Origin of the sequence: Bradyrhizobium sp. LTSP885 (assembly GCF_000938305.1) — a bacterium.
In the GTDB taxonomy this organism is placed as follows: domain Bacteria; phylum Pseudomonadota; class Alphaproteobacteria; order Rhizobiales; family Xanthobacteraceae; genus Bradyrhizobium.
The window spans coordinates 107531-163077 of the sequence record NZ_JYMT01000040.1; the positions used below are offsets into that span (position 1 = coordinate 107531).

Sequence of the window (55547 nt, forward strand, 5' to 3'; positions counted from 1 at the left end):
CCCGGCCATGACGCCTGTGTTGAATGCTCGGCCCCCGACGCAATCGTCAGTTCCGGCAGCCCCGGCCGCACGGTGGGAACGTGGCGCGGATCGTGATCGGTCACATCGGCTGCAAAACTCTTGCTGCGGCTGACGAGGAAATCGACGATATGATTTCGCAGCGCGTAGTAATAGGGGTGGCGATGCAGGTCGATGCGGCCGCGCTCCTTGGGTAGCGGGTTCTCGACGATCTCCGCCAGCACCGCGCCCGGACCGTTGGTCATCAGGAAGATCTTGTCAGCGAGGAAGATCGCCTCATCAACGTCGTGGGTGATCATGAAGGTGGTCTGGCCGGTTTCCAGACAAATCCGCCGCACCTCGTCCTGCAGCGTCCCTCGCGTGAGCGCATCCAGCGCCGAGAACGGCTCGTCCATCAGCATGATCTTCGGCGTGATCGACAGCGCGCGCGCGATGCCGACACGCTGCTTCATGCCGCCGGACAGCTCGGACGGATGCTTGTGTTCGGAGCCGGTGAGGCCGACGAGATCGATGAACTTCTGCGCGTGTGCCTTGACCCGCGCGCGATCCCATTTGCGCCATTTCGAGCTCACGGCATAGCCGACATTGCCGAGCACCGTGCGCCACGGCAACAGCGCGTGGCTCTGGAAGATCACGGCACGATCGAGGCTGGTGCCCTCGATGCCCTGCCCGTCGACGATGACAGTGCCCTCGCTTGGCTCGTCGAGCCCAGCGAGGATGTTGAGCACCGTGGTCTTGCCGCAGCCGGAATGCCCGATCACGCAGCCGAACTCGCCGCGCGCCATCGACAGCCAGAGGTTCTCGAACACCGTCGTGGTGCCGCCATCGGGCCCCGGATAGCGCCGCGCGATGGCTTCGATTGAAATGAACTTGTCGGTCATCGCTACTCCGGAAACGTCACCATGCGCGTGAACCGCGCAAGGACCTGGTCGAGCAGCATGCCGACGATGCCGATCAGCAGGATCGCGATGATCACATTGGTGATCGACAGGTTATTCCACTCGTTCCAGACGAAGTAGCCGATGCCGGTGCCGCCGACCAGCATCTCGGCCGCAACGATCACCAGCCAGGCAATCCCGATCGAGATCCGCATGCCGGTGAGGATCGTCGGCGCCGCTGCCGGCAGGATCACGGTGAAGGCGCGCCTGACGGTGCCGACCTCGAGCGTGCGCGCGACATTGATCCATTCCTTGCGCACGCTGGCGACGCCGAACGCGGTGTTGAGCAGCATCGGCCACACCGAGCAGATGAAGATGACGAAGATCGCCGAGATCGAGGAATCCTTGATGGTGTAGAGCGCAAGCGGCATCCAGGCCAGCGGCGAGATCGGCTTCAGCACCTGAATGAAGGGATCGAGTGCCTTACTGATCAAGGGCGACATGCCGATCAGGAAGCCGAGCGGGATGGCGACGACCACGGCAATGAAATAGCCGAGCGCGACGCGTCCCATCGAGTAAGCAAGCTGGATGCCGAGCCCCTTGTCGTTCGGCCCGTTGTCGTAGAACGGCCGCTTCAAATGCTCCCACAGCTTTGCGCCGACATCCACCGGTCCCGGCATCGCCGACTTGCCCTGCGTTGCCGTCAGCCCCATCAGTTTTGCATATTCCGGGCTCATGTTGGCAGCGGTGCCGGTGCCGCGGGTCGCAAGATGCCAGGCGCCGAGGAAGACGGCGAGCAGCGCGATGGAGACGATGGCGGCACGAAGGCGGAGAGAGAGAGTCATTGCGCAAGCACCCTCCGCACGTCGTCCCGGCGAAGGCCGGGACCCATACGCCGTGCTCTCGCGAGAGGGCACACGGGGAGACGTCTCGCGCAATAACTCACGGTCGTGGTTATGGGTCCCGGCCCCTCCGTGCGCAATTGCGCACTAGGCCGGGAGGACGGAGAGATTCCGCTCACGACGACTTCCTGATCTTGAAGCCCGCGAGATAGTCGTCGGGCTTCTCCGGATCAAAAGTCTTGCCCATCACCGAGAACGACTTGTAGGACGTCGCCGGCGGCGACAGCCCCATCTCGGCCATCACCTTCTTGGTGTCGGTGGCGAGATAGACCTGCTCGGCCACTGCGTGATAGTCGACGTCGCCCTTGATCTGGCCCCAGCGCTTCATCTGCGTCAGCATCCACACCGCAAAGGACTGCCACGGGAACGGATCGAAATCGACGCGCTTCGCGTCGGTCTTCACGCCACCGAGCCCGTCGGCATAGGTGCCGGTCAAGACCTGTTCCAGCACCGTGACCGGCGCGTTGATGTAGTTGGCCGGCGCGATTGCCTCCGCGATCTGCTTGCGGTTCTCGGCCTTCGATGCGTAGCCGGTCGCATCGACGATCGCGCGGGTCAGCGCGGCGAACGAATTCGGCGCCGTCGTGATGAACTCACGGCTGGCAGCGAAGCTGCAGCAGGGATGGCCATCCCAGATCTCCTTGGACAGGATGTGCAGGAAGCCGACACCGTCATAGATCGCGCGCTGGCAGATGTTGTCGGGCGCAAGGAAGCCGTCGATATTGTCGGCGCGCAGATTGGCGACCATCTCCGGCGGCGGCACCGAGCGGAGCTGCACGTCGACGTCAGGATCGATCCCGTGCTCGGCCAGATAATAGCGCAGCAGGTAATTGTGCATGGAGTAATCGAACGGAATGGCGAACTTCATGCCCTTCCAATCCTTCGGGTCGCGCCGGTCCTTGTGCTTCATGGCGAGCGTGATGCCCTGCCCGTTGATGTTCTCGATCGCAGGCACCGTGAACGGTATAGCTGTGGCCCCTAACCCGAGCGAGATCGCGATCGGCATCGGCGCCAGCATGTGGGCCGCGTCGTATTCCTTGTTGATGGTCTTGTCGCGGATCACCGCCCAGCCGGCGGTCTTCACCACCTCGACGTTCAAGCCCTGCCTGGCATAGAAGCCGAGCGGTGCTGCCATGATGATCGGCGTCGCGCAGGTGATCGGGATGAAGCCGACCTTGAGGTCCTTTTTCTCCGGCGCACCGGCCTCGGCAAATGCCTCGGTCGCAGTTTTCAACGGAAAGAACTGCGACAGCGCGGCGAGCGCAGTCGACGCGCCAACCGATTTCAGGAACGCACGGCGCGCGGCGTCCTGCGGAAAGACCGCCCGCATCACGGCCGAGGCGACCACGCCTTCGTAACGCTTCTCTTCACTTTCGACCGGCTCACAACGCAGCGCGCGGTCGGCATGATCGTGCTCGGCAGCAGAGCGATGCTGTCCGCAGACGCAAGCAGACCGCGTGAGCGCGCGGTCGGCGTCGAAGGGATCGTCGAAGGTGGACATGCTGCGCCTCATTGTCGCACCTGATCGCAGAGAGCACTGCGATCCGGCCAGTTGATCACCGCCCGGCGGCGTTTTGCGCCGCCAGACGGTGAAAAACATGCACTTTCTATGCCGCCTTGCTCGTTGCGACGTCAGCGGTCGGCAGACCTTCGTCGATCGGCAGTGACGGATCGCGTGACCATTCGTTCCAGGAGCCGAAGTACATCCGCACGTCCTTCACGCCGGCGTTCTTCAGTGCGAGGAATGTGTTCGAGGCACGCGCGCCCTTGAAGCAATAGAGATAGACCGGCGTCGACTGCGAGATACCGACGGTGGCGCATTCCGCCAGGATCTCGTCCTTGGACTTGAAGCGCGGGCCTTCGCCGGTCGGCTTCATCATGCGGTACCATTCGAGCCAGACCGCACCGGGAATGCGGCCCTTGCGCGGGCAGTAATCCTTGCCGTAGGGCGAGGAGCTGTCGCCGATCCACTCGTCGACATCGCGCACGTCGAGGATCGCGATGCCGGGCTTGTCGAGCGCCGCCAGCATCGCCTTGGCGTCGATCAGGATGTCGCCGGCCTCGGGCACGATCGAGAACGAGGCCTTCACCGGCACCGGAACGTCGGTGGTCACAGGCAGGTCCGCCGCCTTCCAGGCGTCGTAGCCGCCATGCAGCACCTTCACCTTGGGATAGCCAAGCATGGTGAGCAGGTAATAGCCGCGACAGGACTGGCCGAAGCCGGAATTCATCGACTGCTCGTAGATCACGGCGGTTTCCTTGCCGGACAGGCCGGCAGCGCCGAACGCATTGGCGAACTTGGTCTTCAGCTCGTGCATGCCTTCCGGCGTCGAGGTCGCCAGATAGGTGAAGATGTCATGCACATTGACGGCGTTGGGCAGGTGCCCCGCCGCGTAGGCATCCGGATTCCGTGTGTCGATGACGACACAGGGTTCTTTCGCGATGAGCCCGGCAAGTTCGCCGGCGGTGATCAGAACGTCCGTCATGGCAGCCTCTCCTGTTTGCAGTTGCAGTCTTGGTGGTCCCGAACTTCTTCACGCGTCCGCCAGCATCTTGCGCAGCTGCTTGGTGGCGGGGGTCACGATGGCGACGAAATAGGCCTCGCGAAGCCTTCGCTGCGCGCGGTGGCTCTTCAGATAGCCGCGCGCGCCGCAATGGAGCATCGCCGCATGCGCGACCGCGACGCTGGCGTCGCCGATCCGCAAGCGCAGCGCGACGACGCGGCGCCAGTAGCTGTCGTCTTCATTGTAGGGATCGCGCGCCAGCGTCATCGCCTCCTTCTCGAACTCGGCATAGAGCTCGCGGAACTGCAGCGGCTGCTGCGGCAAATAGCGATTGACGTGGCCGAGCGGCGCATGGACTTCGTCCATGATGTTGATGCAGTCCTTCATCAGGCCGAGGCCCATGCCTGCCTGCAGCAGGATGAAGCCGGCGCGGATCTTCTTGACGAACGGTGCGGCGGTCTCGGCCAGGATCAATTCGTCAGGCACGAACACGTCGCGGAACTGGACGCCATAGGTGCCGGTGCCATCCATCGCCAGAAACGGTTTGCAGGGCGTCAGCGTGATGGCAGGATCGGAGCAGTCGGCGAGGAACATCACGGTGCCGCCGGACTCGGGTTTACCGTCCTCGTCCTCACGCTCGAAGATAGTGCCGAAGTAATGGTCGGGCCCAAGGTTCGACACCCAGGGCAGCGCGCCGCGGACGACATAGCCGCCCTCGACCTTGCGGCCCTTCAGCTTCAGCCGCTCGATGCCGAAGAAGCTCTTCATCGGGTTCGACAGCCCGGTGCCGCCGAGCACGCGCCCGCTCGAAAAGGCGTCGCCGAAGCGCGTGGCGAGCTTCATGTTGGTGGAGTTCGCCGCGTACCAGACCAGCGTGTTCTGGCACCAGGCCATGAAGGCGGTGGCGCCGCAGATCTCGCCGAGGGCGGCCATCGACTGGATGGCGCAGCGCAGATCGGCCGGCCCTTCCTGCGGGACGTGGCTGGCCCAGGCGCCGACCTCGCCGAGCCGACGCAGGAATTCGCCGGGATAGACGGAGCCGGCATCGATTGCGGATGCAAGCGGTGCCAGCTCCTGACGGGCCAACCGGGCGACCTCGTCGGCAATGGTCGGTGCGGGATCTGCAATGTCGACCCGCGATAAAGCCAGTGAACCCATCGTTCGTCTCCGCACCTTTGATTGCTGCAAGTTTTGGCGTTACGCGCTGACCTCGAGATTGACCGGACGGGTGAAGGTGTTGGCGACCGGCGACCACTTCTTCACATGCGTCACCAGCGCATCGATCTCGTCCTGCGGGATGCCTTCGCACTCCATGTCGACCTTGACGCGGACGTCGGTGAAGCCGACCGGCTTCTCGCTGACGTCGCCGGTGCCCCACACTGCTGTGATGTTGAGGTCGCCCTCGAGCTGCAGTTCGAGCTTGTTGACGACCCAGCCACGGTGCACGGCGTTGGCGTGCAGGCCGACCGCAAGGCAGGAGCCGAGCGCGGCGAGCGAGGCTTCCGACGGATTGGGCGCGGTGTCGTCGCCAAGCAGGCCCGGCGGCTCGTCGACGATGTAGGGCGCGAGATTGCGGATGTAGTTGGAATGGCGGAACCGGCCCTCGGCCACCGTCTTGCACTTCAAGGTCTTGATGACCTTCGGGTTGGCCTTGCCGTTGGCAATGAGCTGTTCCAGCCCGTCCTTGTCGATCGGCGCAAGGCAGCCGGTCAGTACCGTTTTTTGAGCGACAGCAGTCATCAGTTTTCTCCCTGGAGCGGTGGAATAGGTAAGGATACCGAACGGTCTGTATCCTGCATAAGGCGTGCCAGACCTGGCCGGACTTGGGCCAAATCAAAAGCCGAACCGGCGCAGACGCTTAGCCTGCCATGCCCATGGATTGATCAGGACGCCGCTGCCCAAACGAAATGCATCTGCCGCCAGGGAGCGATTATTTTGCGCGCATGACCGGGCGAACGAAGATGCGACTTGATGATTGCGCCGCGGTCCGATTTACTGCCGCGCATGGCCAAATCAGTTGCGAAGAAAAAACCTGCTGCGGCGTTCGCCGCCGGCGACGATGAATCCGCGCGCGGGCGTTTGCTGAACGCGGCGACGCATCTGTTCTGCAAGAACGGCATCAACGCGACCGGGATCGACGCGATCATCGACGAAGCGGGAACCGCGAAGACCACGCTCTACAAACTGTTCGGATCGAAGACCAACCTGGTCCACGCGGTGCTTGAGAACGAAGGCAAGCAGTGGCGCGAATGGTTCATCGGCGCCATCGAAGCCGGCGGCGGCGATCCGCAGACCAAGCTGACGCGGATCTTCCCCGCGCTGAAGATCTGGTTTGCCGAGGACCGCTTCTACGGCTGCCCCTTCATCAATGCGGTCGCCGAGCACGACAAGGACCAGAAGCAGTTCCGCAACATCGCCCTGAAGCACAAGAAGGTGGTGCTGGCGCACATCGAAAAGCTCGCCGCTGAAATGGGCGCGGTCGAGCCGGCAAGTCTCGCCCATCAGCTCGCATTGCTGATCGACGGCGCCATCGTCGCCGCCATGGTGTCGTGCGATCCGGGCGTCGCCGACACCGCAGGCCTCGCCGCCGGCAATCTGTTCGCGCCGTCGAAAGTGAAGAAGCCGAAGCGCGCGGGCAGCGCGGCGGAGCAGTTGGTCGCGGTCTAGGGAGCGTACTCATCATTCGAGCTTGATGGTGAGGCTTGCTCGATGTCCGCTATGCCCGGACAGCGACTCAATTCTGCAGCGCAATGAAATGACGCGATGAGCCATCAACGGTCATTGACGCCGTCACCGTAGGCACGCACCTTACCATATCCCATGCTGCCTCGTTCCCGTTGCGGAGCACAAACATGAATGCAGACTGCCAGATAACAGCCCTGCCACTCGGTGAGTTCCGCATGGGCGTGGAGGGATTTGGGGCAGGTGTTACCGTGAAAAGCAAGCCGATCAAATGCCTAGAGAAGGAGATCGTGTTTGTGAAGCCACAGAGCGCCGCATCGTCGAACTGGCACGAAGAGTTCGTAGAATTCTCTGCGGATGGGCGGTTTCTGTTACTTCACGGCGAATTTTCAACATTCGTCATAGATATTGAAGGTGGCACGTTGTCATTATTCAAAGATACAATTCGATCTCCTAATGGAATATGGTGCGAAGAAACCTCAATTCTCGGCAGGGACATCTCCATGTGAGTGGAACGCGACGCCATTATTATTTGCAGTTCCAATTTTTGAATGACTCTGACTTCATCAAACAGCGCGGCATCTATCACGAACTGCGGTTGCGGCAAATCGTGGAAGCAAAGGACAAGAAATTCACATAATGCCTCGTGAAGCGACGCTTACCCAACATCGCCTTGTGTTCGGCGATGCCCGGGCCCTTCACAATAGGCCAACAGGCGCAACTGCGATAAAGTTTGGTCATCATGTGCGAACCCGTTTTGCGAGACTGGATATGGGCTGAAGGACGAGGGCCGGAGCTACGGCGCGCGCACTTTGGCGGGATTGGATTGAGCCTTGTTGCGCTGGACTACCTGAACCCGGATTGGTCTTCAGACGCGGACATCAAGCATTTGATCATTCATCGAGCGCAAGTACATCAATACACGCCGCACGAAGTCTATAACTACTCCCGCGACGAAGGCGGTGGGGGCCTTCGATCGGTCAAGCGGCCATTGTGCATCTTCGGAAGTCAGATTGGTTGCTGACGTTTTCGCAGCAGCATTTAGCCCGCTGCAAACACTATCGCCTGATGTTCTATGACGAGTATCTCGACATCATCTGCGAGAATATTTCCGCGGAAAATGGTCCTTATCGTTCGAGTGCACGATAAGCAGAGGCGCGACCATCTTGAGCGCCTTCGTGATGGTTGCACGAAGGCTCTTCCACGCCAATCATCCGCCGCAGCCCTTAATCGTCCTTTTCCGTTGTGGGCCCGAAACGAAAGCCGGTCCGCTTGAAAAACGTGTCCGCTTCGCTTCCCACTTAATGGTTGCTACGGCTTTTCCCGCCGCTCCAGCCACGCCGCGGATCGCTTCTCCACCGTCGCGATGCCGCGCAGCAGCCGGCCGAGCAGATCGGAGCCGGTGATGATGCGCCTCTCGCCGCTCCAGACCAGGATCAGATCGTGCTCGATCACGTCGTCGCCCGGCGTTTCCGGCACCACCTTCATCAGCCCGATCACGTCGCCCAGCCGCGCCTTCGGGTCGCGGACGATGATCGGGCGATGCCAATAGGCGGTCGGGTCGCTCTCGAGCTGGTTGAACAACGCATCGCGCAGGAAATGATGCGCATCGAGCACGAACACCGGCTCGCCGGCGAGATCGGTCACGATCACCCATTTCATCCCTGAGGCATCGACGCGGCGCAGGAACGGATCGTCGGGAACGCGGTCGAACTTCGGCAGCACGCAGCGCTGGTTGGCCAGCGGCAGGCTCAAAATGCTGTCGGCATGAATGACCTCGCCCTCTTCGCACACCGAGATGTCGTCGAGGTCGAGAAAATTCTGGGCGCCGGTCGCCTCCACTCTGCTGATGTCACCGCCGTCGACAACGTGCCGGGCGATCATCTGCCTGAGACCTTGTTCGCGCAGATAAATGATGCCTTCGGCCCCCAGCCACCAATCGAGCGCCATGGCGGTGGGCTTGGCCAACGGAAACAGCACGACGCGGTAGAAGTTCAGGAACGGCAGAAACCGCGCGGTCATCGCCAGCGCATTGCGCGAGAAATAGGCTTGGGGGAAAATCTCGCCAAGCAAGGTGATGGCAACGGCCGAGAACACGAACGCGCCGACCCCGGCGAGCACCGAGTCCGACAGCAACGTCAGCATCACATTGGTGGTGACATTGCCCCAGATGATGGTCGCCAGGATCTGATTGGCGCTCCTGCGCAGTTCGAGCACGCTGGCCGCGTTCTTGTTGCCGCCATCGGCTTCGATCTGAAGCCGCAACAGGCTGAGGCTGAAGACCGCGAGATTGAGTCCGGAGAACACCGCCGATTGCAGGATGCAGGCGGCAATGCCGACCCAGGTCGAGATGATCGCAAAGTAGGCCATGGGCTATCCCGCCTCGATGTTGCGGCCTTGCGGGTTTATCACAGACCAGCGAGGTGACAGCCGAATGACTTGACTGAACGCCTTGGCCGATCTCCCGGAGTAGCAGCTCCGTAGGGCGGATTAGCCGCGAGGCGTAATCCGCCCTCTTGCGGACAAGCGGCGGACTACGCTGTCGCTAATCCGCCCTACATCTGAGTTGCCCGACGGCGCAAGCCCATCGCACAAAAATATTTCGCTTTATCAGAAGCGCAACTCAGTGCTATAGATTTCCCGTCTCACCCGATTGAGGGGCGCGTCGCGATCGTCACGGGTGTTGCGGTGAGATGCGGTGGCCGCTGCGGCACACGAGACGAACGTGCCATGGCGGACGGTGAAATCGTGTGGACCTGACGCCCCAGTGGTCGGTGTCTCCTCGCGAAGTGCGCGAAAGCGTTTTTGCGGGGGCGGTGACAACAAAGCCCGGTCTCGCCGGGGAGAGCACGTATAAGCCGTAAAGCCATCGCGCAGGGAATGCCGGAGTGCCTCCGCTGAACCTGTATGCTCGTGTGCGTTATCTTTTCTACTCTTGCACACGAGACCGCGGGTGCAGCGTGCACCCGGCATTCCCTGCGCCCTCTGTTTCAACAGGGCGAAACGAAACGCAAAGCTCGGGCAGATCATGTCGCGAGAAGGCGAAGATGCGTCCCCATCCACAGATGTCATCGCCCGGCCTGTGCGCAATTGCGCACATGGACCGGGCGACCCAGTACGCCGCGGCCCATCGGCTCAAGCACGGCCGTCTCTGGAATACTGGTCACCCGCATGCGCGCGTGATGACACCGCGATGTTTGATCGTGAATTGAGAACCATCTCCAGCGTCGTCCTGGCAAAAGCGGAGAGCGACCGTGAAAGCTCACCGCCCTTGCTGAAGCCCCGCCTCCAGCCGCGCCAGTTCACCCGCAAGATCGTGCTCCAACTCAGCCGACTGCATGTCGACCACCCTGTAGTCGCGCGCCTCCAGCCACGCCTTGCGTCCGGCGCGGTCGGCGGCGATCGCATCGCTCTCATCGGGATTGACCAGCTCGATCGCGAGCCGGTGCACGAAGGAGACAAAATCGGGGATGTGGCGGCCGACCGGGGTCTGGCGCTTGAACAGGCCGGCGAAGCGGCGGTCCTTGGTCAGCGCCTGCCACAGGATCCGCTCGGCGTCGGTCGGGTTGCGTCGGAGCAGCCGCGCCAGGCCGCGGACGGTGCTGCTGTTGTCGGCGACAGCGCCGCCCTGCCCCTGCTCGGCGAGCAGCGCCCGCAGCCGGGTCGCCTGGGCGCCATCGAGCACGCCGCCCTTGGCCGGGCCCTTCCGGCCCTCGGCGATCGCCATCACCACGCCATGGAGGGTGTGCATGTCCTGCTTGGTCGGGTCCATCCGGGTGAAGATGTTGCGCAGGTTCACCAGCATGGTGTCGCGCTTCTCCGCCGGGCGCAGGAACTCGACCTTGTCGAGCTCGGCGACGAGGTTGTCGAAGAACGCCTGCATCTGGTGCTGGGAGGCCGGCTCGGACCTTTCGGGCATCGCGAAGGGCAGCGCGCCTGTTGTCGAGAGCTTGAACCATTCATAGCCCATCAAGAGCACCGCCTGTGCCAGGTTCAGCGAGGCGAAGCCCGGGTTGACCGGGAAGGTGATGATGCGGTTGGCGAGCGCGACCTCGTCGTTGGTCAGCCCCGAGCGCTCCCGCCCGAACAGGATGCCAGCCCCGCCGCCGGTGGCGACATGGCCGACGATCTCGCGGGCCGCACCCTCCGGCCCGACCACCGGCTTGGCCTGGTCATGGGCACGGGCGGTGGTCGCGAACACCAATGTGAGATCGGCGATCGCTTGCTCGACCGTGTCGAACAGCTCGACGGTATCCAGGATGTGGTCGGCGCCGGCGGCGGCGCGTTGGGCGGCGACATTCGGCCAGCCGTCGCGCGGCTTGACGATACGCAGCCGGCTCAGCGCGAAGTTGCCCATGGCGCGCGCGGCCATGCCGATGTTCTCGCCGAGCTGCGGCTCGACCAGGATGACGACGGGACCGGCAAGGTCGTGCCCTGCCTTGGTCTTGTCGGTGCCGGACATCTCACTTCACTCTCTGATTCAACGTCTGAAGATTCTAAATCAACTTCCGAAGACGCTGATTCAACATCTCATGCAGGGGCCAGGGACCGGCTGTGCACCGGCTGTGCACCGGTTTTGTCCAAGACCATTTTCTCCAAGGAGATAACAGGGTTAGCGGCGTTTGCGAATCCTCAATCGGAATCTCCGGCACGCAATGTCAGAGTGGCGCCCTGTACGCACCTTGCGCGCGCTTCGCCTTCGGATAGGGTATCAACCACAATCAAAGCGAAGCTGTAAAGCCAAGCTTCAGACGCCGGTTTAACGGCGAAAAGTGCAGGGGGAAGCGAAAATGCGGGGCAGATGGACGTTGGCGATTCTTGGAATCGTCCTGATCGTGGCGGGCGGACTGCTCGCCTTCGTCACCCAGACCGCGGGTGGCATCAAAATCCAGGACATCAGGTTCAAGGGCGCCAAGGGCAACACCATGAGCGCCCTGCTCTACATCCCGCCGAATGCGACGCCGCAGATCCCCGCGCCGGGCATCCTCGCCGTCCACGGCTACATCAATTCGCGCGAGACCCAGGACGGCTTCGCGATCGAGTTCGCCCGCCGCGGCTATGTCGTGCTGGCGCTCGACCAGACCGGCCACGGCTACAGCGACCCGCCATCCTTCGCCAACGGGTTCGGTGGTCCCGACGGCCTCGCCTATCTCCGCAGCCTCGACATCGTCGACAAGGACAATATCGGGCTCGAGGGTCACTCGATGGGCGGCTGGACCGTGCTGGCGGCAGCCGCCGCCATGCCCAACGACTACAAGTCGATGGTGCTGGAGGGCTCCTCGACCGGCAAGCCGTTCGCCGCCGAGGGCACACCGAGCTGGCCGCGCAACGTCGCCCTGGTGTTCGCCCAATACGAAGAATTCTCCACCCTGATGTGGGGCGTGGAGCTTGCCCGCGACGTGACCCAGAGCCCGAAGCTGTGGGAGCTGTACGGCACAAAGGGCGCGGTCGAGCCGGGCAAGGTTTACGGCGATCCGGCCGCCGGCACGGCGCGGGTGCTTTACACGCCTGCGATGACCCATCCGGCCGAGCACATTTCGCATGAGGCGATCGGCTATAGCCTCGACTGGTTCGCCCGGACGCTGAAGGGCGGCACCCCGCGCACGGTCGACGACCAGATCTGGTTCCGCAAGGAGATTGGGACCTTGATTGCGCTGATCGGCTTCGTGGCGCTGGTGATCGGCATGTTCGACGGGCTGCTGGAAGCGCCGATGTTCTCGCGGCTGCGGCTGCCTGCTATTGCCGACGGCACCATGCCGCCGCATGAGGCGGCTTCCGGCCGGCGCTGGACCGCGGCGTTGATCCTGTCCGCCTTCATCCCGGCGCTGACTTACTACCCGGCGTTTGCGCTCGGCGGCACCTTCGTGACGCCGTCGGCGTTCCTGCCGCAGGGCATCACCAACCAGATCCTGGTCTGGGCCATCATCAACGGCCTGATCACGCTCGCCCTGATGCGGCTCGCGCCGAAGCGCGCCAGCCGGGCGGGCCTGATCGGGCAGTCCGTCATCATCGCGGTCGCCTCGGTTGCGGTCGGCTATGCGGCACTGTGGCTTGCCGACCTCGCCTTCGAGATCGACTTCCGGTTTTGGATCATCGCGCTGAAGTTGATGAGCGCGAAGCAATTCCTCATCTTCCTGATCTATCTGATTCCGTTCACGGCGTTTTTCGTCGTGGCGCTGCACGTGCTGCACCGGAATTTCTCGACCTTGGGTGCCCCGCGCGGTGTGCTTTATCTCACCAATATCCTGGCGCTGACGCTCGGCTTCATCGTGTTGCTGGTGCTGCAATACGGCACCTTGTGGCTGACCGGAAAACTGTTCAACCCGATCCCGGACCCCGGCTTCGTGCCGCTCTCGACCATCGTCGCCATCCAGTTCGTGCCGCTGCTGGCGATCGTGGCCGTGATCGCGACCTTCACCTGGCGGCGGACCGGCTCAAGCCTGCCCGGCGCCCTGATCGCGGGGCTGTTCGTGACCTGGTACGTCGTGGCGGGAACGGCGACGCAGGTCCCATTTTAGGTGAAAAGATGGGCTGAAACTGCATAACCGCTCCGCTTCCGCCCGCCCCCGGGCGGTGCTATAGCGCGGGGATATTCCACCCCGCCGTCAAAAGCGTGCCGTTCCCAAGAGGGCCTCTCCGTCATGGCAAAAATCAAGGTATCCAATCCCGTCGTCGAACTCGATGGCGACGAGATGACCCGGATCATCTGGCAGTACATCAAGGACAAGCTGATCAACCCGTTCCTCGATGTCGAACTGCTCTATTTCGACCTCGGGATGGAATACCGCGATGAAACCAACGACCAGGTGACCATCGACGCCGCCGAAGCCATCAAGAAGGTCGGCGTCGGCGTCAAATGCGCCACCATCACCCCGGACGAAGCCCGGGTGAAGGAGTTCGGCCTGAAGCAGATGTGGAAGTCGCCGAACGGCACCATCCGCAACATCCTCGGCGGCTGCATCTTCCGCGAGCCGATCATCTGCAAGAACGTGCCGCGGCTGGTTCCCGGCTGGTCCAAGCCGATCATCATCGGCCGTCACGCCTATGGCGACCAGTATCGCGCCACCGACATCAAATTCCCCGGCAAGGGCGTCCTGACGATGAAGTTCGTCGGCGAGGACGGCACCGTGATCGAGCGGGAAGTGTTCAAGACGCCCGGCGCCGGCGTCGCGATGCAGATGTACAACCTCGATGACTCCATCATCGACTTCGCCCGCGCGTCCTTGAACTACGGCCTGATGCGCAACTATCCGGTGTACCTGTCGACCAAAAACACCATCCTCAAGGTCTATGACGGCCGCTTCAAGGACATCTTCCAGGATGTCTACGAGCGCGAGTTCAAGAAGGATTTCGACGCCAAGGGCCTGACCTACGAGCACCGCCTGATCGACGACATGGTGGCCTCCGCCTTGAAGTGGTCCGGCGGCTATGTCTGGGCCTGCAAGAATTATGACGGCGACGTGCAGTCCGACACCGTGGCGCAGGGCTACGGCTCACTCGGCCTGATGACCTCGGTGCTGCTGACCCCCGACGGCAAGACGGTGGAAGCCGAAGCCGCCCACGGCACGGTGACCCGCCATTACCGCGAGCACCAGAAGGGCAAGGAGACCTCGACCAACTCGATCGCGTCGATCTTCGCCTGGACCCGTGGCCTCGCCCACCGCGCCAAGCTCGACAACAACGCCGAGCTGGCCAAGTTCGCGAACACGCTCGAGAAGGTCTGCGTCGATACCGTCGAGGAAGGCTACATGACCAAGGACCTCGCGCTCCTGGTCGGCGCCGACCAGCGCTGGCTCTCCACCACCGGCTTCCTTGACAAGGTCGCCGAGAACCTGACGAAGGCGGCGTAAGCTGCCGACACCGACCACAACAGCGAGCGTGACCATGAACTTTCTCAGAAGCGTGACGCTCGCAGCATCGTTGCTGACCGGGTCGGCGGCGCTTGCCGCCGATTCCCTCCCCGACGCCATCGCGGCGCCGGGCGAGACCGTCGTTCTCTCCGTCCACGCCGAGGGCGCCCAGGTCTATGAGTGCAAGGCGGTCGCCGACGGCAAGCTCGCCTGGTCGTTCCGCGAGCCGATCGCGACCCTGATCGCCGAGGGCAAGACGGTCGGCCGGCATTACGCGGGCCCGAACTGGGAGAATGTCGACGGCAGTGCCGTGACCGGCCGCGCCATTGGCAACGCGCCGGGCGCGACCGCATCAGATATCGCCTGGCTGAAGCTCGAGGTGATCTCCCATCGCGGCAACGGCGTGCTGTCAGGCGCCACCACCGTGCAGCGGATCAACACGTCAGGCGGCCAGCTCGCCGGCGCCTGCGACAAGGCAGGCCTGCTGAAGAGCGCGCCCTACTCGGCGGATTACGTGTTCCTGCGCAAGGGTTGAGCCATCCTAATCCCGGATGCCGCCGTCGCTCTCGGACGGCGCAGCCTGGGCGATTTCCCCGGCGGCGACGTCGCCTGAGCCCGCCGTCTCCGCCAGGCGCGCCTCGGCCGTCTGCTTGACATGCACGGCGAGCGCCGGGACGCGTTCGATCAGGGCATGGAAATCCTGCGCATCGAGCGCCAAAAGCTTGGTTTTGCGCGTCGCCGTCACCGTGCCGGAGCGCTTGGTCCGCCGCAGCAGCGCGATCTCGCCGAAGAAGGTGCCGTCCGACAGGCGCACCCGCTGGCTCGGCAGATCGATCTCAACCTCGCCGGCGGTAATGAAATACATCGACGCCGCTGCGTCGCCCCGCCGCACCAGCACCTCGCCGGACTCGATGGTCTGCGCCCGCAGCAGGCGCATGATGTCGGCGATCTCGGCGGCCCCCAGATGGGAAAACAGCGGCACCCGTGCCAGCATCCCCCAGGTCACGACGAAATCGCGGCGCCGAACCTCGTCGGCGAATGCCGTCGAGATGATCGCAACCGGAAGCGCGATCATGGCAAAGCCGACGACGATCGCGACCGCCGAGACCATCTTGCCGAGCGGCGTCACCGGCACCACGTCGCCATAGCCGACCGTGCCCAGCGTCACGATCGCCCACCACATCGCCTGCGGGATGGTGCCGAACTTGTCCGGCTGCACCTTGTGCTCGATCGCATAGAGCAGCGATGCAAACAGCAGCACCGCGCCGGTCAGGATCACGAGGCAGCCGAACAGCGTGCGCCGCTCGGCATGCAGCGCCGCCAGCAGCGAGCGCATCGCCGGCGAATAGCGCACCAGCTTCAGGAACGGCAGCATGCCGAACAGCACGAGCGCAGTCTTGTCGCCCGTGATCAGAGCAATCGCCGACGGCAGGAAGGCCAGCAGATCAATCAAGCCGAGGGTCGAGAGAACGTATTCGAGCCGCGCCCGCAACGGTGTCACGTCACGCAGCGAGTGACCGACGACGCTCCAGATCCGCGCGGCATATTCCAGCGCGAAGGCTATGACCGCCGCGATTTCGATCGTGATGAACAGCGGGCCAAGCTGCGCGTCGAAGTCGGGCACCGAGGCCAGGATCGCCGCCAGCACGTCGACGACGATGATGGCGATGATCAGCCGGACGAACCGCGAGCCGACCGAATATGGCAGATGATCGTGCTCAAGCAGTTCGTAGAGACGGTCCCGCAAGTCCGGGTCGCTGATCGCAGGCTTGCCCGGAACCGTCGCCACGCTGTGATTGCTCCGTCAGGCGCCCGCCGATGCTTGCTGAGCCATCGCCTGCTCGATCGCCGATAGCGCCGCGTTCGCCTTGGCCCCGTCGGGCCCTCCGGCCTGGGCCATGTCGGGACGGCCGCCGCCGCCCTTGCCACCGAGCGCTTCGGAGCCCTTGCGCACCAGCTCGACCGCGTTGAAGCGCGAGATGAGATCGGCGGTGACACCGACCACGATGCCGGCCTTGCCGTCCTCGGTGACGCCGACGATCGCAACCACGCCGGAGCCGATCTGCTTCTTGCCGTCGTCGACCAGGCTCTTCAGGTCCTTGGTCTCGACCCCCTCGACCGCGCGCGCCAGCAGCTTGACATTGCCGACCTCGCGGATATCAGGCGCCGCGCCATTCGACCCACCGCCGCCCATCGCGAGCTTCTTGCGCGCATCCGACAGGTCGCGCTCGAGCTTCTTGCGCTCCTCCATCAGCGCGGCGATGCGCGCCGGCACATCCTCGACGGTGGTGCGCAGCTCCTGTGCTGCGGTCTTGGCGAGCGCGATGGTGTCGTTGGCGTGCTTGCGCGCATGGCGGCCGGTCAGCGCCTCGATGCGGCGCACGCCCGAGGCCACCGCGCTCTCGCCGGTCACTGAGATCAGGCCGATGTCGCCGGTGCGGCGCACATGGGTGCCGCCGCAGAGCTCGACCGACCAGCCGAGCGCGTTCTGGCCGTGCTCGCGCGCACTCTTGCCCATCGAAACGACGCGAACCTCGTCGCCATATTTCTCGCCGAACAGCGCACGGGCGCCGGCCTCGCGGGCGTCATCGACGCCCATGATGCGGGTGGTGACCTCGTCATTTTCAAGCACGACATCGTTGGCGATGTCCTCGACGCGAGCGAGCTCTTCCGGCGTGATCGGCTTCGGATGTACGAAGTCGAAGCGCAGCCGATCGGGCGCGACCAGCGAGCCGCGCTGCGCGATGTGATCGCCAAGCACCTGGCGCAGCGCCTCATGCAGCAAATGCGTCGCCGAGTGGTGCGCGCGGATCGACGAACGCCTGTCGTGATCGACCACGAGCTGCAGTGCGGTGCCGACCTTCAGCGCCCCCTGCTCGACGGTGCCGAGATGCACGAAGAGATCGCCGACCTTCTTCTGCGTTTCGGTGACGCGGAACCTGACGCCCTCGCCGGTCAGCACGCCGGTGTCACCGACCTGGCCGCCGGACTCAGCGTAGAATGGCGTCTGGTTGAGCACGATCATGCCGGTCTCGCCGGACTTGAGGCCCTCGACCTCGGCGCCGTCTTTGAGCAGCGCGGTCACCGCGCCTTCCGCGGTCTCGGTCTCGTAACCCAGGAATTCGGTCGCGCCGAGCTTCTCGCGCAGCGGAAACCAGATTGCTTCGGTCGCAGCGTCTCCAGAGCCCGCCCAGGAGGCACGCGCCTTCACACGTTGCCGCTCCATCGCGTCGGTGAACGACGCCTGATCGACGCTGATGCCGCGCGACTTCAGCGCGTCCTGCGTCAGATCCAGCGGGAAGCCATAGGTGTCGTACAGCGTGAACGCGGTATCGCCGTCGAACATGTCGCCCTTTTTCAGGGAGGCGCTCTTCTCGTCGAGGATCGACAGGCCACGCACCAGCGTCTTGCGGAAGCGGGTCTCTTCCAGCCGCAGCGTCTCCTCGATCATCTTCTCCGCACGCACCAGGTCCGGATAGGCCTGGCCCATCTCGCGGACCAGCGCCCAGACCAGGCGATGCATTAGCGGCTCCTGCGCGCCAAGCAACTGCGCGTGGCGCATCGCGCGGCGCATGATCCGGCGCAGCACATAGCCGCGGCCCTCGTTCGACGGCAGCACGCCATCGGCGACCAGGAAGGCCGACGAGCGCAGATGGTCGGCAATCACCCGGTACGACGCGACGTTCTGCGCGTTCGGTCCGTGCCCGAGCGCGGATGAAGCGGCATCGATCAAATGGCGGAACAAATCGGTCTCGAACACGCTGTCGACGCCCTGCAGGATGCAGGCCATGCGTTCCAGGCCCATGCCGGTGTCGATCGAGGGACGCGGCAGCGGCACGCGCTCTTCCTTCGTCACCTGATCGAACTGCATGAAGACCAGATTCCAGAATTCCAGGAAGCGGTCGCCGTCCTCCTCCGGGCTGCCCGGAGGCCCGCCCCAGATGTGCTCGCCGCGGTCGATGAATATCTCCGAACACGGACCGCAGGGACCGGTATCGCCCGCGGCCCAGAAATTGTCCGAGGTCGCGATGCGGATGATGCGGTCGTCGGAGAAGCCGGCGATCTTCTTCCAGTAGAGCGCCGCCTCGTCGTCGTCGTGGTAGATGGTGACGAGCAGTTTGTCCTTGTTCAGCCCGAAATCCTTGGTGACAAGGTTCCAGGCGAGCTCGATCGCCCGCTCCTTGAAGTAATCGCCGAACGAGAAGTTGCCGAGCATCTCGAAGAAGGTGAGATGGCGCGCGGTGTAGCCGACATTGTCGAGGTCGTTGTGCTTGCCGCCGGCGCGGACGCATTTTTGCGACGTCGTGGCGCGCTGATAGGGGCGCTTCTCGATGCCGGTGAAGACGTTCTTGAACTGCACCATGCCGGCTGCCGTGAACATCAAGGTCGGGTCGTTGCGCGGCACCAGCGGCGACGACGCCACGATCTCGTGGCCATTGGCCGCGAAGTAGTTCAGAAAAGTCGACCTGATGTCGCTGACGCTGCTCATGTTCATCCAATCGGGAAAATGGACCGGATCAGGCGCAAAATAACGCCAATTCCGGCCGAACGCTTTTAGACAAGGTGGACGACGGTGTCCAGAAACTGTGCAGGCGGATCATGGACTTGCCGCAGCAGCACAAAGCCCGTTGATAGCAAAGCCCGTTGATAGCAAAGCCCGTTGATAGCAGCGACAGCCGCGTTGACAGCCTTGGCGCCGCCGTGTTTCTTTCCTACCTGTTGTTAAGTCACGTCGGGAGAGACCGGCCTTGCGCCGGCGCCGAAGGAGCAACCGCCCCGGAAACTCTCAGGCAAACGGACCGCGTGACGTCTGACATCTGGAAAGAGGCGCCTAAGGGCTTTGCCCTGACGCGTCCGCCGACGGGATAATACTCTCAGGCACAGCGACAGATGGGGCTTTCTGCAGGTTTCTCAAGGGGAAATAGGTCCCCGGTGGAACCGCGAGGGCCCTGTGATGCTTGCGAGCGACAATTCCCCGCTGAAAAAGACCCCGTTGCACGCACTGCATGTGGCGCGCGGCGCCAGGATGGTGCCGTTCGCCGGCTACGACATGCCGGTGCAGTACCCGGCCGGTGTCCTCAAGGAGCATCTGCACACACGCTCCCATGCCGGCCTGTTCGACGTCTCCCATATGGGCCAGCTCGCGCTGCGACCGAAATCCGGAAAGTTGGTCGACGCGGCTCTGGCGCTGGAAAGACTGGTGCCGCAGGACATCCTCGGTATCGCGCCGGGGCGGCAGCGCTACGCGCAATTCACCAACAACGACGGCGGCCTGCTCGACGACCTCATGGTCGCGAATTTCGGCGATCATTTGTTCCTGGTGGTCAATGCAGCCTGCAAAACGGAGGACGAGGCCCATCTCCGCGCGCACCTCTCGGACAGCTGCGAGATCGTGTCGATGCCCGACCGTGCGTTGATCGCGCTGCAGGGACCCAAGGCCGAATCGGCGCTGGCGAAACTTTGTGCAGATGTCGGCGCGATGAAATTCATGGATACCGGCCCGCGCCGCCTCGGTGACATCGATTGCTTCGTGTCGCGCTCAGGCTACACCGGCGAAGACGGCTTTGAGATCTCCGTTCCATCAGACAAGGCCGAGGCGCTGGCCACCGCGCTGCTCGACAATCCCGACGTGCTGCCGATCGGGCTCGGTGCGCGCGACAGCCTGCGGCTGGAAGCCGGGCTCTGCCTCTATGGCCACGACATCGACACCACGACGACGCCGGTGGAAGGCGCGCTGGAATGGTCGGTGCAAAAAGTCCGCCGCAGCGGCAGCGCCCGTGCCGGTGGATTCCCGGGCGCCGACAAGATCCTCGCGCAGTTCGCGCAAGGCGCAGCCCGCCGCCGCGTCGGCTTGAGGCCGGATGGCCGCGCACCGGTGCGGGAAGGCGCATCGCTGTTCGCCGATGCCAACTCCGCCGAGCCAATCGGCAAGGTGACCTCAGGCGGCTTCGGCCCAAGCCTTAATGCACCGGTTGCGATGGGCTATCTGCCCACTTCCCTCTCCTCCGTCGGCACCACCGTATTCGCCGAAGTCCGCGGCCAGCGGCTGCCGCTCAAGGTCGCCGCCATGCCCTTCGTCCCCAACACCTATAAACGCTAGAGGACAACAATGACGACGCTGTACACGTCCGACCACGAATGGCTCCACATTGAGGGCGATGTCGCCACCATCGGCATCACCGACTACGCGCAATCGCAACTCGGCGACGTCGTGTTCGTCGAACTGCCCAAGGTCGGCCGCAGCCTGAAGAAGGCTGAGGCCGCCGCCGTCGTCGAATCCGTCAAGGCGGCTTCCGACGTCTATGCGCCGATCACCGGCGACGTGCTCGAGGTCAACGAGGCGCTCGCGGCCGAGCCTGCATTGGTCAATTCGGACGCCGGCGGCAAGGCGTGGTTCTTCAAGCTGAAGATCGCTGACAAGAGCGAGCTCGGCGGCCTGATGGACGAGGCCGCCTACGCCGCGCACATTGCGTAAGGATCATCCCATGAACGCGCCCTTCAAGCCGACCAACGACGCCGCCACCGATTTCGTCCGCCGCCACATCGGCCCCTCGCCGCGCGACGTCAACGCGATGCTGGAGACGGTCGGCGCTGCGAGCCTGCAAGTGCTGATGAGCGAGACGCTGCCGTCCTCGATCCGGCAGCAGGCGCCGCTCGATCTCGGGCGTGCGCTGAGCGAAACCGAGGCGCTCGCACATATGGATGCGCTCGCCGCGCAGAACCAGGTGTTCACCTCGCTGATCGGCCAGGGCTATTCGGGCACCATCCTGCCCGCGGTGATCCAGCGCAACATCCTGGAGAATCCGGCGTGGTACACCGCCTACACGCCGTATCAGCCGGAGATCAGCCAGGGCCGGCTGGAAGCGCTGTTCAACTTCCAGACCATGATCTGCGATCTCACCGGGCTCGACGTCGCCAACGCCTCGCTGCTCGATGAAGCGACCGCGGCGGCCGAAGCGATGGCGCTTGCCGAGCGTCATTCGCAGGTGAAGGCGACGGCCTTCTTCGTCGACAAGGAGGTGCATCCGCAGACGCTCGCGGTGATGCGCACCCGCGCCGAGCCGCTGGGCTGGACGCTGGTCGTCGGCGATCCCCTGACCGATCTCGACAACACCGATGTGCTCGGTGCCCTGCTGCAATATCCTGCTACCTCGGGTGCGGTGCGCGACCTCCGGCCCGCCATCGCATCGCTGCGCGCCAAGGGTGCGCTTGCGATCGTCGCAGCCGACCTGCTGGCGCTGACGCTGATCACCTCGCCCGGCGAGCTCGGCGCCGACATCGCGGTCGGCTCGGCACAGCGGTTTGGCGTGCCTATGGGTTATGGCGGTCCGCATGCCGCCTACATGGCGGTGCGCGACACGCTGAAGCGCTCGCTGCCCGGCCGCATCGTCGGCCTGTCGGTGGATTCACGGGGCGCACCTGCCTATCGCCTCGCGCTGCAAACCCGCGAGCAGCACATCCGCCGCGAAAAGGCGACCTCCAACATCTGTACCGCGCAGGTGCTGCTCGCCGTGATCGCCTCGATGTATGCGGTCTATCATGGCCCGGAGGGCCTGACGCACATCGCACGCGGCGTGCATCGCCGCGCCGCGGTGCTCGCGGCCGGCCTGCGCAAGCTCGGCTTTGCCCCCACGAGCGAGGCGTTCTTCGACACCGTGACCGTCGACGCCGGTGCGCGGCAGAACGAGCTGATCGCCCGCGCGCTTGCCGAACGGATCAATTTGCGGATCGGCGAGACGACGCTCGGTATCGCGGTCGACGAGACCACGACATCGGAGACAGTCGAGGCCGTGTGGCGCGTATTCGGCGGCAAGCTTAGCTATGCCGATATCGAGGCCGGTGCACACGAGGCATTGCCGAAGGACCTGAAGCGCACCAGCGCTTTCCTGACCCATCCCGTGTTCAACACGCACCGCTCCGAGACCGAGCTGTTGCGCTACATGCGCAAGCTCAGCGATCGCGACCTCGCGCTCGACCGCGCGATGATCCCACTCGGCTCCTGCACCATGAAGCTGAACGCCACCACCGAAATGATCCCCCTGACCTGGCCGGCATTCGGCAATCTGCATCCGTTCGCACCGGCGGATCAGGCCAAGGGCTACCACGCGCTGTTCAAGCGGCTGGAGCAGTGGCTGTGCGACATCACCGGCTACGACGCGATCTCACTGCAGCCGAATTCCGGCGCGCAAGGCGAATATGCCGGCCTGCTTGCGATCCGCGGCTATCACGTTGCGCGCGGCGAGCCGCACCGCAAGGTCTGCCTGATCCCCTCTTCCGCGCACGGCACCAATCCGGCCTCCGCTGCGATGGTCGGCATGGATGTCGTGGTGGTTGCGTGCGACGCGCGTGGCGACGTCGACGTCAACGATCTTCGCACCAAGGCCGAGAAGCATTCGGCCAATCTCGCTGCCGTGATGATCACCTATCCCTCAACGCATGGCGTGTTCGAGGAGCACATCCGCGAGATCTGCGACCTCGTCCACGCCAACGGCGGACAGGTCTATCTCGACGGCGCCAACATGAATGCGCAGGTCGGTCTGTCCCGGCCCGGCGATTACGGCGCCGATGTCAGCCATCTCAATCTGCACAAGACCTTCTGTATCCCGCATGGCGGCGGCGGCCCCGGCATGGGCCCGATCGGCGTAAGAGCGCATCTTGCGCTCTATCTGCCCGGCCATCCCGCAACCGACAGCGAAATTCCGCATCCGGTCGGCCCGGTGTCGGCCGCGCCGTTCGGCTCGGCATCGATCCTGACCATCTCCTACATCTACATCCTGATGATGGGCGGCGAAGGTCTCACGCGCGCCACCGAGGTCGCCATCCTGAATGCCAACTACATCGCGGACAGGCTGCAGCCGCACTTCCCGGTGCTGTATCGCAACGCCAAGGGCCGCGTCGCGCATGAGTGCATCGTCGACCCGCGGGCGCTGAAGACGACCAGCGGCGTCACCGTCGACGACATCGCCAAGCGGCTGATCGATTACGGCTTTCACGCTCCGACCATGAGCTTCCCGGTCGCCGGCACGCTGATGATCGAACCGACCGAGTCGGAATCGAAGGCCGAGATCGACCGCTTCTGCGACGCCATGATCGCGATCCGCAACGAAATTACCGAGGTCGAGAACGGCCGCTGGAAGATCGAGGCCTCGCCGCTGCGGCACGCGCCGCATACCGTGCACGACATCGCCGACGACGGCTGGAACAGGGCCTATACCCGCGCCGAAGGTTGCTTCCCGGCCGGCTCCTCGCGTAACGACAAATACTGGAGCCCGGTCGGCCGCGTCGACAATGTCTATGGCGATCGCAACCTGGTATGCTCGTGCCCGCCGATCGAGGATTACGCGCAGGCGGCGGAGTAGCGCAGGCGCGATCGGGACATAGAAACATGCGCCAGGAGTTCTGGTTTCATTTCCCGTTTCGCGTCCGCTATTCCGAGGTCGACGCGCAGGCCGTGGTGTTCAACGCCCACTATCTGACCTACTTCGACACGGCGATAACAGAGTATTTTCGCGCCCTCGGCTATGACTACCTCGGCGAGGTCACGCGGACCGGGATCGACTTCCACACGGTGAAGTCGGTCGTCGAATACAAGGCGCCGATCCGGTTCGACGAGGAGATCGACGTCTGCGTGCGGGTGGCACGGATCGGCCGATCGTCGATCACGCTTGCGCTTGCGATCTTCGCCAAGGGCTCGGAGGATATTCGTGCGACCGGAGAGATCGTCTGGGTCGCGACCGACCAGAAGACACATCAATCGGTCGCTGTGACGGAGGCGTTGCGGAAGCTGATTGCGAGCCGGGAAAAGGCCCATGCTTAGGGTGAGACACGCGAGCGCAATCCCAGTTTTGGGATAGTTCGCGCACCGATCCCATCCCATACCGATCTCACGCGCTAAGGCTTCATTAGCCCTGGATTCCAGCGCCAGAGGTTGTCGTTGGTGAGATGCGTGCCGCCCCACCAGCGATCGATCGGGTTGTGGTGCGAGAAATCTTCCTCGCGGGCCAGCACTGCTTTGCCAAACTCTGTCACCGACAAGCGGCTGCGCCGAAAGGCTTCCAAGCGGGCTCTTGCATTCTCCGGGTCAATGACGCGCAGCTCGTCGTCGAGACCGGCAATCGCCGGTCGCGGCCCGTGCGCCAGCCCTTGGAGCAGTGTTCCGATCTCCTTGTCTGTGAACACGCCGCGCTGACGGAAGCCGCGAAGATAGAACAGCATGTTGGTGCCCATGAATCCTGTCGCGATCAGCTCAAGCAGCCGCATTTCGGTCGCGCCGAGTCCCGATCCGCTCCATGGAAGCTCCTGGAGCAGATCCAGCAGCGCCGGCCTCAACAAGGGAAACGCGCTCAGATCATGCTGGAGCGCGTCAAAGCAGGCTTCGGGTGTCGAGGCTCGATACGCCTGCCAGACCTTGCTTGCGGCCTCGACGTGCGCTGGCCGGACGTTGACGAGCGGCACCTCGCCCCATCCAGACCACTTCTCGAGCATGGTCATCAGATTAAAGCCGACCAGGCGCAATTCCAACTTGGCCACCGTCTCCGGGTGAGATCGGACGTGATCAAGCAACCAACTCAGCTGCAATTGATCGTTCGGGTCGGGATCAAACCAGAGCTCGATCTTGTCGAAAGCCGCACAATGCTCGATGAACCTAAGATGCTTGACGGCATCGCGGTCCCGCTTTCGAGAATAGTCGGACCACTGATCCCCGGGGCTCTGGTCGGCCCGCGCGCCGAAATAGGCGTCGAGCGTCTGCGGTGACGGCAACGGCCCCCAGATGAACCGAGACCAAATCGAAATAACGCTTTGAGCCAGGCCCACGCGCGCCAGCTCCGTACCGGACGAACTGGTCAAAATCAGACGCTTCATGGGCTTCACTCAACATCCTTTGGTGGTGCCGACCTCTCTGGGAGAACGTCACAATGCATCGTGAGAATCGTCAGGATCGATACGATCATCGCGAGAGCAAAAATCATCAGGATCGAGTATTTGCGGGTGCGCTTTGCCCGCGCAGTCTGAACAAGAAACATCGCTTGCTCCCGCCTTGTTTCCCTGCCCGCGTTACGGTGCCGTGAGCGTGAGATCGGAACGCCATAGATTATCGTTGGTGAGATGCGTGCCGCCCCACCAGCGATCGATCGGATTGTGGTGGCTGAAGTCCTCCCTGTGCGCGAGGACCTCCTTGCCGAAATTGGTCAGGCACGGATCGCTTGCGACGTAACGCGCGTACCAGGCCCCCTCGGTGCTCGCCCGCTTGAGACTAGCCACGGCGGGTGTCGGTCCATGCGCGAGGCCGTCGAGCAAGATGAAGAGTTCGGGTTCCCCGAACACACGTCCGGGGTACCAGTGGCGATGAATAATACCAAGCGCCGACGAGCCATCGTAACGTGCGATCAGCTCAAGAAGACGCATTTCAGTCGCACCAAGCCCCGTCACGCGAGAGGGTAATTCTGCAATCAGGGCAAGCAAGGCCGACCTCAGGAAGGGCAGCGAACTCAAGTCGCTCTGTAAACGGTCCAGGAAAGGTTTTGGCGTGGTCCCGTGATAAGCCCGCCAGACCGCGCTCGCCGTCTCGAGTTCGACTGCGGTAACATCGACCGTCGGCACATCCTCCGGCTCCGGCACCTGTAAGCCCGGCATCACCAGATCGAAATCAATGAGACGCAATTCCAACCTGCCCGCGATCGCGGGATGAGACTTGAAAAAATCCAGCAGGAAAATCAGCTCCAGCTGATCGTTCGGATACTGCTCGAACCAGAGATCGATGGTGTCATAAGGCTCGCAATATTCGACAAATGAGAGGCGCCTGCGGGCTCTGGCTTCTTCGGGGTGCCATCTCCATGCGCACCAGTCTGACCAGTGACGACCAGGGCCTTGGCATGAGCGCGCAGCAAAATAATCATCGATCTCCCGCGCGGGAGCCAACGGTCCCCAGCCGAAGCGAAAGCGAAAATCGATAGCGGCGTCGGCCACGCCTGAGCGCAAGAAACGATAGCCGGACCCGGAACTGGACAAAATCAGACGCTTCATCGGCCTGACCTACGCAACGAGACGCCAAATACAAAAACGAAACGGGCGCCGCCGACGTCGGCAACTCAACGTCCTCAGCGCCCGCTTCCAGCGAAATCATGCAAGCCTTGAGGCTTATTCCTCCACGGCTTCCGGCTCCTCGCCTTCAGCGTCGCGCTCGGGGGAGCCGGCCAGAATCTGCTCGGCGATCAGGCCGGAGTTCTGGCGGATCGCGGCTTCGATCTTCGCGGTCATGTCGGGGTTGGCCTTGAGGAACGCTTTCGAATTCTCACGCCCCTGCCCCAGCCGCTGGCTGTCATAGGAGAACCAGGCGCCGGACTTCTCGACGATGCCGGCCTTGACGCCGAGGTCGAGGATCTCGCCCATCTTGGAGACGCCCTCGCCATACATGATGTCGAACTCGACCTGCTTGAACGGCGGCGCCAGCTTGTTCTTCACCACCTTGACGCGGGTCTGGTTGCCCACGACTTCGTCGCGCTCCTTGATCGCGCCGATGCGGCGGATGTCGAGGCGGACCGAGGCGTAAAACTTCAGCGCGTTGCCGCCGGTGGTGGTTTCGGGCGAGCCGTACATCACACCGATCTTCATGCGGATCTGGTTGATGAAGATCACCATGGTGTTGGACTTGTTGATCGAGGCGGTGAGCTTGCGCAGCGCCTGGCTCATCAACCGCGCCTGCAGACCCGGCAGCGCATCGCCCATCTCTCCCTCGAGCTCGGCCTTCGGCACCAGCGCCGCAACCGAGTCGATCACCAGCACGTCGACTGCGCCGGAGCGCACCAGCGTGTCGCAGATTTCCAGCGCCTGCTCACCGGTGTCGGGCTGCGAGATCAGGAGTTCGTCGATATTGACGCCGAGCTTACGCGCATAGACCGGGTCGAGCGCGTGTTCGGCGTCGATGAAGGCGCAGATGCCGCCCTTCTTCTGGCCTTCGGCCACCGTGTGCAGCGCCAGCGTGGTCTTGCCCGACGATTCCGGTCCGTAGATCTCGACGACGCGGCCCCTCGGCAGGCCGCCGACGCCGAGCGCGATATCGAGCCCGAGCGATCCCGACGATATCGTCTCGATATCCATCGAGCGGTCGTTCTTGCCGAGCTTCATCACCGAGCCCTTGCCGAACTGGCGCTCGATCTGGGAGAGCGCGGCTGAGAGCGCCTTGGACTTGTCCATAGAGGATCCTTCGACGATACGCAGGGCAGAGGCGGACATGGGATGTGCTCCTTATGGCGGGGATTCGCTAGCGGGACAAACGGGCGATCGGATCAGGCGGGATACTTTGTTGACTGGGAACCGATGTACCACGTTTGTTCTATGTTCGCAATATGTTCTTTTCGGCCGGCGGGTACTGGCCTGATTTATCCCCTAGTGGCCTAATTTGATTTTCGCAGTGGCCCAGTTTGCCCTAGCGATGCTCAAGCTGGTCGCCATTAAAGATGTGCAACATGCCGGAGAAGGCAGAGTGGTCCGCCTCCACGACATACCGAACGGCGCCCGCTCGGTTTGTAAAAACCGACACGATGAAACCCGGATATTCGTAACCTGAGCGCTTCTTTACTCGGTCGCCTACCTTGAACGGTGCGTCTGTCATTTTATCCCCTGTAAGGCCGCCTCATTTGGCGGCCTCTTTCATGCTGTCGGCCGGCGACAATTGTTCATGGTCGCGGCCCACGTAAGCTGCAGCGTGCGAAGTCGAATCCCGGCGATGATCTTATTGAATTTAAGCTAGCCGTAACCGTGCCTTGGTGCGTTCTCAGTAGGACTACCGAGTTCGCCTGGCGCGATGATCTCTTCGGCTCATTGGCGTCGAGAATTTTAAGCTGCGTCGGCCCTTATGGGGCAATCAGGACTGCGAACAGAACCACAAACAGCATCGCGGTCATCACGACGGCCGCCACTGCACCCGCTGTGACCTTGGCCTTCTCCCGCGAATCGTACGGTTCCATCCTGCAGTCCTGGCTCCGACGCCCAGGCCATATCATACAGCGCACAACGCAACGACGGGGGGGCGCCGGCGTCCGTAGTTCTCCGGGCCAGAACAAAGTTCCGAGCGCTCCGACCGCCTCCGTAATTCCAGATTTTATCTTTTAAGATCATACGCTTAAGCCAACATTCGAATACCCGCCCGCTTCGCCTTTGAACGACACGCGATCGGGGCCGGCGCCTACTACCTTGGTACACCTCCTGAGGCCTGAAAAAACTGCGTAGCCTTCAATGGAACACGCGAGTTCCACCGGTGTTCGTCATGATAAGTGCCCGGTCACGTACCTCGGCCACGACCGCACGCGAATTGCGAGCCTCCGGGCTGGGCCGAAGACACCGATTGTTGAGCCAGACCGGGTCTGGTGCGTCACAATATCGTTTGACGAGCTTTTTATATTGAAACAACTTATAGTTTAAATAGCCAAGCGCCCGCCCCTGATTCCCGCGGAGCTTTCAAACATGATCCACAAGGGTATCGAATTCAGCGTCACGCAGGGCGCGGTCGGCGTCTGGAAATGGCGCTTTCAGATCGGCGAACGGGTCTTCACGGGCAAGACCGAAGCCAAGCTCAATCTGCTGGCCATCCGCCGCGTGCAGCTGCGGATCGACCGCGAGCTGAAGAAGGTCCAGCAGGATCAGGCCCGCTGACGCCGAACGGAAATGGCTCTAATCCGCACTCGCCAGCCGCCGCATCGTGAACTCGATAGCGCCGCCGGGAAGCTCGCGCCAGCTCTCGACGGCGCTCATATAGGCGGCCTTCGGGTAGCGGTCGAGGAAGTCGCGCGCCCGCGATCGGGCCTCGTCGCGTGGCAGGGTGAAGGTCACGCGCAGATAGCCGTCATCCGGCTTGCGCCGGTCGGCCATTCGGCTGGCGAGATCGCGCGGACGAAAGACCATTGTCGCAACTCCAGACCACCTGACGACCACCGCAATATAGGGCTGGCGCTGGCGGAATCCGAGTCTGCGGGAGAACGATGCGGCGCAGGCCGACGCTACTGGCTGCCTTGCGCGGTGCTTCCGGTCTTGGTCTTCGGCTTGGCGGGACGGGCGGCCGCCTTGGGCGCATCGCTGCGCACCGCACCCCACGGATCGGACGATGTCTTGGCATCGGGAATCTTGCTGAGCGAGTCCTTGTAGGCCTTCTGGGCGACCGCGTCCTGGTCCTTCTCTTCCTGGGTCTTGCTCTTGACCTCAGGCATCAGGTTGATGTTCGGCATCTGCGCATAGGCCGGCGCCGCCACAAACGCCGCGACGGCGACTGCCATCAAAATTCTCATGAAGACGCTCCCTTGCATTTTCGTGAGGGGATATACCACCGCAAAAACGGCATCGCCAAGCGCGCCTGCCCAAGAACTTTCAGGTCCTAGAGCAGATCCTAGAGCAGATCCTAGAGATTGTCCGACTTGCAGGATTTCGGCGATTGCATCCAGTCATCCCAAATCGGGCCGCACTTGGTGCAGCCACCGAGCGCAAGCCCGATCGCAATCACGCCGCCCAGCAATACCAGTCTGCGGAACATAAACGACCCCATCCCCAACGAGGGTGAATAGGGCCCCAAAACTGGGGCATTTTCAAGCCGGGAACGCCGCCACACGCGAGGGGTGGTTTGACCCGGCGCCTGCTCAAATTACAGTGCGAAACAAAGCAGGATGGAGAATCGACGGCATGACTTTGGCGATGAGCTGGGACGAATGGGCGCAGCACGATGGAACGGCACTCGCCGCGCGCGTCAGGACAGGCGAGCTGACGCCCCGGGAATTGGCCGCCCAGGCGACCGCCGCTGTCGCCAAGGTCGATCCCGCGCTCTGCGGCGTGGTCGAATTGTTTCAGGATGTAATCGCCGACCCGGCCAAAGACGGCGCCGACCTCGACGGTCCGTTCGCCGGCCTGCCCTTCCTGATGAAGGATCTCGGCCCGACGCTGAAGGGGCGGCTGCAGGAAATGGGCTCGCTGATGATGCGCGGCAACCGCGCCACGGCGGACACCTTCCTGACCACGAAACTGCGCAAGGCCGGCCTCAATCTGATCGGCCGCACCACGACGCCGGAGTTCGGGGTCTGCAGTTCGGCCGAAAATCCGGCAGTCTATGTCACGCGCAATCCCTGGAACACCGACTACACCACCTGCGGCTCGTCGGCCGGCAGCGCGGCGATGGTCGCCGCCGGCGTCGTCCCGATCGCGCATGCGACCGACGGCGGCGGCTCGATCCGCATTCCCGCAGGCGTCAACGGCAATATCGGGCTGAAAGTGTCGCGCGGCGTGTTCTCGCTGGCGCCGCATCTGTCCGACCTCTCCGGGCTGGTCTCGATCCAGGGTTGCCAGTCGCGCTCGGTGCGCGACACCGCAGCCTTTGTCGATGCCTGCCGCGGCCCAGCGCCCGGCGAGTTCATGCCGTTCTGGACCCCGCCCGAGCCCACCACCACGACAATCACGCGCGATCCCGCCCGGCTCAGGATCGCGCTGTCGCATCAATGGGGCGACTATCGCGCGACGCCGCATATCGCGGCCGAACTCGAGAAGGTCGGGCACTTCCTCGAGGGCCTCGGCCATCAGGTCGACTACGCCCTGCCGTCGCTCGACTACAATGAAGCCTTCGCGGCACAGACCACCTGCTACATCAGCAATTTCGCCGTCGTGATCGGCAACATGCTCGCCGCGCGCGGGCTCGAGCGGCCGCCCGCGGAGCTGATCGAGCCGATCAACATCCGCATCTGGGAACATGGCCGGCACACCTCATTTGCCGACCGCGCGCGCATGCAGGCGGTGTTCAACACGACCTCGCGCGGCTTCGGCGCGTTCTTCGAGGATTGGGACATCATCCTGACGCCGATCACGGCGCTGCCGACGCCGAAGATCGGCACATCAGAATATCTGACGCTCAGCGACAATCCGTCGGTGCTGGACTGGTTCGGCAATCTCTGGCGCAACTTCGCCTTCACGCCGCTCGCCAATCTCTGCGGCATCCCCGCGATCTCGCTGCCGCTCGCGACCAACGAGCATGGCCTGCCGCTCGGCATCCAGGCGATTGCGAAGCAGGCCAATGACGGGCTGCTGCTGCAGCTCGCCGCCCAGATCGAGCGGGCGATCGACGGCAAATGGAATGGCGGCGAGAAACCGCGTGTCCATGTGACGCGCGGCTAAGCGCACACAACAGCGGCAGAGGAAACAGGACGTCATGGAGCAGCAAGCCGGAGAGTTCGGGATCGACGAGGCCAGGCGCGCGCTCGGCGAGATCTTTGCGCCGTGGGTGCAGGATCTCAATCTGTCGGTCGAGCAGTTCGACTTCGCAGCCCCCTCCGGCAACGCCGCCAACTGGCAACCCGGCGCCGTGCTGCGCATGCCGTTCTCGGAACGGATCTGCCGCAGCGGCGGCATCGTGTCCGGCCAGGCGCTGATGGCGTTTGCCGACACCGCGATGGTGCTGGCCAATCTCGCGGCCAACAAGGGCTATCGCCCAATGACGACGGTCGACCAGACCACGCATTTCATGCGCGCGGTGACCGCCTCCGACGTGCTCGCTGACGCGCGCATTGTCCGGCTCGGCCGCACCATGAGCTTCGGCCGCGTCACGCTATTGTCCGCCACCGACAACAAGCCGGTGGCGATGGTGTCGAGCGCGTTCGCGATGCTGCCGGGCTAGAGCATGATCTGGAAAAGTGTGCAGCGGTTTTCCGAAAGATCATGCTCAAACAAGAAGACTATTTTCCCAGAACGGCTTCGGCCGCATTGACGATGCTGATGGTCGGGTTCTGTCCACAATAGGTGCCGAACTTCTTGGCGTTCTCGACGAACACATCGGTGTCGATGATGGCCTCGTCGGAATCGCCCTTGTACCAGCCGTCCATCCAGGTCAGCACCAGCTTGATGGTATCGTCGCCGCTCTCGATGAATTGCTTACAGGTCATGGTCGAGAGATCGAGGACAACGGCATTGGCGGGCGCCGACGAGAACGCGAGCGCGGCGGCGAGCAGGATCGAAGCAGTGATCTTCATGAAAATCTCCGTGAGCGATAATTGTAAATGAACAGGTCGCCGGAAAGCCCGGCGCTTCGGCTTGCGACGTCGTAAGCGATACGTCGTCGCGAACGCAAGCATGGCACCGCACAGATCAAACCGCACGTCGTTTCGCTGCACGGATTGAGAAAGCGACATCAGACGGCTTTCACGCGGCGCCTCCGCCGCCAGCGGCACAGCAGCGCGACGAGCGCGATCAGCACAAGACCGGCCGCGGCCGCCTTGCCGGCAAAGCGCCCGCCGGGACGGTCGATCAGGCGCGACCACAGCGACATCCCCTCGCCCTGGCGCGGCAGGCGGAACGCCACCACGCTGTCGCCGATCGAGGTGCCGGCTTCGGAATGGCCGCCGGCGCCGATCGCGACATATTGGTCGCCCTTCCAGAGATAGGTCATCGGATTGGCGATGCCCGGCACCGGCAAGCGGCCCTGCCACAGCTCGCGGCCCGATTTGGCATCGAACGCGCGCAGATAGGCATCCATCGCGCCGGTGAACACCAGGCCGCCCGCGGTGATCGCGACGCCGCTGAGCAGCGGCGTGCCCCAATGGAACGCGATGCCGAGCGGCGCCACATCCTCGCTGGTGCCGACGGTCGAATGCCAGAGGATCTTGCCAGCCTTCAGGTCGACCGCCACCATCTCGCCCCATGGCGGCTTGTTGCAGAGCAAGCCGAGCGGCGACATCGCAACGGACCGCGACATCCCAAACGGCGCGCCTTCCTGCCGGCCGAAATCATGGCCGGGCGGTGGGCTGAAGCCCTTGGCCTCCTCGCGCGGGATCAGCTTGATCATGTGCACGGCATGGCTGGTGTTGGCGTAGAGGATCTGGTTGACCGGATCGAATGCCGCACTGCCCCAGTTCACGCCGCCGCCGGTCATCGGATAGACCACCGTTCCCTGCGTCGATGGCGGCGTGAACAGGCCTTCATTGCGGGCGTCGGCGAGCAGCTTTTTGCAGGCGCCGCCAAATCCAGGCAACAGGCTGAACGCATCATCGGCGGAGATGCGCTGCGTCAGCAGCGGCGGCACATGGGTTGGGAATGGCTGCGTCGGCGACAGCAGCTCACCCTCCGCGCCGCCCTGCGGCACCGCGCGCTCCTCGACCGGCCAGACCGGTTTGCCGGTGTCGCGGTCGAGCACGAACACGAAGCCCTGCTTGGTCGGCTGGATCACGACGTCGCGCATGCCGTCGCCGGTATCGATCCGCGCCAGCGTCGGCTGCGCCGGCAGGTCATAATCCCAGACGTCGTGATGCACGGTCTGGAACGCCCAGACCAGTTCGCCGGTCGCGATCCGCAGCGCCACCACGGAGTTGGCATGTTCGTTGTTGCCCGGACGCTTGCCGCCCCAGAAATCAGGGCTCGGCGAGGTCGTCGGCAGAAACACCAGGCCGCGCCCCTCGTCCACCGACATCGGCGCCCAGACGTTGCTCCCGCCAGCGCTGACCCCCTCATGCACCAGCGGGTCGAAGGTCCAGCGCGGCTGCCCGGTCCGGGCGTCATAGGCGCGCACGGTGCCGAGCGGCGCGTCCACGCGGCGGTTGTCCGATATCGACGATCCCACCACGACGACGCCGCGCCCCATTACCGGTGCCGACGTGATCTGAAACTCGCCGGGCCATTCCAGCTTGATCCCGGCGTCGATCCTGATCTCGCCGCCTGTGCCGAACTCGGCGCAGGGCTGGCCGGTTTTGGCGTCGAGCGCGATCAGGCGCACGTCGTTGGTGCCGGTGAAGATCCGCGACCGGCAGGCACTGCCTTCCGCCGCACGATCATCGACCCAATAGGCGACGCCGCGGCAGACATAACGGTTGGCCGGACGCTGCGCGGTGCTGATCTTCGGATCGTAGCGCCACTTCTGCACTCCCGTGCCGGGATCGAGCGCGATCACCTCGTTGAACGGCGTGCAGAAGATCAGGCTGTCCTCGACGACCAGCGGCGTGGTCTCGAACTTGGTGCGCTTCATGACCTCGGGCGCACGGACGTCGAGATCGCCGGTGCGGAAGTCCCAGGCGCGCACGAGAGTACCGACATTGTCAGGCGTGATCTGCGCGAGCGGCGAGAAGCGCATGCCCCCGCGGTCTCCGCCCCAATGCTCCCAGGCCAACGCGGGCGACGCACCGAGCAGCAGCACAGCAAGCAGCCGAAACAGGGATCGCATCGCTTCCTCCGGCCGATGCGATCAATCAAGAAGCTGCCGCATCTCGCAGCCGACGATGTAAGCCATCGGCGGCTCAGTATCCACCCCTGCGGAAGCCGCCGCCGCCGAAGCGGCCGCCATACNCCCGCCGCCGAAGCCAACCCCGACGCCGACCGGCGGGCCTGCGGGCTCGTAGACCACGACCGGCGGACGGCGCACCACGACGACCTCGTCGCCATCGACATAGCGCGGCGGCCGCTTGCCTGCGCGCTTCGGCGGAGTGGGATCGACGCGCTTCTTCGCCGGGATGTCGGCCTTCGGCGCGGGGATATCGGCCTTCTGCAGCTGCTGCGGCGGCGCGCTGTTGCAGGGACAGATCGGCGCCGCCAGCGCGACATTGGTCGCAGGCAGGCTGATCGCCGCGGCGATCGCGTCGGGACGGTAGCGCAGCCGTTCGATCATCTTGTTGGCGGTCGCGGTCAGGTCGCTATCGGGATATTGCGCGAGGAAGGCGCGGTAGGCCGCGGCATTGTTGACGAGAACCGCGTCATTCCACGCCACCATTCGGCGATGGCGGTCGAGCCAGTCGCGCGCCTGCAAGCCGCGCGGCGTGCCAGCGTAGAGCACGGCGAATGCCGCATAGGCTTCATCGGTGCCGTCGACCACGATCAGCTCGTTGGCGGCCTCGACCGGCTTGCCCTGCAAGTCGCGCTTCCATTCCTCGACGGTGCGTTTGGCCGCGGCAGGCTTCGGGCCTGCCGCTTGCGATGGCCCCACGCCGGCCGCGAAGCTGAAATCCTCGGTGAGCGACGACGAGTCCCACGGCGTCTGCCGGCCATCGGTCGCCTTGTTCACGGCGAGACGGACGCGCTTGAAGGTGTCCTCGATCGGAATTCCCTTCTCCTTCGCGGAAGCCAGCAACGCCGTCGTGTAGGGGCTGTTGGCGCCGCTGCCGTCCTCGGCTTCCGCACCCGGTGAGGTCGAGTACGACACGAACGTGCCGGGTACCCCGACCTTGGCATCGATGATGGCAAGCCCGTGGCCCGTGCTCTTGCCGAGCTCGGGGAACGGGTTGTTGCGGCAGGCATCGAGCAGCAGGATCCGCATCCGGCTCGGCACCGAGGTCAGCGTGTTCAGGATATCGTTGAGGCGGACCGCCTGGAGCGGGATGTCGGCTTCCCGCTTCGGATCGACATCGACCGGCACCAGATAGTTCTCGCCGTCGATCTGCAGGCCATGGCCGGCATAAAACACCAGCGCCACGGTGTCGGCCCCCTTCGCGGCGACCTGGCCGGCGAAATCGCTGATGCGTGCACGCATCTCGTCCTGCGACAGATCGGACGCTGATGTCACGGCAAATCCTGACTCGGTCAGCATCTGTGACATGGCCTTTGCGTCATTGGCCGGATTGGGCAACGCGGGGACCGACTTGTAGGCGGATTGCCCGATGACCAACGCAAGGCGGTTTTCCGCTGATGCCGGCCAGCCGCCGAGCAGGATCGCGGCTGATACAAGCAGGCTGAGCAGTGTGCGGCTGATCATGGCGACCTCCCGACAATCGAGTCTGGATTTGGTCGGGATGCTCCAGGCGAAGGTTCATGCCTGCGCGTCAATGTGAAGCGTCGCAGCGGCCGGATTCAACGCTTGATCCGGGAGGTGCGAGGCCATGCCGTATCGGGACCTATTTCGGCTTCTTGGCGGGATCGGCGGCCGGCTTGGTGACGCCCCAGGGGTCGTATTTCTCCTTGGGCTCGGGGATGCGTTCGAGCGCGGCCTTGTAGGCCTTGTCATCGACCTTGGGTTTGGTGTCCGTCTTCTTGTCGTCGCCCCCGCCCCCTCCTCGCCGGCCCTGCGCCAGCGTCGGGGTCGCAATCATTGCCAGAACGACGGCCGCAATCGTCAACCTCTTCATGTCAACCTCTCCCGGCAGGCCGCAGAAACATCCGGCAACACCAACATGCCGACGATGACTTGTCTATCAGCATTTGTTGATCGACAAAGCGCGCCGGGCGATGCGAATTCAACCCCATCAGGGGGGCGCAATCTTGGCGGCTGCACATTAAATAAATTCCATGGGACAGGGACGAGTTTGTATTGCGGCGCTGCTGACCGGCGCCACGATGGTGCTAAGCGGCTGCGGGCTGGCGGACAGCCACGCGGTGTGGCCGGATATTTTGAAGGTCAAAGCCACCGATATGGCGCCGCTCGAAACGCCGCCAGACGTCAAGCAACTGGTCGGCGCCAAGCTGGAGTCGGTGTTCACCGCGGGTTCGCAGCCGACCCATGTGCGGGTCTCGGCACCGCTGCATGATCTGCGCGGTCGCGGCTGGACCGCCTGCGTGCGCGCCGAGCTGACATCGGTGATCGGCAAGCCGCTCGGCACCCAGACCTATCGCGTCTTCATCGACAACGGCGTGGTCTCCGATCGCCGGCAGGCCGAGGCCGACGACAACTGCCTGACGGAGACCTACGAGCCGATCGAGAGCTCCGCTCCGGTGGGCACGACGGCCGCGCGGTGAGATCGATGGCTTGCGTCTAACTCCGCTGTCGTCCCTGCGAAGGCGAGACACCGGCGTGCAACGCACAATGGTGATGACGTCGTTGGCTCCAATCCGCCCAGGAACTATCTCCAATATGTCGCCGCTGTGTTGTTGAACAACCGATGACCCGTGCTAGTGAAGCTGAGCGCATGCTGCGCGATGCGCTTACGAAGGCAAGCGTCTTGTTGGAGGATGCAGGAGAGACATATTGGTCGTCTCGGCTGCGCGAGATGGTTGAGGAATCACCGATCGACTTACCAACCATAAGATCGTGGTATGGGGGCATCGGGTCATTTAATGACCTATCGCACCGAGACCCCTAAGGAAGAACGTGAGCATGAAAGCAAAGGCTGTTTTGGCGACTGCCGCCGCGCTGATCGCGGCCGATGCCGGTCAGGCTCATCCACTGCCGTCGACTTCGGCAACCACGACCTATCACCGCGTGACGGTCGATGGCGTCGGCATCTTTTATCGCGAGGCCGGCCCGAAGGGCGCGCCGACGATCGTTCTGTTGCACGGGTTTCCGTCCTCCTCGCGCGAGTTCGATCCCCTGATTCCGCTGCTGGCGACACGGTATCACCTCATCGCGCCGGATTTTCCCGGTTTTGGGCACAGCGATGCGCCACCGCCTTCGTCGTACGCTTACACGTTCGATCATCTGGCGCAGACGACGAGCGCGTTGCTCGATCAGCTCGGAATCGACAAATGCGTCTTCTATCTTCACGATTACGGCGGTCCGGTCGGCTTCCGCGTGATGGCGGCGCGTCCGCAGCGGGTGCAGGCTCTCGTCGTCCAGAATGCCAACGCCTACAGCGAGGGTTTGGGCGCCAAATGGGCCGTGATCGCGCAGTACTGGGCCGATCCGAAAGCCCACCCCGAAGTTTTCGACGCGTTCGTGTCGCAGGCCGCGACCGAGCAACGTCACACCCTCGGGACTTCGCATCCGGAACGCTACAATCCCGACACCTGGACCGACGAATACGCCCATTTGCAGCAACCGGGGCAGCGCGAGATCCAGTCGGCTCTTCTCTACGACTACCGGACCAACGTCGCTTCGTATCCGGCGTGGCAAAGCTGGCTGCGCGAGCACAAGCCTCCGACACTCGTCGCCTGGGGAAAAAACGATCCTTCGTTCATCGCGGCCGGCGGAGACGCCTACAAGCGCGACGTTCCGGATGCCGAAGTGCATCAACTCGACGCGGGCCACTTCGCTTTCGACGAGAAGAACGATGAGATTGCGGATCTGATCCTGAAATTCCTGGCCAACCAGTCTCTGAAATGAGAAGATACGAGGCGATCATCTGGGATGACGAAACGAAGCCGGGTCTGCGCGTGAGCATTCAGGCGGAAAGCCTGGACGATGCGAAAAGGAAGCTGGAGTCAGAGTACGGCGAAGGCGTTGTTTTCGATTTGCACAATGCCGATGACGCGAGCCGGCCGCGCTAGGCTTGCGAAATTACGGTGAGGGTGTCGGACGGCCCTCTGACACGAGCGCCATCGGCGGCCCCATGCTGAACGGTCCGTTAACATTACCATTCAAATTGCCTGACGGCCTCAACGGCATTGTCCATTTCCTTCAGCTAACATTGCCGCTGATGCGCGCAGGCCGACCCGGGGGACGCCTCGCGCACGGGGAAACGGGACGTGGCCGAACTTGCCAACCATGCGGTGCTCCACCGTGCATCTGATAACGATGCTGCGGATGCGCATGCGCTGCCGCCGCTGACTGACATTCCGGTTGGCCCGTGGCGTGCGCTCGCCGAGCGCGCGGTCGAGGCCAACGGTTACTACCAGCCCGACTGGGAATTGGCGGTCGATGCCTCCGCGCGCGGCCGCACCGGCGCCGCGGCGCTCAGCGCCGTGAATGAGGCCGGCCAACTGATCGGCCTGCTGCCGGTGTTCCCGATGCAGCGCATCTATAAGCTCCCCCTGCCCGCCCTGGTCGGCGCCGAGCCCTACGGCACGCTGTGCACGCCGTTGCTCGATCGCGACGCGGCGGAGGATGCCGCGGCACAATTGCTGCGGCAGGCGCGCAATGCCGGCGCCCATGCGCTGATCCTGCGCACGATGTCGCTTCAAGGCCCCGCCATGGCCGCGATCGAGGCCGCGCTGGCGCGCGACGGCTTGCGTCCGCGCGTGCTGAGCGCCTATGCGCGCGCCGCGCTGGACGCGACGCGCGATGCGGATGAATTGCTGCGCGATGCGCTGGGCGCGAAGAAGCTGAAAGAGCTGCGCCGCCTGCGCAACCGCCTCGCCGACCACGGCGCGGTACGCTTCGACGTCGCCCGCACCCCGCGCGAGGTCGCATCCGCGCTCGAGATTTTCCTCAATCTGGAAGCCGGCGGCTGGAAGAGCAAGCGCGGCACCGCATTGAGCCAGCACGCCGGCGACGCCGCGTTCATCCGCCGCGCGACAGTGGCGATGGCCGAAGCCGGCGGCTGCGAGATCATCACGTTGCATGCTGGAGAGACGCCAGTCGCGGGCGGCATCGTCGTGCGCCACCAGGACCGCGCTTTCTTCTTCAAGATCGGTATCGACCAGCGCTTTGCGAAATATTCGCCGGGCACACAGCTCACGCTGGACCTGACACGCCACCTCTGCGCCGATTCCGCGATCGCGTCAGCCGATTCCACCGCGGCGCCCGGCCACCCCATGATCGACCCGATCTGGCGCGAACGCTTCGCGATCGGCGACGTGCTGATTCCGCTGCGCCGCCGCGATCCGCTGGTGCCGGTCATCCATGCCGCCGTGAGGATGCACAGCCTCGGCTACGAGGCTGCGCGCGGCGCTGCCCACTTCATCCGCAGCGGGCGCCGCAAGTCCGGCTAGGGCGTGGGCGTTGGAGGCCTCAGGCATTGCGCCCCGGCGCCAACTTCAAGCCCGACGATAACCTGCGAGCGAGGAGTCCTCGACATCGGGCAGGTTCACCACGATGTTCTCCGGCGTCCGGCAGGCCAGCCACCAAAGCTCTTCCGTCGTGCTCATGTTGACTTCGAGGTGCGGGATATAGGGCGGCACGAACATGAAATCGCCTTCCGATAGATCAACGTACTCCTGAAAGTCCTTTCCGAAATAGACGCGGGCGCGCCCCGACAGCACATAAGCGCCAGTCTCGGCTTCGCCATGATGATGCGGTAAGGAACGGAAGCCAGGCGGGTTGCTGGCCTTGCCAAACCAGATTTTGCTCGCCGATGTGTGCTGCGGTCCGACCCCAGTCGTGAGCTTCAAACCGCCCGATTGACCGGTGTTGCCGTGCTCGTGACCTTTCCTGGTCACTTGCGGTCGATCATTCGCGGTCATTGACGCTCTCCGACTATGTGGTCGTGCAAATCGTAGGGCGGATCAGCAAGGCGTAATCCGTCGCATCTCCACACGAATGGCGGATTACGCCTTCGGCTAATCCGCTCTACTTACAATACGCGCACTCGCCGCCCGTCACTGCAACGGCGAATGCGGCGCCGGCAGCATGATGGTCGAGTGCATCTCTTCCAGGTGCTGCGTGGCCTTGCCCAGAAACTCCTGCCAGGCCGGATCCTTCAGCGCATTGCCGCGCGCTTCGGCGCGGGCGTTGAGGCTCGGATAGGCCCAGATGTGACAGACCTCGTTCGGCTGCCCCGCATCGGTCTGCCAGAGGCCGACGATCTTCGAATGTTTCTCGCGCGCCGGCATCACGCCCGTGATCAGGTCGAGCCATTGCTTGGCGGCGCCGAGCGGCTTGGCGCGGTAGTTACGGAATTCGTAGATGTTGCTGCTCGTCGCCGGCTTAACCGGCGGGATGATGGCGTTGAGCAGGCGGACCTGCTGGTGCACCAGGAGCGGACGGATCGCCGGAATGTATTCGCCGGTCCAGCGCGCATTCTTCGCGAGTTCGGCGCGCAGCCGCGCCCGCTCGTTGAGATCGGCGTAGCTCCACATGTGCATGACCTGGTTGAGCGGGCCGATCTCGGTGATCCAGTAGCCTTCCAGCTTGCCGAAAGTGTCGCCGCGGATCTCGCGCGAGATCGTGCTCGCGGCCTTGACCATCTCGCCGACGGTGCCGGGTCTCACTGTGTAGGTGCGCAGCTCGTAGATCATGATCGTCTCCCTGATTCTGTTTGTTGTCGACATACGAAAAGCCCGGCGCGAGCCGGGCCTTGGGAAGGATTACGGCCTACTCTGCCGCCTGCGCGTTGATCTCGGCCGAGACCTCGCGGATAGCGCGGGCGAGCTGGTCGGCCGGCTGCGCGCCTGAGACCGCGTATTTCTGCGCGAACACGAAGGTTGGCACGCCCGATATGCCCTTCTCGGCGGCTTCCTGGGCGTCCGCCGAGACGCGGGCGACATCCTCATCGCTCGCAAGGCGCTTGCGCACATCGTCGGCATCGAGCCCGACATCGGCCGCCGCCTGCACCAGCACGTCGGTGTCAGTGAGATCGCCACCGTCGCGGAAATACAATTCCATCAGCCGCTGCTTCATCTCGGCCGCCTTGCCCTTGGCCTCGGCCCAGAGGATCAGGCGGTGGCAGTCGATGGTGTTGGGCTGGCGCTTGACCAGATCGGGGCGATAGCTCAGCCCCTCCTCGCCGGCGGCCGCGACCACACGGCCGGCGATGCCCTTGTAGGCCTCGACCGAGCCGAACTTGGCGGTGAGATATTCGTCGCGGCTGATGCCTTCGCGCGGGATCCAGTTGTTGAGAAAGAACGGCCGCCAGTGCACCTCGACCGGCACATCAGGCACCAGCTTCAGCGCGTCCTCGATCCGGTGCTTGCCGATATAGCACCAGGGGCAGACGACATCCGAGACGATGTCGAGGCGAAGCGGCTTCAGGGCGCTCATGGCAGTCTCCTTGGCGGTCTCCCGGCAGGAATGGAACCCGGAAAATAGGCAGAAAGCGCGCCCGTGCAAGCCGCTATTTCATACTGGCTGCCATCTGCCGCAGCCGCTCCGCGGTGAGATCGTCGGCCGGGAAGAAGGTCTCCAGCGCCAGTTCCTGCAGCGTGATGTCGACCGGGGTGCCGAACACCATCGTGGTCGAGATGAAGCTCAGCACCTCGCCCTGGTGGCGCAGCTTGAACGGGATCGCGACATTGTTGTCGGAGATCGGCCCTGAGCGCGCCGGGATCGGGTAGGATTTCAGGTCCTGATAGAGCTTTATCAATTCCGGATCGGCGGTCGCCTCGCATTGCCGGTGCAGCCGCTCCAGCAGATGCGCGGCCCATTCGGGCAAATTGACGGTGCGCGGCGCCAGGCCCTCGGGATGGAACGCAAGCCGCAGGATGTTGAAGGGTTGCCCGAGCAGCCGCTGCGGCACGCCGTCGAGCAGCGGCGCCACCATGCGGTTGGCGGAGACCAGATTCCAGTGCCGGTCGTAGGCCAGCGCCGGATTGGGCTCATGCGCCTTCAGCACCAGATTGATCGCCTCGCGCGCCGATCGCAGCGCCGGATCGTCCAGCGAGCGTTGCGGGAATGCGGGGGCAAAACCCGCCGCGACCAGCAGCACGTTGCGTTCGCGTAAGGGCACGTCGAGGCGCTCCGCCAGTTTGAGGACCATGTCGCGCGACGGCGCCGAGCGGCCGGTCTCGACAAAGCTCAAATGCCGCGCCGAGATTTCGGCGTCGCCGGCGAGGTCGAGCTGGCTGAGATGGCGGCGCTGCCGCCACTCGCGCAGGTGCTCGCCGATATGGATGGGGTGTGCTGTTGCGGCCCGGGCCGCGGATGCATGTGCGTTCATGGTGCAAAACCTACCATGCGGATTTCATCCATTCCATTACGTGCGAGGTAATCGAATTGCCGCGCGCGGCCGGTCATCTTCCTGACCACAGGAGATGACCATGCTGATGCTGTCCGTTATCCGCGCCCTCGCCGTCCTTGTCCCGTGGCTGGTCCATCTGGCCACCTGGCTGGTCGCGCGTTCCCTCAACATGCCGCAGCCGATCGTCCACGACACAGGCGTGTTCGTGGCCGCCCAGGTCTACGCGGTGGAGATGCGGGTCGGTCGGGCACTGTGCCAGCAGCTCCAATCCTGGTTCCGCTGATACCCCAACCCCAACGAGAGGACACACTGCCATGATCCATTCATCTCAATTGCTGCGCCGCGCCCTGCTTGCGGACGCCGTCTTCAGCGGCGTATCCGCGGTCGCGATGACGTTCGACGCCGGCGCCCTGGCGCCGTTCTTCAATCTGCCGGAAGCGCTGCTGCGCGAGACCGGCCTGTTCCTGATCGCCTACACCGCATTGGTCGGCTGGCTCGGCACGCGGAGCTCTATTCCGAAGGCGCTGGTGATGCTCGTGGTGGCCGGCAACGCCACCTGGACGCTCGCCAGCATCGCGCTGCTGTTCTCGGGTGCGGTGTCGCCGAACTTGCTGGGGATCGTCATGGTCGTAGCGCAAGCGATCGCCACCGGCGTGTTCGCCGAGTTGCAATATGTCGGGCTGCGCAGGAGGGAGGGTGCGGTGGCGGCGTAAACCACCCGTCGTCATTGCGAGGAGCTCGCGACAAAATTGCAAAGCAATTTTGCGCTGAAGCGACGAAGCAATCCATCTCCCGGCAAGCGGAGAGGTGGATTGCTTCGCTTCGCTCGCGATGACGGGGTGAGTTCCGGATTCAGCGACCGCGCTTACCGTCCAGCAGCAGCACCCGCACGAATTGCTTCGACATCTTGTCCAGATGCTGCGGATTGTGAAAGGCGCGCTCCATCACCGCCAATCCCCGCGTGAAGGTGACCACGAGGTCGGCGGCCATGGCGGGATCGCAACTGAGCTGTCGCCGCGCGGCCGGCGTCGACAGCGCCTCCCGGATCAGCGCGGTGAGATCCTCGATCAGCCGCTTGACCCGGGCCTCGATCGCCTTGCCGGCGAGCGGCAATTCGATCGCCGTCCTCGTCGTCAGGCAGCCGCGCGACGGGGCGCCCTCGGTCATGTTGGCGACGACGCCCTTGAACAGGGTCGTCAGGGCAACGACAGGGTCGGGGTCCACCAGCGCCTGCCTGACGAAATCGAGAAAGCGGATCGAATAGCGCTCGAAGGCGAGCAGGAACAGCCGCTCCTTGTCGCCATAGGCGTTGTAGAGGCTGCCGCGCTGAACGCCGGTGGCTTCCGCCACGTCGATCATCGAGGTCGCGGCAAATCCGTTCTGCCAGAAGGTCTCCAGCGCAGCCTCAAGCAGCGCGTCCTCGTCGAATTGTCTGGTGCCGACCATGCGGTCAGATACGCCATTCTTGACAGCCCTGTCAATTTTGACAAAGCTGTCAAGAATAGAGCCGCCATGGAGACACAGCATGATCATTGCCCACTACGCGAACCGCGTGCCCAGAAATCACGACCTCGGATTCATCCGCGCGCTGACCAAGGAGCGCGCCCCGATCTGGGACGTCCGTCCCGAGCTCTATTTCAAGGCTTTCATGCTCCGCGAGGCCGGGCGCTTCGGCGCGCTGGCGAACTGCTTCTCCTCGCTCTATCTCTGGCGCCACGACACGGCGTACCGCGACTGGCTGGTGAGCGGCGGCTACAAAATCGTCACCGATCCGTTCGGCCGCTCTGACATCGAGACGCGCTTTGCGCTCGATGCGCGCAAGGGCGGCGCACACGACGCCCGCTTCGCCGCCACGGAAGATCTCGCCATCCCGCTCGACGCCGACCTGACCGCGGCCTTTGCGCGCGAGATCGCGCGCAACCGGGAGATCGCGGTGCTCTCAGATACGGTCGTCGCCATCGTCGGCGTGGATACGCAAAACTGGACATTCACCCGCATCCTGCTGTCGGCGACCGAGCCGAACGTGAATGAGAGCACGGTCGTCTGGCCGCTCCTGCATCTGGCACGGCCCCTGCTCGATACGCTGCCGAAGGCCGGCGAGCGGTGAGTGATCGGGCTCGAGGCATATCGTCGTCATTCCGGGGCGCACCCCTTGGCGCGAGCTATGATGCGCAATTGCGCATCTGAGAATCCATGTCTCCACAGAGCATGCGGCCCGATGGATTCCGGGCTCAGCCCTGCGGGCTGCCCCGGAATGACGAAGGATTTCGTCGAAATCTCTCGCCGACGCCGAGCATGACGCCCTGCCCGCTGGCGACGCCCATCTCCAGGCTCGCGGCGATACGCCGGGCGCGCTCGACGAGATGCTCGGCCGCCGCCGGCGGCCACAATTCGCGCGCGGTCGCCTCGAACAGGCCGAGCCAGCGGTCGAAATGCGCGGCATCGATCGGCAACGGCATGTGCTTGACCATCGGCGTGCCGTGATAACGCCCGGTCATCAGCGCGACGGAAGACCAGAACGCGCACATCTGCCTCAGATGCGGTTCCCAATCGGTAATCCTGGCCTCGAACACCGGCGCCAGCATCGCATCGCTGCGAACCTTCGCGTAGAAGCCGTGCACCAGCTGCTCGATAACAGCCTCGGTGATCCCGGTCCGCGCGACGATGTCGGCGGTGATCTGTTCACGGTGCTCTGCCTCTGGCATCGCGGTCTCCTTAAATAGGTATTTCAGATACCTATTTAACCCGCTATGGGATATCCGCCAAGCTCGGTTTTCGGAGGGCTTCCATGCACCTGACGTCGTTCACGGATTTTGCGCTGCGGGCGCTGATGCGGCTGGCCGGAGAGCCGGAGCGGTCGTTTGCGACCGGCGAGATCGCGGCCGAATTCGGCATCTCCCGCAATCACCTCGCCAAGGTGGTGCGCGATCTCGCCGAGGCCGGGTTCATCGCGACCCAGCGCGGCGCCGGCGGCGGGTTTTCGCTGGCGCGCGCGCCGCAGGCGATCACGCTCGGCGACGTGGTGCGCGCGCTGGAAGGCGGCAGCGCACTGGTCGAATGTTTCAGGGACGATGGCGGAGACTGCGTGCTGCTGCCGCGCTGCCGGCTGAAGGCGAAGCTTGCGGCGGCGCGTGAGGCCTTCATGCGCGAACTCGACGGCACGACGCTCGCCGAATGCGCCTGGCTGCCGCGCCCGTCCCGCAAGACCACACGAGCGTCATGACGACGCTCGGCGTCTGGTTCCGAACGGGACTCAGGCGTGCAGTGCTCGCGCGGAGCCGCGCTTCGGGGAGATGACCGTCTTGCCGGCAGCCTTGACGTAGGAATGGCCGTTCAGGTGCGTGCCATTCAGCTTGCCGTTCGCCTTGGCGGGAGTCTTGGCAGCGGTCTTGGCAAGGGTCTTGGCGAGGGTCTTCTTCGCCTTTGCCCTGGCCTCGGCCTTCTCCTTGGCGAGCTTCTCGGCCTTCCTCTGCGCCTTGCGCTCGGCCTTTTCCTTCAGCCGCAGCCGCTCCACCCTCGCCTCCGCGCGCTGCTTCTTGCGCTTCTTCTCGCAGGCGTCGCACTTGCAGCCGATCGGCTTCAGATAGGCTTTGAAATAGTCGGTGCCGTAGTCGTAATTGATCTCGTCACCCGGCTCGATGTTCTTGATGGCGCGGATGAACACCTTGCGCTTGCGGGGGCGGACGTCGGATTCCGCATTCGGCTTGCAGGCGTGATTGATGTAGCGCGCGACATTCTTGCGGACCGAGCCGTCAATGGTCCAGCGGTTGGTAAGCTCGAACAAATATTTGTTCTCGATCGCGTCCTCGTCCTTTTTCTTGGAATCCAGGATCGGCCCGAAATATCGGATGATCTTGGTGCCTTTCTTGATCGGCTTGGTGGCGAAGAGACCAAGTCCGGTACGGGAACGGCCGACGCGATAGGGCTTGTTTGGGGATGTCGAGGGCATGACAATCGTGGCTACGGCACGCGAGGTGCAGGCGACAGAAGTTGCGAAGCCGCCCTTCTAGGACGATTCCGCGCGCCTGTCAGGGTGTTTCCGGCATCTCTTCTGAACCTTCCCCAGATTGCACACGTCAGACACAAAGATCGGCCCGGATCGCAGGCTTTCCCGATGAAATGCGCCACATTTGCAACAGCCATTGCAGCGTTTGTCGGCATAAGCCTTGGTCAGGCTGACGCCGAAATGATCAGCAGCTTCTATACGTCGACCGCGCCAAAGGATTGCCGCATGGTCGGCAAGCCCAGCGAATATGACGGCGGCGCCACCCGGGTCTGCCCTGGCAGATCGGGTTTCGTGGTTCTAATCAGCGAAGGCGACCTGCGCGAAACGGTCTCGGTCGGCCGCAACCGGCAGACCGCGGCAAAGGAACCTGCGGCCCAGGCCTGGTTCGGCCCGTTCAGTTCGACCGCGCACACGCTCGAGTGGCGCACTGCAGACGGCAACCCGTTCGCGATCATTCAACGCTGGCTAATCGCCGACAACAGCGAGCCGGACAAGGATGGCCGGCCCGCGACAAGGTCAATCCTGGCGGTGACGCGGCTGCCACCCGGGGCGGTCTGTCACGTCGCCTATGTCGATGTGACGGCGAATCCCAATGCCAATGACCTGGCGCGGCAGGCCGCCGACGATGTCGCGCGCGATTTCACATGCGGCAAGGATGAACTGAAGACCATCGGCCAGAGCGGGCGCACGACCGCGCCGGCCAAGCGCTGAACGATCGCAGCCGCCTGATCGAGCGACAGCGCCCTTTCGTGGATATGCTCGTGACGGCTGGCGCCGATCGAGCCGCCGAGCCCGGCAAAGGAGGGGTTCGCCGCCGCGCCTCCGTCGACTATCCGCTGAATCGTGTCGGGCTATGAACCGCTAATTCCAGGGTTCGCCGTTACCGAATGACCAATCCTCGCGGTCAACGAAGACCATGTTGATCATGATGTCATCGGGGCGGATGGATAACTTGCTCTTCAGTTGGTCAGCGACATATCGGAAGAAGGCAAGCTTCGACTCCTTATTGTTGCCGACAGTGCTGGTCACCTGGATCAAGACGAAGTCAGGCGATCGCTTCCAGCCGAGAAAGTTGGGATCGTAAATCAAGTTCTCGGGTGAATGCTCGCCAACGACTATGAAACGGTCGCCGTCCGGAGCCTTGAGGACACCGACAATCCCCTCATACACGACGTCGGCCAAGGTGGCGCGATACTCGGGGCTCTTTCCCTTAGCCAGATCGATACGTGCAAATGGCATGATAGACTCCTTTGGGTGCGGAAACGCATCGGCGTCAGCATCGCGCGGTCAAGTTCTGGTACGGCGACTGCTTGACCGTCATGCCGGGCAAGATAGTCTGTAGGGCCAGAGGCGGTGTTCACCGAGTAAATTGGGGTAAATCGATAGGTGACAACTACCAGTGCCTAAGCGGCATGCACACGTAGCCGTCGCGAGTCCCGACCTGTTTGGGCAAACGAGGATCGACTGGCGCGCATGACGACCGTCTCAGCCAGCGCAAGGCCAAGGAATTGTGGGAGCAGCTCACACGGTCGTCGTAAAGTCCTACGCTAGGAGTAGAACGAAGCGATGCTCGATAAATCGATTGACGTTGCCTTCGTGTTCGGCCCGTTCAGGCTCATTCCGAGCCAGCACGTCCTCGAGCGGGATAGCCGACCCGTGAAGCTGGGTGGCAGGGCGCTGGACATTCTGCACCTGCTGGTGATGCGGGCCGGCGAGGAAGTCAGCAAGAATACCCTGATCGAGTGGGCGTGGCCGAACATCGTCGTCGATGAACGCAACTTGAAGGTCCACATCCGCAGTCTGCGAAAGGCGCTGGATGATACCTTTCCCCAAGCAACTTATATCGCGACGGTCGTGGGACACGGATACAAGTTCGTGGGGGCGGTCCAGACGCAACGCATCCAGATTGCGGATTTTTCCAGAGACCAGCAGCCGGTTGTCTCCAACCTACCCGCACCCGCAACCCTCGTCGGCCGGCAGCGCGATGTCGAGGGCGCGGCCCGAGCACTCGACTTTACACGACTCGTGACCCTAGTGGGCCCCGGCGGCGTGGGGAAGACCAGCCTCGCTATTGCGGTTGCCCACGCGCGCTGGACGGCCTTCCGCTCGCGATCGAAATCGCAGCCGCGAAGCTCGATCAATTCTCTCCCGCGCAGATCCTCAATTCCGTCGGCCGGCGGCTCAGCGAACTCCGGAACGGACGCGCCACGGCGGAAGGCAACCCTCGCATCGTCTCGGGCATGGTGCATGACCTTCGCCCGGCAGTTCCACGACGAAACGGACGACGCCTGGAGCACCGCGCTCGACTTCGCCGAACGCAGCGGCGACGTTGGTCAACGCTTGCTGGTCATGTGCGGTCGGTCATACTTCCTAATCGGGGCGGGCCGCCACGAACAGGCCGCCAGCCTCCTGGATGACGTCTGCCGGATCGCCGCTCAATCCGGTGACAGGGCATCGCTGCTCGACGGGGAGCGACTGCTTGCCCAGGCAGAGATGCATCTCGGCAAGTTGCTCGACGTGCGGGCCAAGCTCGAACGGCTCGTCAAGGAACTTGCCCATGGCATGCCCCCATCGAGCATCACTCGCTATCAGGAGCAGAGGTACGTCAGCATCTACACCACGCTCGCATTTTCGGCTTGGCTGACCGGCCGACCCGAGCACGCCCTTGCGATGGCCGAAGAGATCGTGCTGAAGACGGGGCAGATTGGCCAGCTGTTGGGACAGTCCCACATCCTGGCAGGCGCCGCCATGCCGCTCGCACTCTGGAGTGGCAAAATCGACTCCCTGGAGCGGTATTCGGCCATCCTTCGGTGTAACCTCGACCGCGAGAACATCCCGCTCTGGGAGCCGGTGCACCGGTTCTACGCTTCCGTCGTTCGACACGCGCGGGGCGACCTGAACGCAGTCGACGACATGCGGTCAGCTGTCGAAGAGCTTGTTCGCGACAGATTCCTGGTGCGCACTCCAATGTACCTCGGAGTACTGGCGGAAGCGCTTCTCGAGAGGGGCAGGTCCGCCGACGCCGACGAAGCGGTGGAATTCGCGTTCACATTGCAGCGCCAGTCGAAGGAGAACTGGTGCCTGCCCGAGCTGCTTCGGGTGAAGGCCCAGACTATAGCCGCGCTCGGCATGCGAGACCACGCCCGCGTTATGCTTGGCAGAGCACGCGAAAACGCCCGCGCGATCGGCGCGCGAACCCTCGAGCTGCGGATAATGAATGACATGGCGCAGATGGCAATCGCTGAGGGGAATAACGAGGAGGCCGTCGGGTTCCTTGTGCCCGTGTATGAGAGCTTCGGAGATGGAACTGCGACGGAGGATCTGAAAAGGTCCGCTTGCCTGCTCACCGCCGCGGGCGCGAACCGGACTCCGATGCCGCTCGCGGGGTGAGGGTGAATGTAAGGAAGTCCGTTACAGGCGCGGCGGTCGGCTCGCGTTCAGCCGCAGCATCGCGGCCAACAACATTTCCGCAGAGGTCCCCTCGGGCGAGCGATCCAGAATTGTCGAGAGGCGCCCGTCGAGCAGCAGCATGGTGAACCCATGCACCAGCGACCAGGCGGACGCGATCGCGGCAGCCTGGTCCAGCGAAAACGATTCCTTGGAAATCTGCTCTTGTCGGCTGGCACCGACGCCGCGGGCCAGGCCTGCGAACGACGCTTCGGACGCCTCATGCAGCGACGGCCGCGCATGATCGAGCCGCTCGCTGCGGAACATCAGTCCATACATGCCGGGATGTGCCTGCGCATAGGCGACATAGGCTTTGGCGCTCGCCATTCCCTTCTCGGACGGAGTGGGCGCGGACGCGTCCGCAGCCGCCATCGCCTTGCCGAATTGCCGGAAGCCGATCGCGGCGAGTTCGCTGAGCAAGCCGGTGAGATCGCCGAAATGATGCGTCGGTGCGGCGTGCGACACGCCGGCCTCGCGCGCCACCGCGCGCAATGTGAGCCCCGGCAGGCCGTCGCGCTCGAGCACCAGTTCGGCGGCTTTCAGCAGCGCCTCGTGCAGGTCGCCGTGATGATAGGGCGTGTCGGTGGTCCGCCGCCGTGACGCGGGGCGATCGGCCGCAACCCGCGCGACCCGGCGGGTCCGCACCCTCGTTGGACGACTCACCTTGTTTTCTCTGGAGATTCTTGCCATGCGCTCCCTTATATGACGCAATTTTTACACTGTAAAGATTTTGCTTGACGGTGCCGTGCGCCAGTCTTATTGATATCTTTACGATGTAAAGATAGAATGGAGGAGGCGCGACGTGCTCGACCAGGTGACCTCAAATGCGGCGCGGACCAATCTGGCGCCGATCCCGATGGAATGCGATGCGCCGTTCCTTAAAGTCACCGGCGAATTGCCGCGCGAGCTGAACGGCACGCTCTATCGCAACGGCCCCAACCCGCAATTCGAAGCGCCGGGCGCGCACTGGTTCGTCGGCGACGGCATGCTGCACGCCTTCCATCTTGAGAACGGCCGCGCCAGCTATCGCAACCGCTGGGTCCGCACCCCGAAATGGCAGGCCGAGCACGACGCCGGCCGCGCGCTGTTCGGCGGCTTCGGCCGCAAACTGCCGGATACGCCGCCTACGACCGTCACCGATAGCGGCGTCGCCAACACCAACATCATCTTCCACGGCGGCCGTTTGCTGGCGCTGGAGGAAGGCCATCTGCCGACCGAAATCGAGCCTGGTACGCTCAACAGGCTGGGCTATTGCGACTACAAGGGCGCCATATCAGGTCCCTTCACCGCGCATCCCAAGATCGACCCGGTCACCGGCGAAATGGTGTTCTTCGGCTACAACGCCGCCGGACCATTGACCCCTGCCCTCTCCTTCGGATCGGTCAATGCATCCGGCGTGGTGACGCGGTTCGAGCGTTTTGACGCGCCCTATGCCAGCATGGTGCATGACTTCATCGTCACCACCAACCATGTGCTGTTCCCGGTGCTGCCGATCACCGGCAGCATGCAGCGCGCGATGCGGGGACAGGCGCCCTATGCCTGGGAGCCGGAGAAAGGCGCCTATGTCGGCGTGATGAAGCGCAGCGGCGCGTCAAAGGATATCATCTGGTTCCGGGCCGAGAGCTGCTACGTGTTCCACGTCATGAATGCGTGGGAAGAGGGAAATCGCATCATCGCCGATGTGATGCAATTCGAGGAAGCGCCCTTGTTCAACCATCCCGACGGCTCGCCGACCGATCCGACCAAGAACCGGGCGCGCTATTGCCGCTGGACCTTCGATCTCGCAGGGAATACCGACCGCTTCACGCAAACCTATCTCGACGACCTCACCGGCGAATTCCCCCGCGTCGACGATCGCCGCGCAGGAATGACGAGCAACCACGGCTGGTACGCTTGCGCCAACCCTGATCTGCCGATGTTCGGCGCGCTGTCGGGCATCGTCCATGTCGACGGCAAGGGCAAGCGGCTCGGCCACTATCTCCTGCCCGCCGGCGACACGATCTCCGAGCCGGTTTTCGTCGAGCGCGGCACCGAGGCCGTCGAAGGCGACGGCTGGCTGCTGGCGGTGGTCTGGCGCGCACGGGAGAACCGCAGCGACCTCGCAATCTTCAACGCCACCGACGTCGAAGCCGGCCCCGCGGCGCTGGTGCATCTCGGCCATCGCGTACCGGATGGATTTCACGGCAATTGGGTGGGCGCAGAGTAGACGTACTCCCCGTCATTCCGAGGCAGCCCACAGGGCTGAACCCGGAAGCCAGAGGTTATAAGCTCGAGATTCCGGGTTGGCGCTGACGCGCGCCCCGGAATGACAGCGTTGGGAAAACGCCGACACCCGGGAGCCTCGCATGCATATGCCATCCATCACGTCAGGCTATCTCGCGGTGCTTGCCCTGATCTACGCAGCCCTCGCGCTGCAGGTGATCCGGTTGCGGCGGAGCAGCCTCGCGGCGTTCAGTGACGGCGGCAATTTGGCGCTGCGCAACGCCATCCGCACCCATGCCAACTTCATGGAGTATGTCCCGATCATCACCCTGATGGTGGCGTTCCTGGAAATGTCGGGAGCACCTGCATCGCGGGTGCATCTGTTGATGGGCGCGCTGCTGTTGTCGCGACTGATCCATCCGCTCGGCATGTATGCGTCGCCGGATTCGCTGCAATTCCGGGTCTGCCGGGTCGGCGGCATTGTCATCACGATCGGCCTGCTCGTCAGCTGTGCGATCACGACGCTGTCACGAGCCGCCGCGGGTGGCGGCTGAACATTCGTCAACAGACTGATAATATTGGTCTTTTCATACATCATCGCGATTTTTACACTGTAAAGATTTTGCTTGACGATCTCCCCGCCAAGCCCTAGCGTATCTTTACGATGTAAAGATCGACCGATGAGGCTTCCAATGACGATCTTCCTTATCTTCGCTCCCTACGGCGCCTTCGCCGCACTGATGCTGGTGGCCTCGGCCACTGTCAGCCTGCTCTGCGCCGCCCTGATCTGCGTTGCCGTGATCGCGCTGGATGTCGCACGCGGCCGCAGCATCAAGACTCTCACGCTCGGCTCGGTGGTCGTGTTCACGGCGGTCGGCAGCTACCTCACCTTCGTTGACGCGACGCTGAGTACCACTGCGGTGAAGCTCGCGGTCGACGCCGGCATCTTCCTGGTGTCGCTCTCCTCGATCATGCTCCGCCATCCCTTCACGCGGCAATATGCGATGGAAATCGTCGACGCCGAGACGACGCGGCTGCCAAGCTTCGAACGCGTCAACTATCTGATTTGCTGGGCCTGGACCGGCGCGGCGCTGTTGATGATGGTCGGCAACATCGCGGTGCTCTACGTGCCAAACCTGCCGCTGTGGTCGGGCCTGCTGGTCGCCTTCGCCGCCCGCAACGGCGCGGTCTGCTTCACCAGATGGTATCCGCAGTACCGCAAGGCCAAGTACGGAACGCCACCAGCCAGCGCGCTGCTCTCGCACTGAAGCTTCGACGCGACAACATCCAGCCCCAAAGAAACGCCCAAGGACGGAACCACGACGATGAAGAGCGTATTGGCCAAGCTTGCGACCGACTTTCTCTCCACCATCGTGTTCCTGGTGGTCTATCTCGTCACCGACAACGTGCTGCTCGCCACCGGCGTGGCGATCGCAGGTGCGATCGCGCAGGCGATCCGCGCCCGTGTGAAAGGCGAAGCGCTCGGCTTCATGACCTGGGCGAGCCTCGCGCTGGCCATCGTGCTCGGCGGCGCCACGCTGCTGACCCACGATCCGCGCTTCGTGCTGGCGAAGCCTGCGATCGCGCATTTCGCGATCGGCGCCATCATGCTCAAGCGCGGCTGGATGCTGCGCTACATGCCGGCGCGCGTCACCGAGGTGATCCCGGAATACGTCACCCTCGCCGGCTATGCCTGGGCCCTGCTGATGTTCGCGCTCGGCGCCGGCACGATCGCGATTGCCTCAACCGGCGACATCAAGCTGTGGGCGACCTACGTCACCGTGGTCGCGGCCGGCGCCAAGATCGCCGCCTTCGCGATCCAGTACGTCGTCTTCCGCTTCCTGATCACCAACCGTCTGCGCGCCGCCGCCCGCGCCTGATCGCCGCAGGGCGCAAAACAGCATGATCCAGAAAAGTGGGGACCGGTTTTCCGAGAAGATCATGCTCAAACAAAGAGGAGAGATCACGACGCGATCTCTTGGATCGTGTCGTGATCTAGGCGTGCGCGGCAGGATGGGCTATACCCCGCGCACACTTGACCTCGAGGGGAGACATCAATGGCGGTGGACGGAAACTGGAATCTCACCATGACGACGCCGATGGGCGAGCGCAAGGCGACGCTGTCGCTGGCAAGCTCGGGCGGCACGCTCACGGGTACGCAGGGCGCCGAAGGCAATTCGACCGAGATCTTCGACGGCACCGTGAATGGTGACGACCTCGCCTGGAAGGTGTCCATCACCAACCCGATGCCGCTGACGCTCGACTTCAGCGGCAAGGTCTCCGGCGACAGCATCTCCGGCGAAATGGGCATCGGCCCGATGGGCAGTTTTCCCTTCACCGGCAGCCGGGCGTAAGCGCCCCGCTCTAGAACCAGATCTGCATTGGCAGATCATGCGCATCCAGCGGCGGCGCGCCTTCGGGAACGCTGCCGTGTGGAGCGCAGGCCGCGAGCGCCACAGCACAGGCATCCAGCACGTCATCACGTTTCGCGCCGGTGCCGATCCGCACCTCAGTCAGCCACCGATCGATCTCGCGAAAGCCGGCGCGCTTGAGCAGCTTGCGGCGGAGCGCATCGCCCTCCTCCGACTTCTTTCGCGGCAACGGCTTGCCGCTGTTCAGCCGCAGGAACAC

At 63.7% G+C, this 55547-nt stretch carries 58 protein-coding genes, 1 pseudogene and 1 riboswitch (1 of these 60 cut by a window edge); of the genes and pseudogenes, 28 read left to right on the forward strand and 31 right to left on the reverse strand.

Annotation, left to right across the window (positions count from 1 at the left end; translation table 11 throughout):
- From UP09_RS27740 to UP09_RS27765, 6 genes are all read right to left on the reverse strand, one after another.
- On the reverse strand, positions 1 to 899 hold an 899-nt coding region (locus tag UP09_RS27740), incomplete at its 3' end, for an ABC transporter ATP-binding protein (RefSeq protein WP_063840164.1).
- 2 nt (positions 900 to 901) lie between these two features.
- Positions 902 to 1741: a nitrate ABC transporter permease gene (ntrB, locus tag UP09_RS27745; protein ID WP_044541518.1), complete on the reverse strand. Its 840-nt coding sequence runs from the start codon at positions 1739 to 1741 to the stop codon at positions 902 to 904.
- A gap of 172 nt (positions 1742 to 1913) precedes the next feature.
- Positions 1914 to 3299, reverse strand: a complete 1386-nt coding sequence (locus UP09_RS27750) for a CmpA/NrtA family ABC transporter substrate-binding protein (RefSeq protein WP_044541519.1) — start codon at positions 3297 to 3299, stop codon at positions 1914 to 1916.
- Between the two features lie 106 nt (positions 3300 to 3405).
- The gene (locus tag UP09_RS27755) at positions 3406 to 4284 is read right to left on the reverse strand and encodes a sulfurtransferase (RefSeq protein WP_044541520.1); all 879 of its coding nucleotides are present in this window, start codon (positions 4282 to 4284) and stop codon (positions 3406 to 3408) included.
- A 48-nt stretch (positions 4285 to 4332) separates the two neighbouring features.
- Entirely contained in the window at positions 4333 to 5460 is a 1128-nt protein-coding gene (locus UP09_RS27760) for an acyl-CoA dehydrogenase family protein (protein WP_044541521.1), read from the reverse strand.
- A gap of 39 nt (positions 5461 to 5499) precedes the next feature.
- Positions 5500 to 6042 carry an OsmC family protein gene (locus UP09_RS27765; RefSeq protein ID WP_044541522.1) on the reverse strand — a complete coding sequence of 181 codons (543 nt, stop codon included), beginning with the start codon at positions 6040 to 6042 and terminating at the stop codon, positions 5500 to 5502.
- A gap of 264 nt (positions 6043 to 6306) precedes the next feature.
- On the opposite strand from UP09_RS27765, the gene UP09_RS27770 reads away from it, so the two are divergent.
- Both UP09_RS27770 and UP09_RS27775 read left to right on the forward strand, forming a co-directional pair.
- The gene (locus tag UP09_RS27770; protein WP_044541658.1) at positions 6307 to 6969 is read left to right on the forward strand and encodes a TetR/AcrR family transcriptional regulator; all 663 of its coding nucleotides are present in this window, start codon (positions 6307 to 6309) and stop codon (positions 6967 to 6969) included.
- 185 nt (positions 6970 to 7154) lie between these two features.
- On the forward strand, positions 7155 to 7493 hold the full coding sequence (locus UP09_RS27775) for a hypothetical protein (protein ID WP_044541524.1): 339 nt from the start codon (positions 7155 to 7157) through the stop codon (positions 7491 to 7493).
- Positions 7494 to 8295: 802 nt separating this feature from the next.
- Here UP09_RS27775 and UP09_RS27780 read toward each other — a convergent pair.
- On the reverse strand, positions 8296 to 9354 hold the full coding sequence (locus tag UP09_RS27780; protein WP_044541525.1) for a DUF21 domain-containing protein: 1059 nt from the start codon (positions 9352 to 9354) through the stop codon (positions 8296 to 8298).
- Positions 9355 to 10246: 892 nt separating this feature from the next.
- On the reverse strand, positions 10247 to 11446 hold the full coding sequence (locus tag UP09_RS27785; protein WP_044541526.1) for a TrmJ/YjtD family RNA methyltransferase: 1200 nt from the start codon (positions 11444 to 11446) through the stop codon (positions 10247 to 10249).
- A gap of 346 nt (positions 11447 to 11792) precedes the next feature.
- Between UP09_RS27785 and UP09_RS27790 the strand changes: the two genes are divergently transcribed.
- From UP09_RS27790 to UP09_RS27800, 3 genes are all read left to right on the forward strand, one after another.
- The gene (locus UP09_RS27790; protein ID WP_245302246.1) at positions 11793 to 13502 is read left to right on the forward strand and encodes an alpha/beta hydrolase family protein; all 1710 of its coding nucleotides are present in this window, start codon (positions 11793 to 11795) and stop codon (positions 13500 to 13502) included.
- Between the two features lie 123 nt (positions 13503 to 13625).
- Positions 13626 to 14834 (forward strand): NADP-dependent isocitrate dehydrogenase, encoded by a 1209-nt coding sequence (locus tag UP09_RS27795; RefSeq protein WP_044541528.1) that lies wholly within the window; start codon positions 13626 to 13628, stop codon positions 14832 to 14834.
- Positions 14835 to 14868: 34 nt separating this feature from the next.
- Positions 14869 to 15369 carry a DUF3455 domain-containing protein gene (locus tag UP09_RS27800; RefSeq protein WP_044541529.1) on the forward strand — a complete coding sequence of 167 codons (501 nt, stop codon included), beginning with the start codon at positions 14869 to 14871 and terminating at the stop codon, positions 15367 to 15369.
- A 6-nt stretch (positions 15370 to 15375) separates the two neighbouring features.
- Here UP09_RS27800 and UP09_RS27805 read toward each other — a convergent pair whose 3' ends face one another.
- Complete coding sequence (locus tag UP09_RS27805; protein WP_044541530.1) at positions 15376 to 16623, reverse strand: cyclic nucleotide-gated ion channel; 1248 nt, start codon at positions 16621 to 16623, stop codon at positions 15376 to 15378.
- Between the two features lie 15 nt (positions 16624 to 16638).
- Positions 16639 to 19323 carry an alanine--tRNA ligase gene (alaS, locus tag UP09_RS27810; RefSeq protein ID WP_044541659.1) on the reverse strand — a complete coding sequence of 895 codons (2685 nt, stop codon included), beginning with the start codon at positions 19321 to 19323 and terminating at the stop codon, positions 16639 to 16641.
- 233 nt (positions 19324 to 19556) lie between these two features.
- A riboswitch (glycine riboswitch) is annotated at positions 19557 to 19646 on the forward strand.
- A gap of 142 nt (positions 19647 to 19788) precedes the next feature.
- On the opposite strand from alaS, the gene gcvT reads away from it, so the two are divergent.
- From gcvT to UP09_RS27830, 4 genes are read left to right on the forward strand one after another with little or no spacing between them, the layout of a single operon-like run.
- A complete protein-coding gene (gene gcvT, locus UP09_RS27815) occupies positions 19789 to 20934 on the forward strand; it encodes a glycine cleavage system aminomethyltransferase GcvT (protein WP_044541531.1) in 1146 nt (381 codons plus the stop codon).
- A 9-nt stretch (positions 20935 to 20943) separates the two neighbouring features.
- Positions 20944 to 21309, forward strand: a complete 366-nt coding sequence (gene gcvH / locus UP09_RS27820; protein ID WP_044541532.1) for a glycine cleavage system protein GcvH — start codon at positions 20944 to 20946, stop codon at positions 21307 to 21309.
- A 10-nt stretch (positions 21310 to 21319) separates the two neighbouring features.
- Positions 21320 to 24193, forward strand: a complete 2874-nt coding sequence (gcvP, locus tag UP09_RS27825; protein WP_044541533.1) for an aminomethyl-transferring glycine dehydrogenase — start codon at positions 21320 to 21322, stop codon at positions 24191 to 24193.
- A 26-nt stretch (positions 24194 to 24219) separates the two neighbouring features.
- Positions 24220 to 24651 (forward strand): acyl-CoA thioesterase, encoded by a 432-nt coding sequence (locus UP09_RS27830; protein WP_044541534.1) that lies wholly within the window; start codon positions 24220 to 24222, stop codon positions 24649 to 24651.
- A 74-nt stretch (positions 24652 to 24725) separates the two neighbouring features.
- Here UP09_RS27830 and UP09_RS27835 read toward each other — a convergent pair whose 3' ends face one another.
- The 4 genes from UP09_RS27835 to UP09_RS27850 all read right to left on the reverse strand — a co-directional run bounded on the left by UP09_RS27835 (position 24726) and on the right by UP09_RS27850 (position 28446).
- A complete protein-coding gene (locus UP09_RS27835; RefSeq protein WP_044541535.1) occupies positions 24726 to 25697 on the reverse strand; it encodes a hypothetical protein in 972 nt (323 codons plus the stop codon).
- 192 nt (positions 25698 to 25889) lie between these two features.
- Complete coding sequence (locus tag UP09_RS27840; protein ID WP_082070316.1) at positions 25890 to 26858, reverse strand: hypothetical protein; 969 nt, start codon at positions 26856 to 26858, stop codon at positions 25890 to 25892.
- A 114-nt stretch (positions 26859 to 26972) separates the two neighbouring features.
- Entirely contained in the window at positions 26973 to 28067 is a 1095-nt protein-coding gene (gene recA, locus UP09_RS27845) for a recombinase RecA (RefSeq protein ID WP_044541536.1), read from the reverse strand.
- Between the two features lie 193 nt (positions 28068 to 28260).
- The gene (locus UP09_RS27850) at positions 28261 to 28446 is read right to left on the reverse strand and encodes a hypothetical protein (RefSeq protein ID WP_044541539.1); all 186 of its coding nucleotides are present in this window, start codon (positions 28444 to 28446) and stop codon (positions 28261 to 28263) included.
- A gap of 851 nt (positions 28447 to 29297) precedes the next feature.
- Between UP09_RS27850 and UP09_RS27855 the strand changes: the two genes are divergently transcribed.
- A complete protein-coding gene (locus tag UP09_RS27855; RefSeq protein WP_044541540.1) occupies positions 29298 to 29486 on the forward strand; it encodes a hypothetical protein in 189 nt (62 codons plus the stop codon).
- A gap of 18 nt (positions 29487 to 29504) precedes the next feature.
- On the opposite strand, the gene UP09_RS27860 is transcribed toward UP09_RS27855, so the two are convergent.
- The 3 genes from UP09_RS27860 to UP09_RS27870 all read right to left on the reverse strand — a co-directional run bounded on the left by UP09_RS27860 (position 29505) and on the right by UP09_RS27870 (position 30357).
- Positions 29505 to 29735, reverse strand: coding sequence for a hypothetical protein (locus UP09_RS27860; protein WP_044541541.1), 231 nt, complete (start codon positions 29733 to 29735; stop codon positions 29505 to 29507).
- A 95-nt stretch (positions 29736 to 29830) separates the two neighbouring features.
- A complete protein-coding gene (locus UP09_RS27865) occupies positions 29831 to 30103 on the reverse strand; it encodes a hypothetical protein (protein ID WP_245302247.1) in 273 nt (90 codons plus the stop codon).
- Positions 30104 to 30225: 122 nt separating this feature from the next.
- A complete protein-coding gene (locus tag UP09_RS27870) occupies positions 30226 to 30357 on the reverse strand; it encodes a hypothetical protein (protein WP_044541543.1) in 132 nt (43 codons plus the stop codon).
- Between the two features lie 146 nt (positions 30358 to 30503).
- Between UP09_RS27870 and UP09_RS27875 the strand changes: the two genes are divergently transcribed.
- Together UP09_RS27875 and UP09_RS27880 are read left to right on the forward strand one after the other, a co-directional pair.
- Positions 30504 to 31979: an amidase gene (locus UP09_RS27875; RefSeq protein ID WP_044541544.1), complete on the forward strand. Its 1476-nt coding sequence runs from the start codon at positions 30504 to 30506 to the stop codon at positions 31977 to 31979.
- Positions 31980 to 32013: 34 nt separating this feature from the next.
- Positions 32014 to 32478 (forward strand): PaaI family thioesterase, encoded by a 465-nt coding sequence (locus UP09_RS27880; RefSeq protein ID WP_044541545.1) that lies wholly within the window; start codon positions 32014 to 32016, stop codon positions 32476 to 32478.
- Between the two features lie 58 nt (positions 32479 to 32536).
- On the opposite strand, the gene UP09_RS27885 is transcribed toward UP09_RS27880, so the two are convergent.
- The 4 genes and pseudogenes from UP09_RS27885 to UP09_RS27900 all read right to left on the reverse strand — a co-directional run bounded on the left by UP09_RS27885 (position 32537) and on the right by UP09_RS27900 (position 36901).
- On the reverse strand, positions 32537 to 32830 hold the full coding sequence (locus UP09_RS27885) for an HdeA/HdeB family chaperone (RefSeq protein WP_044541546.1): 294 nt from the start codon (positions 32828 to 32830) through the stop codon (positions 32537 to 32539).
- A 158-nt stretch (positions 32831 to 32988) separates the two neighbouring features.
- Positions 32989 to 35010, reverse strand: coding sequence for a pyrroloquinoline quinone-dependent dehydrogenase (locus UP09_RS27890; RefSeq protein ID WP_044541547.1), 2022 nt, complete (start codon positions 35008 to 35010; stop codon positions 32989 to 32991).
- Between the two features lie 123 nt (positions 35011 to 35133).
- A pseudogene (locus UP09_RS27895) lies at positions 35134 to 36531 on the reverse strand (caspase family protein); the annotation flags it as partial.
- Positions 36532 to 36670: 139 nt separating this feature from the next.
- A complete protein-coding gene (locus UP09_RS27900; protein ID WP_044541548.1) occupies positions 36671 to 36901 on the reverse strand; it encodes a hypothetical protein in 231 nt (76 codons plus the stop codon).
- A 160-nt stretch (positions 36902 to 37061) separates the two neighbouring features.
- Here UP09_RS27900 and UP09_RS27905 point away from each other — a divergent pair, with 160 nt between their 5' ends.
- From UP09_RS27905 to UP09_RS27915, 5 genes are all read left to right on the forward strand, one after another.
- Positions 37062 to 37508 carry a hypothetical protein gene (locus UP09_RS27905; protein ID WP_044541550.1) on the forward strand — a complete coding sequence of 149 codons (447 nt, stop codon included), beginning with the start codon at positions 37062 to 37064 and terminating at the stop codon, positions 37506 to 37508.
- Positions 37509 to 37678: 170 nt separating this feature from the next.
- The gene (locus UP09_RS39050) at positions 37679 to 37852 is read left to right on the forward strand and encodes a DUF6966 domain-containing protein (RefSeq protein WP_502689094.1); all 174 of its coding nucleotides are present in this window, start codon (positions 37679 to 37681) and stop codon (positions 37850 to 37852) included.
- Between the two features lie 14 nt (positions 37853 to 37866).
- Positions 37867 to 38811 carry an alpha/beta fold hydrolase gene (locus tag UP09_RS27910; RefSeq protein WP_044541551.1) on the forward strand — a complete coding sequence of 315 codons (945 nt, stop codon included), beginning with the start codon at positions 37867 to 37869 and terminating at the stop codon, positions 38809 to 38811.
- Positions 38808 to 38975, forward strand: a complete 168-nt coding sequence (locus UP09_RS37795) for a hypothetical protein (RefSeq protein WP_156164807.1) — start codon at positions 38808 to 38810, stop codon at positions 38973 to 38975. Before UP09_RS27910 ends, UP09_RS37795 begins: the two co-directional genes overlap by 4 nt.
- A gap of 198 nt (positions 38976 to 39173) precedes the next feature.
- Positions 39174 to 40358, forward strand: a complete 1185-nt coding sequence (locus UP09_RS27915; protein ID WP_044541552.1) for a GNAT family N-acetyltransferase — start codon at positions 39174 to 39176, stop codon at positions 40356 to 40358.
- Positions 40359 to 40403: 45 nt separating this feature from the next.
- Here the strand turns inward: UP09_RS27915 and UP09_RS27920 are convergent, their stop codons facing one another.
- The 4 genes from UP09_RS27920 to UP09_RS27935 form a co-directional block, all read right to left on the reverse strand.
- A complete protein-coding gene (locus tag UP09_RS27920; RefSeq protein WP_044541553.1) occupies positions 40404 to 40829 on the reverse strand; it encodes a cupin domain-containing protein in 426 nt (141 codons plus the stop codon).
- A 135-nt stretch (positions 40830 to 40964) separates the two neighbouring features.
- Positions 40965 to 41603, reverse strand: coding sequence for an NIPSNAP family protein (locus UP09_RS27925; RefSeq protein ID WP_044541554.1), 639 nt, complete (start codon positions 41601 to 41603; stop codon positions 40965 to 40967).
- 76 nt (positions 41604 to 41679) lie between these two features.
- Entirely contained in the window at positions 41680 to 42345 is a 666-nt protein-coding gene (locus tag UP09_RS27930; RefSeq protein ID WP_044541555.1) for a DsbA family oxidoreductase, read from the reverse strand.
- Between the two features lie 73 nt (positions 42346 to 42418).
- The gene (locus UP09_RS27935) at positions 42419 to 43240 is read right to left on the reverse strand and encodes a helix-turn-helix domain-containing protein (RefSeq protein WP_044541556.1); all 822 of its coding nucleotides are present in this window, start codon (positions 43238 to 43240) and stop codon (positions 42419 to 42421) included.
- Between the two features lie 94 nt (positions 43241 to 43334).
- Here UP09_RS27935 and UP09_RS27940 point away from each other — a divergent pair, with 94 nt between their 5' ends.
- Together UP09_RS27940 and UP09_RS27945 are read left to right on the forward strand one after the other, a co-directional pair.
- A complete protein-coding gene (locus UP09_RS27940) occupies positions 43335 to 43544 on the forward strand; it encodes a hypothetical protein (RefSeq protein WP_044541557.1) in 210 nt (69 codons plus the stop codon).
- Between the two features lie 31 nt (positions 43545 to 43575).
- Entirely contained in the window at positions 43576 to 43974 is a 399-nt protein-coding gene (locus UP09_RS27945; RefSeq protein ID WP_044541558.1) for a hypothetical protein, read from the forward strand.
- Positions 43975 to 44113: 139 nt separating this feature from the next.
- Here UP09_RS27945 and UP09_RS27950 read toward each other — a convergent pair whose 3' ends face one another.
- Positions 44114 to 44707: a TetR/AcrR family transcriptional regulator gene (locus tag UP09_RS27950; protein ID WP_044541559.1), complete on the reverse strand. Its 594-nt coding sequence runs from the start codon at positions 44705 to 44707 to the stop codon at positions 44114 to 44116.
- Positions 44708 to 44786: 79 nt separating this feature from the next.
- Here UP09_RS27950 and UP09_RS27955 point away from each other — a divergent pair, with 79 nt between their 5' ends.
- A complete protein-coding gene (locus UP09_RS27955; protein ID WP_044541560.1) occupies positions 44787 to 45368 on the forward strand; it encodes a DUF4865 family protein in 582 nt (193 codons plus the stop codon).
- A 124-nt stretch (positions 45369 to 45492) separates the two neighbouring features.
- Here the strand turns inward: UP09_RS27955 and UP09_RS27960 are convergent, their stop codons facing one another.
- Complete coding sequence (locus UP09_RS27960; protein ID WP_044541561.1) at positions 45493 to 45966, reverse strand: group III truncated hemoglobin; 474 nt, start codon at positions 45964 to 45966, stop codon at positions 45493 to 45495.
- 83 nt (positions 45967 to 46049) lie between these two features.
- Between UP09_RS27960 and UP09_RS27965 the strand changes: the two genes are divergently transcribed.
- Entirely contained in the window at positions 46050 to 46484 is a 435-nt protein-coding gene (locus UP09_RS27965) for an RrF2 family transcriptional regulator (protein ID WP_044541562.1), read from the forward strand.
- A gap of 30 nt (positions 46485 to 46514) precedes the next feature.
- Here the strand turns inward: UP09_RS27965 and UP09_RS27970 are convergent, their stop codons facing one another.
- Positions 46515 to 47210 (reverse strand): SET domain-containing protein, encoded by a 696-nt coding sequence (locus UP09_RS27970; RefSeq protein WP_044541563.1) that lies wholly within the window; start codon positions 47208 to 47210, stop codon positions 46515 to 46517.
- Positions 47211 to 47375: 165 nt separating this feature from the next.
- Here UP09_RS27970 and UP09_RS27975 point away from each other — a divergent pair, with 165 nt between their 5' ends.
- A complete protein-coding gene (locus UP09_RS27975; RefSeq protein WP_044541564.1) occupies positions 47376 to 47978 on the forward strand; it encodes a hypothetical protein in 603 nt (200 codons plus the stop codon).
- A 150-nt stretch (positions 47979 to 48128) separates the two neighbouring features.
- Here UP09_RS27975 and UP09_RS27980 read toward each other — a convergent pair whose 3' ends face one another.
- Complete coding sequence (locus UP09_RS27980; RefSeq protein ID WP_044541565.1) at positions 48129 to 48506, reverse strand: tautomerase family protein; 378 nt, start codon at positions 48504 to 48506, stop codon at positions 48129 to 48131.
- Positions 48507 to 48833: 327 nt separating this feature from the next.
- Here UP09_RS27980 and UP09_RS27985 point away from each other — a divergent pair, with 327 nt between their 5' ends.
- Entirely contained in the window at positions 48834 to 50657 is a 1824-nt protein-coding gene (locus UP09_RS27985; RefSeq protein ID WP_044541566.1) for a winged helix-turn-helix domain-containing protein, read from the forward strand.
- Positions 50658 to 50678: 21 nt separating this feature from the next.
- Here UP09_RS27985 and UP09_RS27990 read toward each other — a convergent pair whose 3' ends face one another.
- Entirely contained in the window at positions 50679 to 51404 is a 726-nt protein-coding gene (locus tag UP09_RS27990; protein WP_156164809.1) for a TetR/AcrR family transcriptional regulator, read from the reverse strand.
- Positions 51405 to 51570: 166 nt separating this feature from the next.
- Here UP09_RS27990 and UP09_RS27995 point away from each other — a divergent pair, with 166 nt between their 5' ends.
- From UP09_RS27995 to UP09_RS28015, 5 genes are all read left to right on the forward strand, one after another.
- Entirely contained in the window at positions 51571 to 52920 is a 1350-nt protein-coding gene (locus UP09_RS27995; RefSeq protein WP_044541661.1) for a carotenoid oxygenase family protein, read from the forward strand.
- A 139-nt stretch (positions 52921 to 53059) separates the two neighbouring features.
- Positions 53060 to 53470, forward strand: coding sequence for an MAPEG family protein (locus UP09_RS28000; protein WP_044541568.1), 411 nt, complete (start codon positions 53060 to 53062; stop codon positions 53468 to 53470).
- A 138-nt stretch (positions 53471 to 53608) separates the two neighbouring features.
- A complete protein-coding gene (locus tag UP09_RS28005) occupies positions 53609 to 54184 on the forward strand; it encodes a hypothetical protein (protein ID WP_044541569.1) in 576 nt (191 codons plus the stop codon).
- Positions 54185 to 54241: 57 nt separating this feature from the next.
- Positions 54242 to 54796, forward strand: a complete 555-nt coding sequence (locus tag UP09_RS28010) for an inner membrane-spanning protein YciB (RefSeq protein WP_044541570.1) — start codon at positions 54242 to 54244, stop codon at positions 54794 to 54796.
- Positions 54797 to 54973: 177 nt separating this feature from the next.
- Positions 54974 to 55270: a hypothetical protein gene (locus tag UP09_RS28015; protein WP_044541571.1), complete on the forward strand. Its 297-nt coding sequence runs from the start codon at positions 54974 to 54976 to the stop codon at positions 55268 to 55270.
- 10 nt (positions 55271 to 55280) lie between these two features.
- Here the strand turns inward: UP09_RS28015 and UP09_RS28020 are convergent, their stop codons facing one another.
- Positions 55281 to 55547: the 3' end of a DUF429 domain-containing protein gene (locus UP09_RS28020; RefSeq protein ID WP_082070317.1), read on the reverse strand. Its footprint extends 408 nt past the window's final position; only the last 267 of its 675 coding nucleotides appear in the window; its start codon lies beyond the right edge, outside the window; it ends in the stop codon at positions 55281 to 55283.

Bases quoted from the DNA above. Each gene is read 5' to 3' on its own strand.
- ntrB (WP_044541518.1), bottom strand. From the start codon at position 1,741: ATGACTCTCTCTCTCCGCCTTCGTGCCGCCATCGTCTCCATCGCGCTG.
- UP09_RS27750 (WP_044541519.1), bottom strand. From the start codon at position 3,299: ATGTCCACCTTCGACGATCCCTTCGACGCCGACCGCGCGCTCACGCGG.
- UP09_RS27755 (WP_044541520.1), bottom strand. From the start codon at position 4,284: ATGACGGACGTTCTGATCACCGCCGGCGAACTTGCCGGGCTCATCGCG.
- UP09_RS27760 (WP_044541521.1), bottom strand. From the start codon at position 5,460: ATGGGTTCACTGGCTTTATCGCGGGTCGACATTGCAGATCCCGCACCG.
- UP09_RS27765 (WP_044541522.1), bottom strand. From the start codon at position 6,042: ATGACTGCTGTCGCTCAAAAAACGGTACTGACCGGCTGCCTTGCGCCG.
- UP09_RS27770 (WP_044541658.1), top strand. From the start codon at position 6,307: ATGGCCAAATCAGTTGCGAAGAAAAAACCTGCTGCGGCGTTCGCCGCC.
- UP09_RS27775 (WP_044541524.1), top strand. From the start codon at position 7,155: ATGAATGCAGACTGCCAGATAACAGCCCTGCCACTCGGTGAGTTCCGC.
- UP09_RS27780 (WP_044541525.1), bottom strand. From the start codon at position 9,354: ATGGCCTACTTTGCGATCATCTCGACCTGGGTCGGCATTGCCGCCTGC.
- UP09_RS27785 (WP_044541526.1), bottom strand. From the start codon at position 11,446: ATGTCCGGCACCGACAAGACCAAGGCAGGGCACGACCTTGCCGGTCCC.
- UP09_RS27795 (WP_044541528.1), top strand. From the start codon at position 13,626: ATGGCAAAAATCAAGGTATCCAATCCCGTCGTCGAACTCGATGGCGAC.
- UP09_RS27800 (WP_044541529.1), top strand. From the start codon at position 14,869: ATGAACTTTCTCAGAAGCGTGACGCTCGCAGCATCGTTGCTGACCGGG.
- alaS (WP_044541659.1), bottom strand. From the start codon at position 19,323: ATGAGCAGCGTCAGCGACATCAGGTCGACTTTTCTGAACTACTTCGCG.
- gcvT (WP_044541531.1), top strand. From the start codon at position 19,789: ATGCTTGCGAGCGACAATTCCCCGCTGAAAAAGACCCCGTTGCACGCA.
- gcvH (WP_044541532.1), top strand. From the start codon at position 20,944: ATGACGACGCTGTACACGTCCGACCACGAATGGCTCCACATTGAGGGC.
- gcvP (WP_044541533.1), top strand. From the start codon at position 21,320: ATGAACGCGCCCTTCAAGCCGACCAACGACGCCGCCACCGATTTCGTC.
- UP09_RS27830 (WP_044541534.1), top strand. From the start codon at position 24,220: ATGCGCCAGGAGTTCTGGTTTCATTTCCCGTTTCGCGTCCGCTATTCC.
- UP09_RS27835 (WP_044541535.1), bottom strand. From the start codon at position 25,697: ATGAAGCGTCTGATTTTGACCAGTTCGTCCGGTACGGAGCTGGCGCGC.
- UP09_RS27840 (WP_082070316.1), bottom strand. From the start codon at position 26,858: ATGAAGCGTCTGATTTTGTCCAGTTCCGGGTCCGGCTATCGTTTCTTG.
- recA (WP_044541536.1), bottom strand. From the start codon at position 28,067: ATGTCCGCCTCTGCCCTGCGTATCGTCGAAGGATCCTCTATGGACAAG.
- UP09_RS27850 (WP_044541539.1), bottom strand. From the start codon at position 28,446: ATGACAGACGCACCGTTCAAGGTAGGCGACCGAGTAAAGAAGCGCTCA.
- UP09_RS27855 (WP_044541540.1), top strand. From the start codon at position 29,298: ATGATCCACAAGGGTATCGAATTCAGCGTCACGCAGGGCGCGGTCGGC.
- UP09_RS27860 (WP_044541541.1), bottom strand. From the start codon at position 29,735: ATGGTCTTTCGTCCGCGCGATCTCGCCAGCCGAATGGCCGACCGGCGC.
- UP09_RS27865 (WP_245302247.1), bottom strand. From the start codon at position 30,103: ATGGCAGTCGCCGTCGCGGCGTTTGTGGCGGCGCCGGCCTATGCGCAG.
- UP09_RS27870 (WP_044541543.1), bottom strand. From the start codon at position 30,357: ATGTTCCGCAGACTGGTATTGCTGGGCGGCGTGATTGCGATCGGGCTT.
- UP09_RS27875 (WP_044541544.1), top strand. From the start codon at position 30,504: ATGACTTTGGCGATGAGCTGGGACGAATGGGCGCAGCACGATGGAACG.
- UP09_RS27880 (WP_044541545.1), top strand. From the start codon at position 32,014: ATGGAGCAGCAAGCCGGAGAGTTCGGGATCGACGAGGCCAGGCGCGCG.
- UP09_RS27885 (WP_044541546.1), bottom strand. From the start codon at position 32,830: ATGAAGATCACTGCTTCGATCCTGCTCGCCGCCGCGCTCGCGTTCTCG.
- UP09_RS27890 (WP_044541547.1), bottom strand. From the start codon at position 35,010: ATGCGATCCCTGTTTCGGCTGCTTGCTGTGCTGCTGCTCGGTGCGTCG.
- UP09_RS27900 (WP_044541548.1), bottom strand. From the start codon at position 36,901: ATGAAGAGGTTGACGATTGCGGCCGTCGTTCTGGCAATGATTGCGACC.
- UP09_RS27905 (WP_044541550.1), top strand. From the start codon at position 37,062: ATGGGACAGGGACGAGTTTGTATTGCGGCGCTGCTGACCGGCGCCACG.
- UP09_RS39050 (WP_502689094.1), top strand. From the start codon at position 37,679: ATGCTGCGCGATGCGCTTACGAAGGCAAGCGTCTTGTTGGAGGATGCA.
- UP09_RS27910 (WP_044541551.1), top strand. From the start codon at position 37,867: ATGAAAGCAAAGGCTGTTTTGGCGACTGCCGCCGCGCTGATCGCGGCC.
- UP09_RS37795 (WP_156164807.1), top strand. From the start codon at position 38,808: ATGAGAAGATACGAGGCGATCATCTGGGATGACGAAACGAAGCCGGGT.
- UP09_RS27920 (WP_044541553.1), bottom strand. From the start codon at position 40,829: ATGACCGCGAATGATCGACCGCAAGTGACCAGGAAAGGTCACGAGCAC.
- UP09_RS27925 (WP_044541554.1), bottom strand. From the start codon at position 41,603: ATGATCTACGAGCTGCGCACCTACACAGTGAGACCCGGCACCGTCGGC.
- UP09_RS27930 (WP_044541555.1), bottom strand. From the start codon at position 42,345: ATGAGCGCCCTGAAGCCGCTTCGCCTCGACATCGTCTCGGATGTCGTC.
- UP09_RS27935 (WP_044541556.1), bottom strand. From the start codon at position 43,240: ATGAACGCACATGCATCCGCGGCCCGGGCCGCAACAGCACACCCCATC.
- UP09_RS27940 (WP_044541557.1), top strand. From the start codon at position 43,335: ATGACCATGCTGATGCTGTCCGTTATCCGCGCCCTCGCCGTCCTTGTC.
- UP09_RS27945 (WP_044541558.1), top strand. From the start codon at position 43,576: ATGATCCATTCATCTCAATTGCTGCGCCGCGCCCTGCTTGCGGACGCC.
- UP09_RS27950 (WP_044541559.1), bottom strand. From the start codon at position 44,707: ATGGTCGGCACCAGACAATTCGACGAGGACGCGCTGCTTGAGGCTGCG.
- UP09_RS27955 (WP_044541560.1), top strand. From the start codon at position 44,787: ATGATCATTGCCCACTACGCGAACCGCGTGCCCAGAAATCACGACCTC.
- UP09_RS27960 (WP_044541561.1), bottom strand. From the start codon at position 45,966: ATGCCAGAGGCAGAGCACCGTGAACAGATCACCGCCGACATCGTCGCG.
- UP09_RS27965 (WP_044541562.1), top strand. From the start codon at position 46,050: ATGCACCTGACGTCGTTCACGGATTTTGCGCTGCGGGCGCTGATGCGG.
- UP09_RS27970 (WP_044541563.1), bottom strand. From the start codon at position 47,210: ATGCCCTCGACATCCCCAAACAAGCCCTATCGCGTCGGCCGTTCCCGT.
- UP09_RS27975 (WP_044541564.1), top strand. From the start codon at position 47,376: ATGAAATGCGCCACATTTGCAACAGCCATTGCAGCGTTTGTCGGCATA.
- UP09_RS27980 (WP_044541565.1), bottom strand. From the start codon at position 48,506: ATGCCATTTGCACGTATCGATCTGGCTAAGGGAAAGAGCCCCGAGTAT.
- UP09_RS27985 (WP_044541566.1), top strand. From the start codon at position 48,834: ATGCTCGATAAATCGATTGACGTTGCCTTCGTGTTCGGCCCGTTCAGG.
- UP09_RS27990 (WP_156164809.1), bottom strand. From the start codon at position 51,404: ATGGCAAGAATCTCCAGAGAAAACAAGGTGAGTCGTCCAACGAGGGTG.
- UP09_RS27995 (WP_044541661.1), top strand. From the start codon at position 51,571: ATGGAATGCGATGCGCCGTTCCTTAAAGTCACCGGCGAATTGCCGCGC.
- UP09_RS28000 (WP_044541568.1), top strand. From the start codon at position 53,060: ATGCATATGCCATCCATCACGTCAGGCTATCTCGCGGTGCTTGCCCTG.
- UP09_RS28005 (WP_044541569.1), top strand. From the start codon at position 53,609: ATGACGATCTTCCTTATCTTCGCTCCCTACGGCGCCTTCGCCGCACTG.
- UP09_RS28010 (WP_044541570.1), top strand. From the start codon at position 54,242: ATGAAGAGCGTATTGGCCAAGCTTGCGACCGACTTTCTCTCCACCATC.
- UP09_RS28015 (WP_044541571.1), top strand. From the start codon at position 54,974: ATGGCGGTGGACGGAAACTGGAATCTCACCATGACGACGCCGATGGGC.